Origin of the sequence: Streptococcus oralis, from assembly GCF_023611505.1 — a bacterium.
Lineage (GTDB): Bacteria > Bacillota > Bacilli > Lactobacillales > Streptococcaceae > Streptococcus > Streptococcus oralis_CT.
In genome coordinates this window covers 1,785,596-1,843,266 of record NZ_CP097843.1, presented here as the reverse complement: position 1 = coordinate 1,843,266, position 57,671 = coordinate 1,785,596, and the positions used below count along the sequence as shown (strand labels likewise).

Here is a 57,671-nt window from a genome sequence, read left to right as displayed (position 1 = left end):
AAAATAGAGTCAATCTTTCCCGAAAAGTTGATAAGGCGACTAAGTACGACCGAGACTATATTTGGAACTTGGTTCATGACCAGTTACTAAAAGAAAACTTCTCACAGGCTACCGCAGATTATGCGATGATACATTTTGATGACCGCTATCAATACGCTTTAGAGAATATGAGGTTTGCCCGCTCGTCTGAAATGGTTGCTGAATACGTATTTAACGGCGTGATGGCTGAATGGAGTCAGAGGATCAGAAAGCAACAAAATAAAGGGGTAAGCTGATGAAAAAGTTAGTAAAGAAAATTGCTCTAAATTTGCTGATTATTACTTGTATTTTTTGCGTATCATACTTTATGCCCAAAATTTTCCTTTCGGATTTTCCTGGTTTCCAGCAACTTATGAGCTTGTGTATGTTAGTAGCTGGCTATGGCCTCTTCTATGCTGATTAATATTTTCTTTGACCCGAGCAAGTCAATAAACTGCTGAAGCACTTTGACAACTGAATACCCCCTCTGCCCTGATACAGCGTGACTATGAGATACAAAATTGGGGGCGGAGTGTAAAGCTAGACTCTAGCCTCAGTCACAATTCGCATTTTCGCGGGTTTGTCGTTTTGACCATAAACGGTGCGCAAGAAATACAGATATAACCAAAAGGAAGTTATACAGCATGGGTGTAAATCAACCTAAATTTATTCGAAATGGAGAGAAAGAATGAATAAATTTGAAGACCTTGCAAACAATGACGTTTGCATCAGAGACTTAAAACAATTAGGACGTGAAGGTGGTGCTTCTGCTTATCTTGATAGTGGTGAAATACTGAAGTTAAAACCAAAGTATGGCACAGTATCAAGAAAAGCCTATGTTGCAGGAAAGCATATGTACGTTGATCTAAAGATTGAATACAAAGACGTTTTTTCCGCAATTCGCACAATAGAACGAAATGGAATTTTGGTTGCGAGAAGATGTCGATTTGGAATGACCAACGTGCTTAGACTTACAGGGACGGGCTATCACCGCACTAGAAAACGAAGCACAGGAGGAAATTTATGACGGATTGGGAAAATGACAAAGGTTGGAAAGAAAGTTTTGAAGACCAACAAAAGAAAATCCAGTCCAACCGTCAACCAACAAAAGATAATAATGAGCCTATACGCTTTAAAATCATTGAGACGATTGCCGTCCTATCAAAGAATGACAGAGGGTGGCAAAAGGAACTAAACATTATTTCATGGAATGATGCCGAGCCAAAATATGATATACGGTCATGGAAAGATGACCATTCACGAGTTGGCAAGGGTGTCACACTTTTTGAGGACGAAATGGTCGTCCTTGCAGATGCAATTAAACATTTACAAATTACAAAAAAGAAAGAGGATTAAATCTTATGGATACAGCAGTTAAAGTTTTTCAAATTGTTCAAGCAGTCGTTGGTATTACAGGACTTGTATGGGTTCTTGCAGGAATTATTGACTTCTTTGGGGGTCGTAACAACAATGACTCTATGCGCCAGGAAAAAGGGGCAAATGCCATGATAAATGGTGGCGCTATCGGTGTTATCGGGGCGGCAGTCTGCCAAGCCATTATTGCAGCGCTTCAAGCTATCAGCTAAATCTGAAAGGAGCTAGAGTGAATGGATAATATCACAAATTCTCTAGCTGAGTATAGTTCAACAGTCAATCAATACGCTGATAAGATTAACGGGGCTTTATTGCCAGTCGCTTCAATCTTGATTTTAACCTTCTTTCTATTTGACATTTTTTCATGGAATAGACGGTTAGGACAAGAGGGCGGTGGCTTAACGGTTCAGCTTTGGATGGAAGTAGCCCTTGGATATGCTATTGCATTTCTATTGGTTTATAACATTTCAGAAATCTTTGATTTTATCGTATTTGTCTTTAACAGGGGGATTGCTCTTGTCGATGGCGTGTTACCGAATAAAACATTTAAGTCTGATATGGATACTTCAGGTATAAGTGGATGGATAGCCAAACAGATTGTCAATATCGTAGGCAACTTTACTGAGCTAATAGCTGATGTATGTGCGAAATTACTTGTCTTTATGAGATTTTTCCAAATGTATCTCTTGAAGGCAGTCGCTCCGCTAATTGTGGCTTTCTTCATGTCTGAACAGACAAAGCCAGTAGCCATCAACTTCTTAAAACACTTTTCAGCTTACGCCTTACAAGGGTTATTGCTTGTCATTATTGTCAGACTTTACCCAGCTTTGGTAACGGATGACTTATTTAAAGCATCATCAGGAGATTGGGCGACTGCTTTTGCATCTATCGCAAAAAGTATTGTCTATATTGTCGCCTTGTTCGGTAGTCAGCGCTTGGCAAAAACACTTTTAAATGCCATGTAAAAAAGCAATAAATTTGGTAAAATAGTTCTATAAGGAGGTGAGTTCATGTCAGAAAAACGATACTATATCAAGCGAGAAGGAAACCATTTCAAATTGTCTCCTCAATCGCAAGAAGAACCAGTAGAAACCCCTACACCAGTTCAATCAAACGCCCCTAAACGAGTGAAACGCTCCATTTGGTCAATGATTGGCAACTTCTTTAGTCTGATTTTATCAGGTCTGATTATGATTATTGGATTTCTGATTGCAACTCCATTTTTCCTTTTAAGTGTCCTTTGGAATTGGATAATCATGTTTATTGGTCTATCTATTTTTTGGAGTATTGCAGGAGTTATTTACTATGGGACGATTTTAGATTACGAAGTTAATACCAACCTTATATTTAATAATACTTCGATACCAATTCTTTTGATTGTGGCTTTAATTGGTGCTATCATGTCAACGATTGGACGCATGAGAGACTAACAAAATTGAAACTGTTGAACAAACACTTTGCCAGAGCAAGGTGTTTTTATTGTAGCTAGAAAGAGGTTGTATGAACAAATTAGGAAGTGAGTTCCTCAAGCAGTTTGACAACTATGAAAGACCCGTCGCCTTTGGGATGACCAAACGTCTTTTAGTCATGATGCTTGGGATTGGGATAGTGGTGTCACTCACTATCACCATTTCCATAATGGGACTATCAGATATTTTTATGTACCTTGTGGCGCTCCTCATTGCCCCTCCCTTTATCATTTACGGGCTAGGCTTTGATGAAACAGTCAAAGACAAGGTCATGTTTAATCTAAAAGTTCAGAAGCGAGCTTTTATTACAGAATTTGAGGAAGGAGAGGAGTTCACAAAAGATGATTTTAAATCTTGGAAGAAAGTCAAAGAAGTTGACGAAGGCTGAAAAGGAACGTAAGGCACGCCTAAAACGCTCCTTGAAGGCTTCAACACAAAATACCATTAAATACAATAGCCTATTTGAAAATGGGCTGATGCACATTGCCAAAAACGAATGGTCAAGAACCTATCGCTTGGGTGATGTCGCCTATCTATCCGCTAATCAGGAAGAAAAGATTGACGTGATTGATACACACGCTGAAGCGCTCAATTCACTTGATGCAGGCTCTACTTATCAGCTCCTGGTTATCAATCGGAGAGTCGAAGACAACGCTGTTGAGCAAATTAAGTATGATGAGGTTGGTGACGGCTTTGATAATTTCCGTAAGGAATACAATGAAATGATTGAAAGTCGTTTTTCAAGTGACTCAAAGAATTTTAAGGTTGAAAAATATGTGACCTTGAAGACAGAAGCCTATAATCGAGGGCAAGCGGATGCCAACTTAAGCGAGCTAGGCAACTCACTTGAAAATCAATACTCTCAAATGGATATTACCTTTGAAGAAATGGATGGGAAAGAACGTCTTGACGTGTTTGCGGAGTTGCTCCTGGGCAAACACAAACTCCCTTATAACTTCAGGGATATTGCCCTTTCAGAATTACATACAAAAGATTTTATCGCCCCTAACAGGCTTCATTTCTTGGAAAATCGTTTCCGTATCAATGAAGGGGTCGCAAAGGTCATGTATGCTAGAAACTTCCCAACTTTCTTAACAGATCGACTGATTAAGAGTTTAACGGATATAGGCGTTGAGTTGGCTATCACGATTCATGCTGAGCCTTATGAGCCATCTAGCTTTATGCGTAAGATTAACAATGCGGATACAACTATCAAAGCTGAAATGGTCAAGGCTCAACGGTCAGGTGCTCAAGAAGGGGTTGACCAGGATCTGGCTGTCTCAGGTCGAGCACGTGAAATTTCTGAGTCAACGAGACGATGGAAAGAAGAGATTGACGACAATGACCAAAAAGCCTTTTCAGGTTTGATCGCTCTTTATTTCAAGGCTGAGGATGAGGAGGAGCTGGCAAGTATCACAGATAAAGTCTTGACCGCTTCACGTAAGGTTGGCGTTGATTTTCAAGAGTGTTACTATTACCAGGAAGAAGGACTTAATACCATCCTTCCTATTGGTCACACCTTCTTAAATGTGAAACGTCGCTTTATCCGTGATATGACCACAGCTAACTTGGCTACACAAGTTCCTTTTATGAACGTTGACCTAAAGTCAGATAGTGAGAGGGCGCTCTATTACGGTCAAAATCAACTATCTAACAATGTGATTACGGTTGACCGTAAAGCAGACCTGAACACTGGTTCGGGCGTAGTTCTTGGCTCTTCAGGTTCAGGAAAGTCTGTTACTGTAAAAACCATGGAAATCATACCAACCTATCTGAAGAACCCTGAAGACCGTATCATCATTGTTGATCCTGAAGATGAATATTCCGATATTGGACGTGAGTTTGGGGCGCAGTTGGTTGATATTTATATCGGTTCTAAGTCACACCTAAACTTGATGGACTTGCCTGATTCGAGTCAACTGAAGGATGAAGATGATGACCCTATCGGGGATAAGTCAAACCTTCTCATGGGGCTCTTTGAGTCTATTCTTGATGAAGTCGGTGACGTGCAATATACCATTATTGACCGTGTCACCCGTGAAACTTATAAACGGTTTGCGGATGAAGATAGAACGCCAACGCTTGCAGATTGGCACGATGTTTTGCTTGAACAAGAAGAACCTGAAGCCCAGGAATTGGCGCTCAAGTCTGAAATCTATGCCAAAGGGTCACAAAGTATCTTTGCACACGAGACCAACGTTGATATTACAAACCGCTTTGTGGTCTTCAACTTGAAACGCTTGTCAGGAAAACTCAAGCCTTTTGCGATGATGGTTATTCAGGACTATATTTGGAATCAAGTTGTCGCTTCCCAAGGGAAACTCACTACTCGCATTTATTTTGACGAGGTACAGCTCTTCTTCAAAGAAGAAGCCCAGGCTACCTTCTTTACAGAGTTGTATTCACGGGTTCGTAAATATGGGGCGATTGCCACAGCCATCACACAAAATATTGAAACCCTGATGAACAAAGAAGAAGGGCGCAAGTTGGTATCTAATAGTGAGTTCATGATTCTCTTGAAACACAAGAAATCAGACTTATTGGCTCTTTCTAAAGCCATTTCTTTAACTCCAACTTTAGTAAGATACATTGAAAAACCAAAAGCAAAAGGAACGGGCTTGATTGTCGCAGGTCAAGTGGTTGTACCTTTTGAAAATCCTATCCCAAGACACACAAGACTCTATGAGCTTGTCACTACAGATGCTTAGGAGGTGTAACGTTGTCGAGAAAAACAAGACGTGATCTCCGTGATGCCAAACGTGAGTACAAGGAAGCCAAGTCTGACCTCAAGACAACGAAAAACAGCTATAAACAAGCTGAAAAGAGAGAAGCTCGGCTCTTAAACCCCAAGACAGATGCCGAAAAGCGTTACCTGGGGCAGAAACAAAAGGCAAGACGGACGGTCGCTAGTAAAGAGATTGAAACGCTCAAAGAGCGTAAGAAGACCGCTAAAGTAAAGAAACGCCAAGCCATTCAGCGTAACGGTGGAACAAAGGTTCAAAAGCTGGGGCGAGTTACTCATCACCAGGCTTCTCATTTTGTGGATTCGGCTTTTCAGGATAATGATGTGCTTGAAGATATTGCTTCAGCACGTCAGACTATCCGTAGAACACACGCTGAAGTAAGACAAGCTAAGAAGCTAGGCAATTATACCGTCAAGATTGGTAAAGGGGCAACTAGGGTCGTATATGGTGCAGGAAATCGCACCTATAACCTTGTCCGTGGTCGTAGTTTTACCAGGACTCCTGTTGCCAATCGATGGGAAACGAAAGTTACTAATAAATACGAACGTTTACGGGCGAGATTAAGAACTTCAAAGGCAGGTAAGACCACTAGTGCTACTAAAAAAGTAGCCGTAAAAGTTGGGAAGCCTATCTTGGCAGTTCTTAAAAATCCCTTATCAGCTAAAGCCTACTTGATTATGTTTTTAGGAGTTCTGATTATTGCCTTGTTAGGAGTCGTGACAGGTGGAGGAACTTCAACTGTAGCACAAAACGAGTTTGATCTTACAGAAGCTTGGACTCATATTTCAAAAATTGATAGAGAAAAATCAACAGATAAGGTTGATTATTGGACAAATATTGATGAAATAATGATGTTCATGGGTTACAAATATGAAGATTACAAGCTAGATTCACCCTATAATACTGATAAGAAGTGGTGGGAATTAAATAAACCTTATAAAGATCTTTTATCAACAATTTGGGATGATTTAAACAAGGATAAAGACAACCTTAAAACAATGGCTGATATTTATACTTCTTCAGATAATAAATATCTTAAATTAAGCGAATCTGAGTTGAAAGAGTATAATGAAGTTTTAGAGCAAGCTAAACAAGTTGGTTATTATGTAACCTACAACGATTTATCGAACCCCTTTAATGCTGAAGCAAATGATGAAAAATTAGATCCAATACGGATTGATAAAAGGTTTGGCTATGTTTCAAAAACAGAGATATATAATGGTTCTGTTTTGCAAGCGAATCAAGGGTCAAAACTTTATGCTGTAATGGATGGTACAATTTCTATAAAAGAGCAAGATGTGATTATATCATCAGAAACGGCAGAGTTTACTTATAAGAATGTGACTCGTGTTCGTGTTAATGATGGTGATAAGATTAAAGTTGGGAATGAAATCGGTGAGGTAAGTGATGTAGGAGGGCAAGAAGTTTACTATAGAAAACTCAAAAACAAGAAAAAGAAAGAATGGGTTTGGGTAAATGTTGGTTTCTATCTTCCAAAAGTTGAATACAATCAGACTACTTCAGTAATTTCAGATATGAACCTAGATGGTGATATTGGAAAAAAAATAAATGAGATATATAACTACTTCAAAAAACAAGATAGCAGCGTAACTTTAAACGGTGTCTCAGCAATTTTAGGAAACTTCTGGACAGAATCATCAATAACAGCAAAAAGGGCCGAAGGAGACTATTTAAGCCCTCCTGTGGGCGCATCAGCTAACTCATGGGATGATCCTAACTGGTTAAACATGGGTAATGCTGAAGTATATCAAGGGAAATATCCAAATATTGTCCATAGAGGTATTGGACTTGGACAATGGACTGATACCCGTGATGGTTCGATCAGACATACAATGTTATTGAACTACGCAAAGGATAAAGGGAAAAATTGGTATGATCTTGAACTTCAACTTGACTTCATGCTAAATGGTGATTCTCCTTACTACATTGAACATTTAAAGAATATCCTTCATTCAAGCGAAGATGTAGATTATTTAACTAACAGATTTCTTGTATATTGGGAAGGAAACGAAGGAGATAAAGTAAAAGAACGGCAACATAATGCTCAACAAGTTTTATCGTATCTCAAAAATCCTAGAGGTCACACTAGAGGAGGAAGTTCCGTTTTAGAAAGTTCATGGGGTTTTCCTTCAGAGTATTCATCTAAAATATCTAGCTATCCTTCATCAGCGACTGTATCAGCTAGTCTTGATGGTAATACTTACCCTATTGGTCAATGCACCTGGTACGTGTATAATCGGTTAGTAGAAGCAGGAGCTCCTCATTATAATTGGTTAGGAGATGGACAGAACTGGGTTAGAGGATTGACTGCTAGAGGATGGAAATATAGTTCAACTCCTGTAGCAGGAGCGGTTATGTCAATTCAAGGAGGTTTTTGGAATACTCCAGAAGAGAATGGGCATGTATCTTATGTTGAACATGTAAATGAAGATGGTAGTTTCCTTGTTTCTGAATGTAACATTCAAGGAGTTCAAAATAGAATACATTGGACTCTTTGGACAAATCAAAGTTACCTTTCATTTGCAATTCCGCCAAAATAGAAGAAAGAATGGAGAATTATGATAGATTCATCTAAATTAAAAGTAATAAAATTTATTGGTTATATACTATTGATTATCCTTGCCGGATTTATTGGAGTAGGTATAGGACAAACAGTAGCAGATCACAATCAAAAAAAGGAAATTGCTGAAAGTAAACAGACAACAACAAAGGAGGGGCTTAATCAGGAAGAGGTAAAAGAATTTTTAGTGAACTATTATACCAAAAAAGATCTTGGAGAGAATAGGAATCGCTATAAAGAATATATGACTGATGGTCTATATAAACAAACAATAGCTAAAGAAGAAGAACCTGTGAGCCAAACATATAAAGGATTTGTTGTAGATTTTCAGTTTAAATCAGCAGAAATTTATATCAATCAAGACAAATTACAAGTTATAGCGCAAGTAAATTATGTAAATACTTTACTAGATGAAAAGAAAAACTATAACACTGCTCAAAAAAATGTTTTGAACAAAAAGACGCTGAGAATAAGTTATACTAATGAAAATGGCAAAATGAAAGTAAATAAGATGGAATCCATTATTTTAACAGATCAAACAGGCGACTATGGAATTTTGGATAGTACAAAACCATCTGAAGGTTCTACAACAGATTCATCAACAAAACCAACGACAACACCTAGCACCTCAAATTCAAATTAAAGGAGAAAAATATGGCACCAAAAAAGACACAAACACAATCATTGAAGGGCAAACTTGAAAAATTTAATGCTGAGTTAGAAAAAATTCAAGAACAGAAAAGAGCCTTGAATCAAAAGGAAAAAGAGTATGAAGCGAAAATTAATGCACTTCAAGCAGAATATATCATTGCGTTAATGGCTGAGTCAGGTAAGTCTTTTGATGAATTTGAAAATTTTGCATTTAATAATTCTAACCAGGTAAATTCTTCTGAAGAGGTCGGTGAGGGTCATGTTCAGAATTATTAATCTACAAACAAATCAGCAAGAAACCTGTCAAAATAGGGATGAATTACTATCTCTTATTAATGATAGGTCGGTTTGGGCAGAAGATAGAGGAGAAACTATAACTATTCAAATAGACCAATTGGGAGAAGAGGGGATCATTTTAGACAGCCTATCTTTATCTCTCCCTCTTGAATCAATTGTGGAAGAAGCGCTCTCAGGGTTTGGTTTTAAAAGAGAAAAAAAATCATTTGGATTTTTAAAATCAAATAAGCAGAAAAAAGAAAAGCGTACCTCTGTTAAAAAAGATAAAAAGTTAGAATCTCTTAAGAGCGTAGAACAATCTCAAAATAACCTGGTTGAAGAAAAAAAAGAGACAGAGAAATTGATTAATAAATCAGTCTCAGATAAGCCAGTAAAAACTAGAAAATTAAGGTTTGGTTCGCTTGTTCTTACAATAGTTATCTGTTTAATTACAATAGCATCTATTGTTTCACTATCTCTTGTTCAAGTTCAATCTAAGAAAATTAATGATCTTGAAAATCGGATACAACTTGAAGAGAAACAAGGGAAAATTGAAGTTTTTGGTAGATTTTTTATCGCAAATTTCTATACTGGAAAAAGCGAAAATATTGTAGATTTTTTAAGCAGTGAAATGAAAACTGAAGGTCTTGAACTCAAAAAAGGAGTTCAAGCACAATCAACAATTTACGAATCACTAACCGAATCACAAGATATTATTCAAGTTACATTTGTAATCACTACAACAGAAGACTCGAATAATATTAAAACGATTAGAATGACTCTTCCTGTACGTGAAGAGGAAAAATCAATGTATGGTTATGTAATCGTAGGTAAACCTATCATTACAGGTTTTGCAGAATAACAAACATTAAAATAAATATTAAAACAAATATTAAAATAAACATTAAAATAAATATTAAAGAGGAAGAAAACATGAAAAAATGGGCTAAAATCATCACACTATCATCTATTGTCGTACTTGCTTCAGCGAGCGCTCAAATGGTTTATGCAGATACAAACGCTTCACAAAATGAAACTGCTATTACTGCTGTATCACCAAATACTGGAACTACAACAGCTTCATCAAATGCTACAACTGTTCCTGTTGTAGCGCCAAACGCTGGAACTACAACAATTCCATCAAGTGATACAACTGTTCCTGCTGTAGCGCCAAACACTGGAACTACAACAATTCCATCAAGTGATACAACTGTTCCTGCTGTATCACCAAATACTGGAACTACAACAGCTCCATCAAGTGATACAACTGTACCTTCTGTACCAACTTCACCTTCAGAACAACCTTCTGTTGTAGCTCCAACTGATCCTGGAACAACTGTAGCAACTGGTTCAAGCTCAGCAGCTTCATCAAGTAGCAGCTCTTCAGCAACTACAACTACAGCAACTACACCGACTTCTGAAGATAAGAACAAAAAAGACAATGCTACGTCAGATAATAAGGTTAGTGTTTCAACTATTGATGGGGGAACAACTACCTTAATTCCTGATGTTAAAGTGCCAACAAACAATCCTGGTGTATCTGCTCAAACAGCTGTAGAAGCAGGTGCTTCTCAGGTAGGAACAACGTCGCAAGTAACAGGTCAAGTTGTTCAAGAAGTGTCTCCTAGTTCACCAGTACAGACAGAAACAGGAGCTTCAATTGTAAGCACTCAGAACGGAAACGTTGTCCTCTCAGATGGCTCTGTAGTAGCGCCTGAGGTAATTGGAGGAACGGTTAATGAAGATAAGACTATCTCGGTTACTGACAAAGATGGGAAACTCAAAACACTTCCAAATACTGGTCTTAAAGAAAGTATATTACTAACATCTGCAGGTTTTGGATTATTGGCTATCGTCATTAGTTTTTTCTTAAAGAAACGTTCAAATTAAGGAATACGATAAAAGCACTCTTTTGAGTGCTTTTTTTAGAAAGGAGGATAAAAATGGATCAGGAGAGAATAGGAATGAAAGTAGCCGATATATATAAATTAACAGGCGAAATGCTTCTAAAATCAATGTATTATGCACTTGAAGAATCGTATCACAAACTAAATCACTATCTTGAAAACAAGACATATACGGATAAAACCAACTGGAATCAGTTTATGGCAACAAAGGATACAAAACATTTTGAAACGTTTCTGAACTCTGAACTGAACACAGAACGTTTGGAAGAATACTTAAAAGGTTACAATGTGGGATTTTCCATTATGGATAATAAGGACGGTACAAGTACAGTTGCCATCGATGCAAAGAACGTGCAAGCCTTAGAAGCAAGTTTCAAAGGGGTCATCAATGATTTAACTGAACCTGAAAAGGCAGAAAAACTTACTAAAAATCTTATCAAAACACCAAAGACCATGACTTTAAAGGAGAAATTGACTTACTACAAGAAAAAGGTTACCGCAGAAATCAAAACTAAAGATAAGGTTAAAACACCAACGCCTAAGAAGGCTATTGCGAAAGATGAAAAGGGGTTATAGATGGTTACAGAACAGAAAAAACGTCGCTTTCTCCCTTATTTGATTGTGGGTCTTATCCTTTGCTATGCGGTGCATTGGTTGGTCAAGCTTTATGACATAGCACCTGCAACTGAAGGAGTTACCTTTATAGATAATGCCCGTTTGGATTGGATGATGGAGAATTGGACAAGTAAGTCTTTTATTGACTTTAACTTCACTCAAGCTAGTCTATATGGTGGCGGTTTAGCTCTCTTTGTTGTCCTGATGTTTTACTTTCGAGTTGGTGACAAAGGGCGCTACCGCTACGGGGAGGAATACGGGTCGGCACGGTACGCCACGAACAAGGAAATAGCTTCTTTTCGGGATAAAGAACCTGAAAATGATATGATTTTCAGTCAAAATGGACGAATGGGACTTTTCAATAAACGCCTCCCTTTCAACCGTCAATTAAACAAGAACACGCTGATAGTCGGTTTACCAGCGGACGGGAAAACTTTCACCTTTGTGAAACCTAACCTGATGCAAATGAATAGTTCATTTGTTATCACTGACCCGAAAGGTCTTCTTGTCCGTGAGACAGGAAAAATGCTTGAAGATCACGGCTATAAAATCAAAATCTTTGACCTGGTCACTCTGACCAACTCTAATCAGTTCAACGTCTTTCACTATATGCACGATGAGCTAGATATTGATAGAGTTGCTGAAGCGATTATCGCAGGGACAAAACGGTCAGATAACACAGGTGAGGATTTTTGGAATCAGGCTGAAATGCTTTTGATGAGGGCGTTGATTGGGTATCTCTACTTTGACGGAAAAGTCCTGAAGAAGTATGAGCCAAATATCGCTCAGGTTGCAGACCTTTTAAGAAATATCAAGCGTGAGGATGAAGATACTCCAAGCGTGGTTGAAAGACTGTTTGAAGAACTTGAAGAAGAATTGCCAGGAAACTATGCTAATAGACAGTGGGAATTGTTTAATAGCAACTTTGAAGGCAAAACAATGACGTCTGTATTATCTATTGCTTCTTCACGTTTTGCCGTCTTTGACCATGATGCGGTTAGAAACCTGACCGCCCGTGACTCAATGGAAATGGAAAAATGGCAGATTGAAAAAACAGCCGTCTTTATCGCTATTCCTGAAACAGATAAGTCTTTCAACTTTATTGCAACGACTATGTTTACCATGATGTTTAGGCAGCTACCAAAGACAGCGGATGAAATCCTTCAGGGAGACCATCCAACGTGCAAACCTGAAGACTTGTTACATATCAGACTTATCTTAGATGAGTTTGCCAACTTTGGACGTTTCCCACACTTCACGGAAACACTTTCTTCAGTTCGCTCCCGTGAGATTTCAATTGATATTATCATTCAAGCCATCAGTCAATTGAAGGCACTCTATAAAGACCAATGGGAGACCATATTCAATAACTGTGCTACCCTAGTTTACTTGGGGACGAATGATAAGGAAACAATGAACTATTTCTCAATGCGAAGCGGTAAGCAGACTATCAATGTTAAGAATCAGTCGCAAACAAGAGGAACGCAAGGGTCAAGCAGTCAGTCTATTCAAACCATTCAGCGTGACCTTCTCACACCTGATGAGGTGGCTCGTATTGGGGTTGATGAAGCCTTAATCTTTATCTCTAAACAAAATGTCTTCAGAGATAAGAAAACTAACGTTCTTCAGCATCCACGTGCTAAAGAACTGGCGAATAGTCCAAGTGATACGAACTGGTATCGTTATACCCGTTCCATGTCTGATATGGATGACTGGGATGCCAACGTCAACCATGATAGGGTGATAGAAACAACTAGCGCAAAGGTGCTAGAAGTAAAATTACCATTTGAGGAAGTGGCTTAACCAAAAGAAAACCTGTTAGGATTGCCTACCAGGTTTCTTTTGTATTTTGAGGAAAAGGAGGAAAACATGACACAAACAACTAATATGAGGGGGATAGGTTACTTTGATACCCTCTTTTCAGTCGTTGAGATGCCAACGATGGCGGAAGCACTCAAACAGTTTGCACTTGAGCATCAAGTGACTGGAAAGAGCAACCAGGGGGAGGTCTTAAATGACTTTGTCAGCATCTTGATTAAGACGTTAGACGTTGAAGATTTTCAAGCAGTCTCTACACAGCTTTTTAGCTACCCTAAACGGTATAGAGGAGTGCTTGAAGTTGAGGAGATTGAACCTTCTAAGGAAAAGCTGATTTACTTAAAAGCTAATATTGATAGCTTGCTTCAGGAAGAAATAGAGGTAAGGAGCAGGATAGATGGCGAGTATTGAAGAACTCAAAGCCCTGTCAATTCTAAAAGTGGCAGAAAGCCTGGGCATGAGTTTACAGCGAACAGGAAGCTATACTTACACTTGGGAAGAACATGACTCTTTCACTATCAATGTTAGGGAAAACTATTTCAATTGGTTTGCCCGTAGCAATGGCGGTGATGTGATTAAAATGGTTCAAGTCGTTCAGGAAGAATTGACAGGGGAGAAGCTTTCTTTTAAGCAAGCAAAACACTTCTTGGAAGAAGGTAGTTTTGACGTGGTCGATGTGACCAACGTTCCTGAAAAAGAACCCTTCAGCTATTACCTTGAGCCTTATGAAACTAAGTTCATAGAAGCCAGGGAATATCTGAAGGATGTCAGGGGCTTGTCTGATGAGACGATCGATTTTTTCGTAGAAAAAAACGTCTTATCACAAGCAACTAAAAAGACAGGGGACTACTATGAACCTGTCATTGTTTTCAAGAGTTTAGACAACCAAGGAGAGGTTATAGGCGCTTCTCTTCAAGGTATTAAGGAAAATCATGACCTTTACGAGAGAGGGCGCTTAAAACAGATTATGAGGGCTTCTGATGGTATGACGGGAATGCACGTTGATATTGGAACACCTAAACGATTAGTCTTTGCGGAAGCTCCTATTGATTTGATGAGCTATTATGAGCTTCACAAGGATAGTCTTGAAGATGTCCGCCTGGTTGCGATGGATGGCTTAAAAGAATCAACGGTGAGTCGTCACGTGGCAGAACTCTTGTCTGAAGTTGGTGAACTTGATGATGAGGTTGACCAGGAGAAAAAATCTTCCTTCCTCGCTAAAACAGCTAAATTAAGCACTTTTTTTAAGGATGGAAAGCACCAGGACTTAATTACCCTTGCAGTTGATAATGATGAAGCAGGTCACGCCTTTATTGAGCGGTTGACCAATAAAGAAATTGGATTGACTCCAGATCTCCCCCCGAGATTGGAAAGTCAGGACAAGATGGACTGGAATGATTACCTGAAGGAGAGCAAAGAAAAAGCCCTTGACCGAAGTCAAGAGCCACTTAATAACATTGGGGGCGAACTAATCAATCGCAATTCCGGTTATTTAGAAGGCGAACCTTCAAGGACAGCACCACAGCCTGAAGAGTCAAAGACTCAACCTGATTTTCCTGCCAATGTTCAATTATATTTTAACATTGATAGGTCAAAAGAGTCAAGTGTTGGGCTTAGAAATGGCTATCATTATGCGACTGATAAAGATTTGAGGTATCTCAATCGTTACGCTGAAGAATTTCAAAAATCGGCTGACTGGTATCTTAATGAGTTGGCTGATAGTAAGGTCACGTATTTTTACCAGGATAAAGAAGACGTTCAGATGCTTCAGGTGGATTTTGAAAAAAGGCATTGGATGCACTTGACAGGGATTGCTCCTGTTTATCATGAGTGGGCTGAAAATTTATCAGAGCAATTCATTGAAGACGTAGCTTCAGGAAAAGGCGATTTTGCAAATTTAACAGTTGGGATTGGCTTTAGAGATAAGGCAAAATTACTCCCTATGCTCCCTGAAATCTTTGAGTCAGATTCTTTTGTCTTTGATGATTTATCTTCCGTTGAGAAGATGGGGCGGTTAGATGTTTCAAGTGCTATTCGTTCAGACGATAAAGATATTCTTTTAGCTTTTCGGACGGATGATAACTCAACCTTCCCTGCAACATTGCTGAAGCCTAGCCGAACGCTCAACATTGAACTGGATACTTTAAATCAAGAAAAAACGATATTAGGGGTCTTTGTTGAGAAAGACGACAGCATCAAAACAATGTCAATCAATCCTGAATTTGTTAAAGATAATGGACAAGCAATGCTTGATATATTGCGACAAAATAAAGATTTTGAACCCTTTAAAGATGAACCAAATTTACAAAATGGAGGTCTAGCTATGGCAGACAATAATGAACCAAATTTGAGAAATCGCATTGAGCAAATTCTCAGAGAAGACGAAGAGAAAAAACAAGCTGAAGCACGAAAAGAAGAGCTTGAACGTGATTCAGATGGTGATGGTATTCCTGATGAAGTTGAAAAAGCTCAAGGGACAAGTCCTTTTAATGCTGACACAGACGGTGACGGAAAGTCAGACCAGGAAGAGGTTAGTTATGGGTCAAACCCGATTGACAGCAATCATCCAAATAATCAAAATCAACCTTCACCTGAACCACAAAAAAGCATTGCTGAACTGATTCAGGCAAAAGACAGTAAGGGGCTTTCTCAACTTTTGAAAGATGGCGTTAAAGACTATTTTCAGTCTGACACTTACAAACAATACTTGACCACAATGAGTAAATTTCACAATTACTCACCGAGAAATATTCAGTTGATTTTAATGCAAAACCCTGAAGCTTCTCACGTGGCATCCTTCAAAAAGTGGAAGGATGAATTTGAGAGAAGTGTCAATAAGGGAGAAAAGTCATTACGGATTTTTGCCCCTATAACTCTAAAAAGACGAGACCCTAAAACTAATGAACCACTCTTAGATGAGAATGGAAATGAACAAACATTTATGTCTTTCAAACTTGTCCCAGTCTTTGATGTCTCACAGACAAATGGAAAAGAATTACCCAAACCAATCTATGAACTTGAGGGGACTTATGAAGATTATGGCAATCTTTACAAGTCAGCTAAAGAGGTATCTGAAGCTAATGGTGTTCCCCTTTCTTTCAGCAAAGACACCAAAGGCTCTAACGGTTTTTATTCCGTAACCAACAATGAAATTGTAATTAAGCAAGGGATGTCCGAGCAACAAACACTAAAAACAATCTTTCATGAAATGGCACATTCTGACCTACACAATATGGAGAAATTACAAGAAACTCCTCTTAAAAGAAGTACCGCAGAATTACAAGCTGAGTCAGTTGCTTTTGTGGTAGCTAGTCATTATGGGTTAGATACAAGTGAGTACAGTTTTGGCTATTTGGCAACATGGACAGATGACCCTGACGGACTATCTGACCTAGAAGGTCAAATTAAAATTGTACAAAAAGAAGCAGATAGTTTGATTTCAAGAATTGATAAAACTCTTGAAAAGTATCAAACTAAAGAACTGACCAAGGATGCCTTTCAAGAAAAAATTGATCGCTTGAAAAACCAATCTAAAGAAAAAGAGGTTGAACCTAAAGAGAAAGAGCAGGCGAAAGATGCTCCAAAAAAAGAGCAGAAGAGCGACAACGAGATGAGCCTGTAAAAGACCTTGTCGCTCAATTATCCGCAGGCTTTATGAGTCGCAGAAAACAAACGGAGGACTAAAAAATGAATGACACTATTGAAACAACATTACTTCTCAACTTGTTCTATTTCGAGAATGGAACGTACACAAGAAATGAAAACTTTATTGAAGCCAAGCGCAGAAAAGCCATCGCCCTTTTAGATGAAGATGCAGACGAACTCAAAAGCATTGACTCTGACCTAGCTGAAGAATATCAAGAAACAATTTCCTATCTTGACTCTCTTTCTGATGAAGACTACCAGTCCTTAAAAGAGGAGTTGCTTCAACAAGTTGAAGTCAACTAAGGTCTGAAAGACGACTAAGGGGCTTGGGGCTTTTCCCCAAAACTTTGAAAGATTTCCCGACCCCGAATTGGCAGAATTGCCAGTATTTGGGGTTGGAAAAATCTTTTAAATTTCGCAATTGGGTACCCAATTGCTATGCTTGCCAGTTTGAAAAGTATAGAGGGCTACAGCAAAGATGTCAAGAAAAATGAATGAGGTAAGAATCAATGACAGAAGAAAAACGGTATCGTGAAATTCAGCGAAAAATGAGAGTTACCCCAAGAGAAAATGAATTGATTAAAGAACGGATGGAACTTCACGGATTTAAAAATTTCAATACCTATGCACGTTATATGCTTTTGACAGGTGAGGTCGTAACCGTTGATTATTCGGAGCTTATAAAATTAAGAACGGAGATAAATCGTATTGGTACAAATATCAATCAGCTTGCAAAGTACGTCAATACAAATGAAGAAATTACACTTGAAAACTTTCAAAATTTACAGGATTCACTTGCAGAAGTTAAGCGGTTGATGGATGACAATTTTGATAAAGAAGTGGCTATGATTGAAAAAATGATGAGAGACAGAAGGGAGTAAATTGACTTGGTTGTTACAAAAGTTAAGCAGATAAAATCGGTCAACAAGTTAGCTGATGGTATCAAGTATATTGAAGATGGTGCTAAGACTATTGGAACAGAATTGATTGATTCTGATTTGAACTTTCCTGTAAAGATTGTAGATGGTCAGATAGTCTCTCAGCTAGTTTCGGGAAATTTGGTGATTGATGTTGAGTCTGCTTATTCAGAATTTATGATGTTGAAGCAACTTGCCAATTTGGAAAAAGGAAGACCAATCAATAATGAAGAGTTGGTCAAAAATGATGTTTTGGCACACCATATCATTCAGTCCTTTTCCCCTGAAGACAATTTGACACCTGAGCAAGTACATGAGATAGGACGGAAGACAGCTCTTGAATTGACAGGTGGCAGTCATCAATTTGTCATTGCAACTCACATGGATAAGGGACATCTACACAATCACATTTATATCAATTCCACTAACTCGGTCACACTCAATAAATTCAGATGGCAAAAAGGAACAAAGAAAGCCCTTGAACAAATTTCTGACAAGTATGCAGACCTGGAAGGTGCAAAAATTCTTGTTCGTCAAAATCAATTCGGACACAAAGAATATTCAGCTTACCAAAAAGAAAATGTTTTTAAGTTAGAAATTAAATCACGGCTTGAGTTTCTCCTGAAGCATTCAACCAACCTTTCAGATTTTCAAGAAAAGGCAAAGGCGTTAAATCTTGCTGTTGACTTTTCGGGGAAATATGCCAAGTATAAATTGCTTGACAAAGACCAAAAAAGAAATACCCGTGACAGCACTTTATCAAAAAAGGGGAGGTATTCCTTAGAGCAAATTAAGGAGCGCCTGGCTAAAAATGAAATCGTCTATCCGTTAGAAAGTATCAAGAGTGAGTATGACACCTTACAAGCTGAAAAGGCAGAAGATTTTGAAATACGGGTAAAAATTGAACCGTGGCAGGTCGAGCATGAAACGGACACAGGTATCTATCTTCAAATGCAATACGGTATTGCCAACCAAGGTACGGTCAAAATTCCTAGTCGTCTTGTTGATAAACAAGAGGACGGCAGTTTTGATATTTTTATCAAGAAGTCAGATTTTTTCTATTTCATCAATCCTGACAATTCAGCAAGCAATAAATTCATGAAAGGGTCAACGCTTATCAATCAACTTGCCTACGAAAGCGGAGAATATATCTTAACCAAGAACCCTAACATTTCTAAGTTGGATTTGTTGGTCAAAGAATATAATTACCTGGTTAGTCACGGGGTATCCGATTCAGACCAATTCCATGAGTTACATGACCGCTTCCTGGGACAGATTGAAGAAACACAAGAGTCACTTGATAGATTGGATGAGAAAATCGAGCGACTAAATAAAATTGCTTCAGCGCTTGAAGATATTCACGCAGAGAATCCGATTGATGCCAAAGTAGCTTATCAAATTTTGGAAGAATTGAATATTTCACCTTCAGTCAATCCAAAAGAAATTGAAAAGCAGGTGGTCGAGGTCTCCATCGAGCGAAAAGCCCTGAAGGAAAAATTTGACAGTATCGTCAAAGACTTTACTCAGTATGAAAAATTAGAACGTAACGCTGAAGTAAGACGTCAAGATGTTAAAAGTCATTATGAAACAAGTATGGATGAAATTTAATTTTGAGACTAATTTTTATTGAAATTTGAAACTAAAAATAGTATAATGATTCTGCTAATATAGACCTTAGCGGATGATTACTCTTGTGCTAAAGTGTGTATTAGTATGTAGTGTTTTAGGGATAAACTTGGACATATCGCTTCTTTGTGATTTAATTCAAACCTATATTGCTATTTCTAGCTTGAAAAGAGGTGTATCTATGAAGTTGTCTATTTCAAACTTGGTGGTTAATGGTGCTGTTGGAGTGACCATTGAATTGTTTATCCTAATTACAGAAAGTACCAAATAGCGCCTAGAGGGTTCGAATCCCTCACACTCCATAAAAACCACTTTACTACAAGCGGTCAATAGGCTATAGCCTATTGACCGCTTGCCGTTTTCTTGATTTTAAAGGGATGAGGAGGCGGACAATAGGGTTAGGCAAAATAGAAAGGGGAAATATGACAAAAATTGGGTATGCAAGGGTCAGCACGACTGACCAAAACTTGGATAGGCAACTGGATCAACTGAAGCACGTTGACAGGCTCTTTCAGGAAGTGGTCAGCGGTGTCAGCAAAGACCGCCCACAGTTGAAAGCCATGCTTGACTATATCCGTGAAGGGGATATAGTCGTTGTGACAGAGCTAGAACGACTTGGAAGAAATAACCAGGAGCTAACTGAAGTCATGAATCAGATACAAACTAAAGGGGCTACCTTGGAAGTGTTAAACCTTCCAACCCTTCGAGGGATTGAAGATGATAACTTGAGACGGCTTCTAAACAACTTAATTTTAGAGCTATACAAGTACCAGGCACAAGCTGAAAGGGAACGAATCAAGGAACGTCAAGCCCAAGGGATAGCTATTGCAAAAACTCAGGGCAAATACCAGGGCAGAAAGGCACTCTTTACTGAAGACGATAGCAGACTAAAACACGCCTTCGAGCTTTACCTTTCAGGAATGTCTGATAAAGACGTGGCAGGCTTAACAGGCATAAACGAGCGAACGTTTAGGCGCTACCGTGAAAAATATCAGATAAAAAGATAGTGATTTATATCATGATTTTAATAGTGATATAAATATTTATTAAAATCATGATTTCTATATTGATTTTTATCATGATTTATATTATAATAGAAGTATAGAAAAAGGGAGGAGAAAAGAAATAAATGAAATTACTCAGCTTTGTTGCCATCAAGGGTGGAGTCGGAAAAACAACTTTAGCCCTTCTAACAGGTCAGTATTTAGCTAGTCAAGGTCATAGAGTTTTATTTATTGATCTAGACCATCAAAGCAACCTAACACACTTTTATGACGTTTACGAGGATTCAGGAACAGTTGCTAATGTCTTTACTGGTTCAGGAGACGTGACCATTTTATCGGTTGCGCCTAACATTGATTTAATTGCAGGTTCTATGAGACTAGATGAAGCTGAAAGAAGACTTGAAACCAATCCTAATCAGAATATGTTTCTGTATGACTGGCTAGGTGAAAATCTTGAAGCAAAGAACCTAGCACAATACGACTATGTGATTTTAGATTGCAGACCTGACTTCGGGATTGCTACAAGAAATGCTATCGCTGTTAGTCATGCTCTTTTCAGTCCCATTACGCCAAGCGATTTTGCTTTTGAAGCGAAACAAAATCTTGAAGTCCGTCTTGACGAGTACAGAAAAACAGAAATTGTCCGTCCAAGCCGTGAGTCTCTAATTACTGCTAAACTCTACTTTTTGCCTAACATGATAAAGCATAATACGGCAAAATCGAAAGAGTTGTTATCTGTCCTTGAAAATGATGACAATGTTGTTGGTCAAATTCCTCAAAAGGAATTGTTTAACCGTGCATCAAAAGACAATACTGTTATTGACATCATGGCTGACCAAACATCACGAAACGAACACGAGGCTTTCTTTTCAGCTTTGGAAGAAACACTGATCCAAATTCAGACCGTGTCGGATAACTCCTAATATCAATCAATATAAAAATCATGATTTTAATAAATATTTATATCACTATTAAAATCATGATATAAATAGCTATTTAAAAAGAGGTATGCAATGGCTTTTGAAATCAAAAAGGACAAAATTAGTAAAGCGTTAGGCGAGACAATACCGTCAGTCCCTAAGGCAAAATCACAAGGGCGAAGAGCAGGTCGCCCATCAGGGAAGACCAAACATCCTTATCAGTTCACCTTGAAGCCCCAAAATCGAGAAAAGCTAGATAGGATTGCGGAGCAAGCAGGATATAGCGGAGCATCAACTTTCCTTGATAATTGGATTGAGAGTTATGAAGAAGAATAATCGTCAATATTTTTATCACAATTAAAATCATGATAAAAATCACTATAATATTATTTACGCAGGTGACCTATGCAACCAACCTATGAAATTGATAACCCCAACCTTTCCTATCAGACTAAACTTGACTTATGGCAGACTGGCTTTGGTCTTCAGCAAGTGGACGGTCTTGAGCCATCACGCTATATGGTTGAATTGGCTAAAGAGCAGATTGAAGGTAAGATTGAGTATCAACAAATTTATGACCAAATTACCAAATACCATGAAGAGACCGATGATAGCACGAAAGAAGCTGATATTGTCTCTTTAAGGATTGTAGAGCTGTTATCAAGCAACGCCTTCAAGTTTGCCCCAACCACTCTAAAATCAATCCATAAAGAGCTATTCTTTGGCGTTCTAAGCCAAGGTATTCCTTTAGGAGAATATCGCCATTATAACATCACTAAAAAAGAGCCGATTTTAGAGGGAGATAGCGTTATCTATGATCATTATCAAACTATCTCGGCTAGCTTAACCTATGATTTTGACCAGGAGTCACAATTTGACTATCGAGGGAAGACACCTGAAGAAATGGTCAAGCACTTGAAAAAGTTTGTATCGGGAATTTGGCAAATCCATCCGTTTGGAGAGGGCAACACCCGAACTGTTACGGTCTTCATGATTAAGTACCTACGTTCACTAGGCTTTGAAGTTGATAATAGCCCGTTCAAAGAGAATGCACGTTACTTCAGGGATGCCCTGGTTTTGGACAATGCAAAATTGCTGAAGAAAAATCCTGAATACCTGGATAGATTTTTTGAAAATCTATTGTTAGGTGGTCAACATGAGCTATCTCTAAAGAAAATGTATCAAGAGGTTTTACCAACTGCATCCGCTCCAAAGAACCAAAAAGACCAAGGTTTATCACTTTAGATATTGATTTTTATCACTATTAAAATCATGATATAAGCCAATGTTAAAATCACTATAAAAATATAGCCTCTTCCGTTTGGAGAGGTCTTTTTTCTTTTCTTGTTTTTGGGGTATAATAGGCGGTAGCGAAGATTGAGGTGACAAAAATGGATATAACCGTGTTAGACGAAAGAGAATTTTCAAGGCAGTTGAACCAAAATAATCAACGGGCTTTTCTGAAGATGATTGAAAACTATGAAAAATTCATTGCCCCTAGTATGCGAGCGCAGGGGTACAAAAGAATCAATCAAAAAGAGCGGACAGTTATTTTTTCTTTTGGAGAAATGACCTTTTCACGTAGCAGATGGAAGAAAGATGACACCATCCGAATCCCTGTTGATGAAAAGCTAGGACTAGAACCAAGATCGAGGTTTTCTCAGGAGCTACTTTACCAGGTGACCAAGCTTGCTAATTTTATGCCCTATCGTAAAGTTGTATCGGTGATGGAAATGTTAAAGGAAATCTATATCACCAAGAATACAGTTCAGCACGCTTTAGACGTGGCAGGTGAACTCCTAGCTGAAAAAGAGGAGTACGACTCCTTATCAGCTTCAGACTGGTCTGAAGATAACCAGGACAAAGTGAGAGCAAAGAAAGTCTATATTGAAGGTGATGGGGTTTGGGTCAAACAGGCAATGCCTGACAGGAAAAAGAAGTCTATTGAGTTAAGTCATTTTGTTGTCCATACTGGAAGCAAGAAGGGGAAGAGGAATATCTTAAAAGACAAGATAGAAGTTATCTCTACACGCTATCATAAAGCCAAAGATAGACTAATGGATTTGTTGACTAGGCATTTTGAAATTACTCCCGAAACGGTCATTGTGACTAATTCTGATGGTGGTAAAGGCTATTCTCCTACGGACTTTAAGGACTTAGTTAGTGCTTTTAAGCCTAAAGAGCATTTGCACTTTTGGGATGCTTTTCACGTGAATCAAGCCCTGAAAAAGAATTTACGTACTTTTCCTTTAGTGCTGACCAAACAAGCCTTTGAAGCGGTCAAGAGCCGAGATAAGGGGTTACTAAAAACGGTACTTGATACGGCTGAATCTTTGATTAAATCAGACAAAAAATTAGAGTCTTTTCAACGCTTCAGAAGACAACTTCTGAAAAACTTTAAATATACTGATCATCCTGAGAGCTTTGGACTCAGTAGCAAGGGTATTGGTATCATGGAATCTCAGCATCGAAAAGTGACGTATCGAATGAAAAATAGAGGTATGTATTGGAGTGAGAAAGGCGCTGATACTATGAGCCAAACCATTCTTTTAAACCATACAGGAGAATTGAGAGACCTCTTTTTCGGAGATTGGAGGAAATCCTACCAAACAATAAAAGACCAGGAAAAAGATTATCCTGGTCACTTTCAACATACTCAAAAATCAGATTATACACTACCACAGGTCAATCTCTCAAACCGAAAACCGAAGTATTGGGGAGCTCTTACCGATGAAAGGGATTGAAAAACAGATGAAACCATGATTTGTCAAGCCTTTTAGAAAAAAAGTTTGGGAAAATGCTTGCATTCCCCTCCCAAAGTGGTATAATGGAATTATAAAAAACACGAACAAAAGGCGCTGAGTGCTACTAACACTCAAACGCCCACCGATTAAACAACCAACACTTGTTCAATCAGTTTAAAGCTATTGTATCATCAAAAGAACAATAAATCAAGACTGGGACAGGAAAAAGTTGAAAGTTTCGGTCTTTTATTTACGTTCTATTGGTGATTTTTCATTTTCTCCCAAAAACAGACACACTCAGAGGCTGCTTAAGTATTGACAAAAAAGAACTATCAAGTTACAATTTTGGTAGTTCTTTTTATATCGTAAACATAAAAATCGAGGTCAACATGAAAAAAATATCCTTAGTGTATATCAGTCTGAGTGGGAATACAGAAAGTTTTGTAACCCGACTCAAGGATTATCTCTTGTCCCAGTACGAAGGGATTGAGGTCCAAAAAATCCATATCAAGGACCTAGTCAAGGAAGGTCAAGAATTCTTTGAAATGGAACATCCCTATATCGCTTTTTTGCCGACCTATCTAGAAGGTGGGAACGGCGTCGATAACGGCGATGTTGAGATTCTAACGACTCCAGTGGGCGACTTTATCGCCTATGGGGACAATGCTAGTAAGTGTTTTGGGGTAGTCGGTTCTGGTAATCGTAATTTTAACAATCAATACTGTCTGACAGCCAAGCAGTATAGTCAGCGCTTTGGTTTCCCAGTTTTGGCTGACTTTGAAATGCGTGGTATGCTGGGAGATATTAAAAAGGTCGCAGCAATCATTGCAGATTTGTATGAGTTAGAAACAGAAAAATAAAGTAGTACTGAGGGGCAGTTGAGATTTTCAACTGCTTTTTGTGTATACAAAAAGCACCCCGTAAGGGTGCCATTTATAAACTATCCTGCTTTTCCGATAGCAAGTGCATAGATAAAGAAGATAGCGAAGCCAAAGAGGAAAATCAATCCTGCGATAGCGAGGAGTTTCAACCAAGAAGGAAGATTTTTATTTTCACCTGTGACCAATACATAGTTCAAAAGAGCGAAGAATGGTGTTGTCAGGAAAGAACCAATCATGGCGAAGCGAAGCATGGTTGATACTTGACCAGCAAAGAACTTGATGATGATGATACCGATAACAGCTGTGAGGGTCATCCAGATGTTCAAAGATTTGCTATCATCCTCTTTTTGACTTAACAAGAGTCGTAGGGAAACCTGATTAACGCGGGAATAGCCATCGATAACAGTAATGACTGTTCCAAAGATACAGAGAAAGGCGATGAAGGTGATCAAGTAACGGGACCATTCTCCAAGAACAGAGGCATACATACCCACGAATTGAGAGATGTATTTGGCTGAAGCGGCCTCAACTGCTTGTCCTGTAGGATACTGAATGAGTGCTCCGAGTGCTACAAAGAATACAGCCAGGATAGCAGTTCCAATGTAACCAACGTTAAAGTCGAAAAGGGCGTCCTCTGTATTAAAGTTGACAGTCTTTTTCTTTTCAGCAGACCAGAGTGAGTTGATGGCTGAAATTTCAATAGGGGCAGGCATCCATCCTAGGAGGGAAACAATAAAAGGGAGGGCCGCCATTTGCCAAGGTGTCTTTTCGACAAAATCAGAGCTGTATTCTGGATGCTTAATTGCTGCAATGATAACTGCAAGAACAGTTGCAATAGTCAAAGCAGACATGATCCATTTTGCCATACCATCCAACAGTTTGTAGCCACCAAATAGTAGCATGGCCCAAATGACTGCAACAAGGATCAGGGACCACTGAGTGATGCTAAGGCCAATCATTGGGAAGGCGCTAGCGATGATGGCTGAGCAAAGGATAGCGACTCCAGCTGTATTAACCATGGCAGAGAAGACGTTGAGGACAAAGAAAATCCAGAGATAGAGTTTTCCTTTTTCGGCATAACCTTCCACCAAGGTTTTGCCAGTGTCGGCAGTATATTCGGCACCAAAACGGAAAAATGGATATTTAAAAACATTGGCCAAGATAACCAAGAGGAGTAGTGACCAACCATAGGAACCACCAGCTTGAGTAGAAGATACAATGTGAGAACCTCCAACGGCAGCAGAAGCCATTAGGATTCCTGGCCCCATTGCCTTTAGTTTGCTTGCCCAGGTTGACTGGTTTGATAACGTAACTTGTGACATAATAAACACTCCTATTTTTGAATTTTCAGAATAATCTGAATAGATAGCTACTATTCTACAAAAAACTTAAAGGAAATGCAGGAATATTTTGAAAAAAGTTAGAAAATCCTGAAAAAATTCACAAAAATCATATGAAAATAACTGTGGCTGTTTCAAGGGGATGACGTTGACTAGGGCGAATAAAAATCCGAGAAGAAAGCTTCTCGGATTTTGATTATTTCAATTGATCTGTGACGTCTTTTGAGAGCAACATTCCCAGATGGTAAGTTTTATTGATATGTGCAATGACATCATTGATGTTGTCAGTCGTGTGAATTTTCTCTTTGATGTCAGCCTTAAATATTTCATCCTTCAAGAGTTGCTCTTGGTAGAGCTTTTGCAGTCTTTCTTTCTCGTACTTATTGAGCAGAAAAAGGAAAACCAAGCTAATTATAACGAGGATATAAGCATATTGGCTCATAGGAAATCTCCATGTATGATAAAGAAATAGTAGTGAATAGATCGAATTAGTGAAGCGCCTAACCAAATCTATGATAGGCTTTGACATTCGTTGCTTAGATTGACTTGCATTCAAGTGACTTGAAGATTACGACCAGCCCTTAAACTAATTAATAGATTTGATTGACCAATTTAGTGAGGTGTTTAGGCAAGTGTCTCTGGTTACGACGTAAAGAAACATAAATCGAGAATATTTATGTTTCTTTACTAGTGAAGCGCCAAGCCAAATCCCTGATAGGATTTGGTGTTAGTTACTTAGATTGCTTTGCAATCAAGTAACTTTGGCGATTTACATCTTCTCCGGTGCCTCTACTCCGAGCAAACGAAGAGCTTCTTTGAGGACGACTGCGGTTGCGTAGCTGAGAGCTAGACGACTGTCGCGCTCAGAACTTTCATCTAGGATACGTGTATGTGCATAATATTTGTTAAATGCTTGAGCCAAACTAATCGCAAATTTCGCAATGATAGAAGGTTCAAAGTTATCTGCTGCACGATTGATAATACGTGGGAAGTCTTGGAGTAGTTTAATGATTTCCCAGCTTTCAGCATCATTCAGGCTGTAGTTGCCAGCTGTATTTGGTTTAAAATCGGCTTTGCGCAAGATAGATTGGATACGAGCGTAGGCGTATTGAACGTAAGGCCCAGTTTCTCCTTCAAAGGATACCATAGCTTCAAGGTCGAAGTCATATCCATTTGTACGGTCGGTTTTAAGATCATAGAACTTGATAGCCCCAACTCCAACAGCGTGGGCAACCTGGTCTTTATTTTCTAACTCAGGATTTTTCGCTTCGATTTGGGCCTTGGCACGACTAACAGCCTCTGCAATAGTAGGCTCTAGCAAGATGACATTTCCTTTACGAGTAGAGAGTTTTTTCCCTTCTTTTGTTACCAATCCAAATGGAACATGGACAATGTCTTGACTCCAATCGTAGCCCATCTCTTGTAGTACTGCCTTGAGTTGTTTGAAGTGGGCAGATTGCTCTTGACCAACAACATAGATGGATTTTGCAAATTGGTATTCGTTTTTACGGTAAAGGGCTGCAGCTAAGTCACGTGTGATATAGAGAGTTGCACCATCAGATTTTTTGATAAGGGCTGGATGTTCAATTCCATATTTCTCAAGATTGACAACTTGGGCTCCCTCTGACTCAACAAGAAGTCCTTTTTCAGCGAGAATGTCTACAACAGCATCCATCTTATCATTGTAAAAGGCTTCCCCGTTGTAGCTGTCAAATTCGACTTGCAATTCATTGTAAAGGCGGTTGAATTCCACTAAACTTTCATCACGGAACCATTGCCAGAGAGCGAGGGCTTCCTCATCTCCATTCTCCAGTTTGCGGAACCATTCGCGTGCTTCTTCATCCAAGCTAGGGTCTTTTTCAGCTTCAGCATTGATGCGAACGTAGAGTTTAAGAAGTTCATCGATTGGATGCGCTTTAACGGCTTCCTCATTTCCCCATTTCTTGTAGGCAACAATCAACATTCCAAACTGTTTTCCCCAGTCTCCTAGGTGGTTGACCTTGACCGTTTGATAGCCGATTTTTTGGAAAATATGTGATAAGCTATCTCCGATAACCGTTGAGCGCAGGTGACCAATAGAAAATGGTTTAGCGATGTTGGGACTAGACATATCGATAACGACATTTTCTTGCTTGCCAATGGTTTGGTCAGCATAGTGCTCTTTTTCAGTGATAACATCCTGTAATACTTGAGCCGAAATAGCACTTTTATCAAGGAAAAAGTTGACGTAAGGTCCTGTAGCAACAACCTTTTCAAAGGCTTGACTATTGATTTTTTCAGCAATATCTGCTGCAATCATTTGCGGAGCTTTACGCTCGACCTTTGCTAGAGAAAAGGCAGGGAAGGCGATGTCTCCCATTTCTGAGTTTTTAGGTGTTTCCAGTAAATTTAAAATAGCCTCTTGGTCCAGGCTATCAATGACGCTAGCCAACTCGCTAGCAATCAATTCTTTTGTATTCATAAGGGCTCCTTTTGGGCTTTTTTACTATTTTAACACAATTTACTACATTTTTTGAGAAAGAAAAGAATTTTTTTGAATTATCTAGTTTTTTTGGTATAATGTAGTTATAAAATAAATGTAAAACTTGTTATAAATATTCACTTAAGAGGATAATATGAGAAAAAGAGAACGGCATCAATTGATTAAAAAGATGATCACCGAAGAAAAACTTGGGACACAAAAAGAGATTCAAGATCGTTTAGAAGCTCGTAATGTTTATGTGACACAAACGACTTTGTCACGTGATTTGCGTGAAATCGGCTTGACCAAGGTTAAGAAAAATGATATGGTGTATTATGTACTAGCAAATGAGACAGATAAGATTGATTTAGTTGAGTTTTTGTCTCATCATTTAGAAGGAGTTGCAAGAGCAGAGTTCACCTTGGTACTTCATACCAAACTTGGAGAAGCTGCAGTCTTAGCAAACATTGTAGATGCAAACAAGGATGAATGGATTTTAGGAACGGTTGCTGGTGCTAATACCTTATTGGTTATTTGTCGAGACCAGCACGTTGCCAAGCTGATGGAAGATCGTTTGCTAGATTTGATGAAAGATAAATAAGGTCTTGGGAGTTGCTCTCAAGACTTATTTTTAGCAAGGAGAGACGGAAAATGGCAACAGAAAAGCTATCACCCGGCATGCAACAGTATGTGGATATTAAAAAACAATACCCAGATGCTTTTTTGCTTTTTCGGATGGGTGATTTTTACGAGTTGTTCTATGAAGATGCAATCAATGCAGCACAGATTTTAGAAATTTCCTTAACGAGTAGGAATAAAAATGCAGAAAATCCGATACCCATGGCAGGTGTCCCCTATCATTCTGCCCAGCAGTATATCGACGTATTGATCGAGCAGGGCTATAAGGTGGCCATAGCCGAGCAGATGGAAGATCCCAAACAAGCAGTCGGTGTTGTCAAGCGAGAGGTGGTCCAGGTCATCACGCCTGGAACGGTCGTCGATAGCAGTAAGCCCGATAGTCAGAATAATTTCTTGGTTTCCTTAGATCGTGATGGCAATCAATTTGGTCTGGCTTATATGGATCTGGTGACGGGTGACTTTTATGTGACTGGTTTATTGGATTTTACGCTAGTTTGTGGGGAAATCCGTAACCTCAAAGCCCGAGAAGTGGTACTGGGTTATGACTTGTCAGACGAAGAAGAGCAAATCCTCAGTCGACAGATGAATTTGGTTCTTTCTTATGAAAAAGAATCCTTTGAGGATGTCCATCTACTGGATTCGCGCTTGGCAGCTGTGGAGCAAGCGGCAGCTAGTAAGCTGCTCCAGTATGTCCACCGTACCCAGATGCGGGAATTGAATCATCTTAAACCAGTTATTCGCTATGAAATCAAAGATTTCTTACAGATGGACTATGCGACCAAGGCTAGTCTGGATTTGGTTGAGAATGCCCGTTCAGGCAAGAAGCAAGGCAGTCTTTTCTGGCTTTTGGATGAAACCAAAACGGCTATGGGTATGCGGCTCTTACGTTCTTGGATTCATCGTCCCTTGATTGATAAGGAGCGAATCGTCCAGCGTCAAGAGGTGGTGCAGGTCTTTCTTGACCACTTCTTTGAGCGTAGTGATTTAACGGACAGTCTCAAGGGAGTTTATGATATTGAACGCTTGGCTAGTCGGGTTTCTTTTGGCAAAACCAATCCCAAGGATCTCTTGCAGTTAGCGACTACCTTATCTAGTGTGCCACGGATTCGAGCGATTTTAGAGGGAATGGAGCAACCTGCTCTGGCCTATCTCATCGCACAGTTGGATGCCATTCCAGAGTTGGAGAGCTTGATTAGCGCAGCGATTGCTCCTGAGGCCCCTCATGTGATTACAGAAGGTGGCATTATCCGAACTGGATTTGATGAGACCTTGGATAAATACCGCCGAGTACTCAGAGAAGGGACTGGCTGGATTGCTGAGATTGAGGCTAAGGAGAGAGAAAACTCTGGTATCAGCACGCTTAAGATTGACTACAATAAAAAGGATGGCTACTATTTCCATGTGACCAATTCGCAACTGGGAAATGTGCCAGCCCACTTTTTCCGCAAGGCGACCCTGAAAAACTCGGAACGCTTTGGAACCGAGGAATTAGCTCGTATTGAGGGAGATATGTTGGAGGCGCGTGAGAAGTCAGCCAACCTAGAGTACGAAATCTTTATGCGTATCCGTGAGGAAGTCAGCAAGTACATCCAGCGTTTACAGGCTTTAGCCCAAGGAATTGCGACGGTCGATGTCTTGCAGAGTTTAGCAGTTGTGGCTGAAACCCAGCATTTGATCCGACCTGAGTTTGGAGAGGACTCACAAATCAATATCCAGAAAGGACGTCATGCTGTCGTTGAAAAGGTTATGGGGGCTCAGACTTATATTCCAAATACCATTCAGATGTCAGAAGATACGAGTATTCAGCTAATCACAGGGCCAAACATGAGTGGGAAGTCTACCTACATGCGTCAGCTAGCCATAACAGCGGTTATGGCCCAGCTAGGCTCGTATGTGCCGGCTGAGAGCGCCCATTTGCCTATTTTCGATGCTATCTTTACTCGCATTGGAGCAGCAGATGACTTGGTTTCAGGTCAATCAACCTTCATGGTAGAGATGATGGAGGCCAACAATGCCATTTCGCATGCGACCAAGGATTCCTTGATTCTCTTTGATGAGTTAGGACGGGGAACTGCGACTTATGACGGGATGGCTCTTGCCCAATCCATCATCGAATACATTCATGAACATATCGGAGCCAAAACCCTCTTTGCGACCCACTACCATGAGTTGACCAGTCTGGAGTCTAGCTTGGAACACTTGGTCAATGTTCATGTGGCAACCTTGGAGCAGGATGGGCAGGTCACCTTCCTTCACAAGATCGAACCAGGGCCAGCTGACAAATCCTACGGTATCCATGTTGCTAAGATTGCTGGCTTGCCAGTAGAACTTTTAGCAAGAGCAGATAAGATTTTGACTCAACTGGAGAGTCAAGGGACGGAAAGTCCTGCTCCGATGAGAGAAACAAGTGCTGTCACAGAGCAGATGTCACTCTTTGATGCGCCTGAAGATCATCCTATTCTAGAAGAATTAGCTAAACTGGATGTGTACAATATGACACCTATGCAGGCTATGAATGTCTTAGTTGAGTTCAAACAAAAATTATAAAAAGAATCCCACTCGCGCCTTTGTGAATGGGATTTCTCTATTACTTTTTATGAGCCAAGAGTTGATTGATGTGGTCTACTTTTTTAGCTTCTCTTTTATAGAGAATAGCCCAGATGATGAGGTAGACAATCGTAAACTCTGGAATGAGCTGGAGATAGAAGGTCCAGTGGAAGGGGAACCAACCAGCCAGAGTTGCCAGTGGGACAAAGCCAGCCAGCATGAGGAAGAAATGGGAAAGTGTGGCACGGAGCAGGCTCCAGTCACGGTTGAATAAGCGGCTGCCAAAGCTAAAGAGAACGCCGATAGCTGACCAGATAATCGTGCAGTAGAGCAAGACCAGGGCACCATGAACCTGATGTTGAACCATCACTTGGCCGATAAGAGACTCGGGACTCAGTGGGGCATAGGTATTTGGTGCATACATGAGTGAAAAGAGGATAGAGAGGATGAGGCCGATAAGAACACCAGCAGCAGCATCGTGAAAGATTTGTTTTTTCATAGTTCTAATTTCTCCTTGATGGTTTTTAGGTAACGCCGTGAAGAGTAGGTGAATCTTTCATTTTTTAGAAAGATTTCTACCAGACCGTTGGGGGTGAGCTTGAGATGAGAGATGGAGTTGATATTGACGATTTCAGATTGGGAAATTTGGATAAAAGTGGTCGGTAGAATTTCAAGAACTTGATAGAGTCGCAAATCAATGCTGTAGGTCTGACTCGACGTTTCTGCTAGAACCTTTCGATTCTCGATATAGAAGCGCTGAATCTTGCCAATTTCAACTAGATAGACCTGACCATCAATCTTTCCTTTGATTGTTTCTTTTTGGTCAAGATTTTCTGCGAACTCGATGACTTTCTGGACTTTTTCGGTCGGCTGAGGTGCTTGGATAATTAGCTTTTCCTCCTCGTAAGTCTCCTTAATCTGTAGTTCTACTTTCATAAATTTCCCTCCTTTTCAGTTATACAAGATTGTGATCACTTCCTGTACACCTTTATTAAACACTATTTTACGACCCATGGCAAGAGCTTTTGTCTATGTGGAGAGATTTGGAGTCTATGTGGTATTTGCTTTTTCTGATAGTATCTGAAATATGGTATAATAGCACTAATCAATTTCTAGGAAAATAGATACAGAAAGGGGCTGAAAGATGTCTCATATTATTGAATTGCCAGAGGTGCTGGCAAACCAGATCGCGGCAGGAGAAGTCATTGAACGTCCTGCCAGTGTGGTCAAAGAGTTGGTAGAAAATGCTATCGACGCGGGTTCTAGCCAGATTATCATTGAGATTGAGGAAGCTGGTCTTAAGAAAATCCAAATAACAGATAATGGTCATGGAATTGCCCACGATGAGGTGGAATTGGCCTTGCGTCGCCATGCGACCAGTAAGATAAAAAATCAAGCAGATCTCTTTCGGATTCGGACGCTTGGTTTTCGTGGTGAAGCCCTGCCTTCTATCGCGTCTGTCAGTGTTTTGACTTTGTTGACGGCGGTGGATGGTGCGAGTCATGGGACCAAGCTCGTTGCGCGTGGGGGAGAAGTTGAGGAAGTCATCCCAGCGACTAGTCCTGTGGGGACTAAGGTTTGTGTAGAGGACCTCTTTTTCAACACACCTGCCCGCCTCAAGTATATGAAGAGCCAGCAAGCGGAGCTGTCTCATATCATTGATATTGTCAACCGTCTGGGATTGGCTCATCCTGAGATTTCTTTTAGTTTAATCAGTGATGGCAAGGAAATGACGCGGACAGCAGGGACTGGTCAACTACGCCAAGCCATCGCAGGGATTTACGGTTTGGCGAGTGCCAAGAAGATGATTGAAATTGAGAACTCTGACTTAGATTTCGAAATTACAGGTTTTGTGTCTCTGCCTGAGTTAACTCGAGCTAATCGCAACTATATCAGCCTCTTCATCAATGGCCGTTATATCAAGAACTTTCTACTAAATCGCGCTATTCTTGACGGTTACGGAAGCAAGCTCATGGTAGGGCGTTTTCCACTGGCTGTCATTCACATCCATATCGACCCCTATCTAGCTGATGTCAATGTGCATCCAACCAAGCAAGAAGTGCGGATTTCTAAGGAAAGAGAACTGATGGCACTTGTCTCAGAAGCCATCGCAAAGAGTCTTAAGGAACAAACCTTGATACCTGATGCCTTGGAAAATCTTGCCAAGTCGACCGTGCGCAATCGTCAAAAGGTAGAACAGACCATTCTCCCACTCAAAGAAAATACGCTCTACTATGAAAAAACAGAACTCTCAAGACCTTGTCAAGCTGAGGTGGCTGATCATCAGGTTGAATTAACTGAGGAAGGGCAGGATTTAACCCTGTTTGCTAAGGAAACCTTGGACCAGTTGACTAAGCCAGTAAAACTGCATTTTGCAGAGAGAAAGCCTGCTAACTATGACCAATTAGACCATCCAGAGTTGGACCTTGCTAGTCTCGATAAGGCTTATGATAAGCTGGAGCGAGAAGAATCGTCAAGCTTTCCAGAATTGGAATTTTTCGGGCAAATGCACGGGACCTATCTCTTTGCCCAAGGTCGAGATGGGCTCTACATCATAGACCAGCACGCCGCTCAGGAACGGGTCAAATATGAGGAATATCGAGAAAGTATTGGGAATGTTGACCAGAGCCAGCAACAACTCCTAGTTCCCTATATCTTTGAATTTCCTGCGGATGATGCCCTGCGTCTCAGGGAAAGAATGCCTCTTTTGGAGGAAGTGGGCGTCTTTCTAGCAGAGTACGGAGAAAATCAATTCATCCTGCGTGAACATCCTATTTGGATGGCAGAGGAAGAAATCGAATCTGGTATCTATGAAATGTGTGACATGCTGCTCTTGACCAAGGAAGTTTCGATTAAGAAATACCGAGCAGAGCTAGCCATCATGATGTCCTGCAAGCGGTCAATCAAGGCCAACCATCGTATCGATGACCATTCAGCCAGACAGCTCCTCTATCAGCTCTCTCAATGTGATAACCCCTATAACTGTCCCCATGGACGTCCTGTTTTGGTGCATTTCACCAAGTCAGACATGGAAAAGATGTTCCGACGTATTCAGGAGAATCATACCAGCCTCCGAGAGTTGGGGAAATATTAATACTCTTCGAAAATCTCTTCAAACCACGTCAACGTCGCCTTGCCGTATATATATAGATAACTGACTTCGTCAGTTTTATCTACAACCTCAAAGCAGTGCTTTGAGCTGACTTCGTCAGTTCTATCTGCAACCTCAAAACAGTGTTTTGAGCAACCTGCGGCTAGTTTCCTAGTTTGCTCTTTGATTTTCATTGAGTATAAAAATACAAAAAAATCTGGGGGAAATTTTCAAAATCAGAAAAACGCATAAAATCAGGTATTCAAAAACCTTGATTCTATGCGTTTTATCATAGAAATATTTACTTTTTTCTTCCGAATACTCGTCAAAAATCTCTTTAAACCACGTCAGTTTTATCAGTAATCTCAAAATAGTGTTTTGAGCTAATTTTGTCAGTTTTGTCTGTAACATCGAAGCTGTGTTTTACCAATCTGCGACTGGCTTCCTAGTTTGCTCTATGATTTTTATAGGGTATTAAATTGCGATTTTGCCAAGTTTCTTTATTCACTTAAAAGTAGAGTCTGTTCTAAGCGTCTAACGTACGAATTAGGTTGACCATTTCAATAGCTCCTTGTGCACACTCAGAACCCTTATTTCCTGCTTTAGTACCAGCTCGCTCTATGGCTTGTTCAATTGTATCTGTCGTTAGCACACCAAACATAACTGGGATTTCGCTATTTAAACTGATTTGGGCGATTCCCTTAGATACCTCGCTACATACATAATCATAATGACTTGTACTACCTCTAATGACAGCTCCCAAGCAGATAATTGCATCATATTTGTTACTTTTTGCCATTTTTGATGCAATCAGTGGTATTTCAAAAGCTCCTGGAACCCAGGCTACCTCGATATCTTTCTCGTTTACATTCTCTCTTTTGAGATTATCTAGTGCTCCAGATAATAATTTTGAAGTTATAAATTCATTAAATCTCGCTACAACAATGCCTATTTTAATATTGTTCGCTACTAAATTACCTTCATAAGTCTTCATTTATTTTTCCTCCATATTTAAAATGTGCCCCATTCGATTTTTCTTTGTCTTTAAATAAAAACTGTCGTAAGGATTAGCTTCTATTTCGATTGGTATTCTACTGGAAATGGTAATTCCATATTTTTCTAACTGTTCAACCTTGTCAGGATTATTTGTCAGTAAATGCAGTGACTGTAGTCCCAGGTCTTTAATCATTTGTGCTCCAATGTGATATTCTCTTAAATCACCTTCAAATCCTAACGCAAGATTGGCATCAAGCGTATCCATTCCTTGATCTTGTAAATGATAGGCTTTTAATTTATTGATAAGTCCAATTCCTCGTCCCTCCTGTCGCAAGTAAAGTAAGACACCCGAACCATTCTCAGCAATCATTTTCATAGCTTTATCAAATTGCTGTCCACAATCGCACCGTAAAGAGCCTAAAACATCTCCTGTTAAACATTCAGAGTGGACCCGACATAATACATTGGTTCCATCCTCTATATTTCCCATAATAAGAGCAAGGTGATGTTCCCCATTTAGTTTATCTATATAGCTAATTGCTTTAAAATTACCGTATCTAGTAGGCATATTGACAGTTGAAACTCGTTCTACCAGCTGATCATATACTTTTCTATATTCTTGTAATTCTTTGATGGTAATTAATGGAATGTTGTGTTTCTTAGAGAACTGAATTAAATCATCTGTTCTCATCATTTTGCCATCATGATTCATTATTTCACAACATAGGCCACACTCTTTTAGTCCTGCTAATTTTAATAGATCAACAGTTGCTTCTGTGTGTCCATTTCTTTCTAGAACACCACCGTTTTTCGCAATTAAAGGAAACATGTGTCCTGGCCTGCGAAAATCAGAGGGTCTTATATCTTCGGAGACACACATACGTGCGGTCAATCCTCTTTCCTCGGCAGAAATACCTGTGGTCGTTTCCTTATAATCAATTGAAACTGTAAAAGCAGTCTTATGATTATCTGTATTGTTTTCAACCATAGGTGAAAGCATTAATTGATTAGCTAAACTTTCGCTCATAGGCATACAAATTAATCCTTTGGCATAAGTAGCCATGAAATTAACATTTTCTGTTGTAGCTGCTTGTGCGGAACAAATTAAGTCTCCTTCGTTTTCTCTATCCTTGTCGTCTATAACAAGAACAAGTCGTCCCTTCTGCAATGCTTCTAATGATTCTTGTATTTTTCGATATTCCATTGACTGATCATCCTTTCTGCTAAAATCCATTTTGGTATAATAGTTCCTTAGATATCTCTGACTTCGGAGAGTTATCCATTAGTTTTTGCACATATTTACCTAATATATCATTTTCAAGATTTACTGTACATCCGACTTGTTTACTCTTAAGAATAGTTTGTTCCAAAGTATGAGGGATAACAGATACTGAAAAGTTTAGTTTGGAGACTTTAGCGACAGTCAGACTAATGCCGTCAATTGTAATAGATCCTTTTTCAACTATTAAATCTAAAATTTCTTTTTGTGTGTTGATTTGATACCATACAGCATTATCATCTTTTTTTATTGACGAGATTTTTCCTGTACCATCAATGTGTCCTGTAACGACGTGACCTCCAAGTCGACTGTTGACAGATAAGGCTCTTTCTAGATTTACCTCACTTCCATGTTTTAATAGTGTAAGAGCTGTTCGGCTCCATGTTTCATTCATTACATCAACTGTAAAGGATTGATGATTGAAATGAGTAACTGTAAGACAGATACCATTTACTGCTATACTATCGCCTAAATGGATATCCGTTAATACTTTTGAGGCTTTAATTGATAGTTTGCAATTACGAGAGTCTTTCTGTATTCTTTCAACTTTTCCGATTTCTTCAATTATTCCTGTGAACATGGATAAATCACTTCACTTTCTATGAGATAGTCATCTCCTATTTGAGAAAAAGCATAAGGTTTCAAGCTAATAGCGTCATTTGGCAAAGAAATACCTTCACCTCCGACAGGAAACTTGGCATTGCCTCCAAAAATTTTTGGTGCAATATATATTTTCAGCTCATCAACAATTTGTTGTTCTAAAGCACTCCAATTCATTAGACTGCCCCCTTCCAGAAGTAGGCTATCAATCTGCATGTTTCCTAGATGTTGCATTAAACTTGATAAGTCTATATGATTGCCTTTTTTCTTTATGGAAAGTATTTCACAGCCATGATTTTGATATAGCTTCATTTTATTTTTGTCTTCAGAGGAAGTGGCAATGTAAGTTTTAATATCATTTGCTGTTTTTACGATTTTAGAGGTAAGAGGAGTTCGTAAATGTGTATCGCATATGATACGGATAGGATTTTTCCCTTCCTCCAATCTACATGTCAGCAAAGGATCGTCTTGAATAACAGTATTGACTCCCACCATAATCGCACTAACATGGTGTCGTAACTGATGTACATGCTTTCTTGCCTCTTCTCCAGTAATCCATTTGGATTGATTTGTTTTAGTGGCTATTTTTCCATCCATTGTCATTGCATATTTCATAAAAACATAGGGTACATGCTGGGTAATATACTTTCTAAAACTTTTTATTAAGTTAAGACACTCATTTTCTAAAACTCCAACAGTAACTTGAAGATTATTTTCCTCAAGTATCTTTACTCCTTTTCCAGATACAATAGGGTTACAGTCTAGGCTTCCAATGACTACTCTTGTAATACCACTATCGATTATAGCGTCTATACAAGGAGGTGTTTTCCCGAAGTGACAACAGGGTTCAAGTGTTACATAAAGCGTCGCTCCGACAGGGGATTCTCTACAGTTTTTTAGAGCATTTCTCTCAGCATGTGGGCCACCAAAAAACTCATGATAACCTTGTCCGATAATGTGATTATCTTTTACAATAACTGCGCCAACCATAGGATTGGGATTGACGTAACCAGCTCCTTTTTGTGCCAATTTTATTGCTAATTTCATATATTTTGAGTCGCTCATCTCACTACCTCCAAAAAAAAATACCTTGAATAGGGGACTATTCAAGGCATACAAAAGAAAACTTATGCGATTAACAAAAATGCTCTGAAATGACAAGTAATCATTTCAGAGCACGCAAAAAGCACAAATATACTTTTATCTTCTTTCATCCAGACTATACTGTCGGCTTTGGAATTTCACCAAATCATGCCTTTCGGCTCGTGGGCTATACCACCGGTAGGGAATTGCACCCTGCCCTGAAGATAGTTATTCAATTACAAATGATTATAGTACTTAATTTTCAATATGTCAATAGATAAGCATAAATTATTTTTGATATACTGTATTTGTGATAGTCGATTCTCACTCCTCGGATAAAGAAAATATGATATACTAGATAAACGAAATAAGAGAAAAGGAAAACTATGTACGAATATTTAAAAGGAATCATTACCAAAATTACTGCTAAATACATTGTTCTTGAAACCAACGGTATCGGTTATATCCTGCATGTAGCTAATCCCTATGCTTACTCAGGTCAGGTCAATCAAGAAACTCAAATTTATGTGCACCAAGTTGTTCGAGAGGATGCTCATCTGCTCTATGGTTTCCGCTCAGAAGATGAGAAGAAACTCTTTCTTAGTCTGATCTCGGTCTCAGGGATTGGTCCGGTGTCAGCTCTTGCTATTATCGCTGTCGATGACAATGCTGGCTTGGTTCAAGCGATTGAGAGCAAGAACATCACCTACTTGACTAAGTTCCCTAAAATTGGCAAGAAAACAGCCCAGCAGATGGTGCTGGACTTGGAAGGCAAGGTAGTTGTGGCTAGTGATGACCTTCCTGCTAAGGTGGCAGTGCAAGCAAGTGCTGAAAACCAAGAACTGGAAGAAGCTATGGAAGCTATGTTGGCGCTGGGCTACAAGGCAACCGAGCTCAAGAAAATCAAGAAATTCTTTGAAGGAACGACAGATACAGCTGAGAACTATATCAAGTCGGCCCTTAAAATGTTGGTCAAATAGGAGCAGATCATGACAAAACGTTGTTCGTGGGTCAAGATGACCAATCCGCTCTACATCGCCTATCATGATGAGGAGTGGGGCCAGCCCCTCCATGATGACCAAGCATTGTTTGAGTTGTTGTGTATGGAGACTTATCAGGCTGGTCTGTCTTGGGAAACGGTACTAAACAAACGCCAAGCTTTCCGAGAAGTATTTCACAACTACCAAGCCCAACGTGTCGCAGAGATGGCGGATGGGGAGTTGGAAGCCCTGTTAGATAATCCAGCCATCATCCGAAATCGTGCCAAGCTCTTTGCTACGCGTGCCAACGCCCAAGCATTTCTACAAGTTCAGAAGGTGCATGGTTCTTTTGATAGCTATCTCTGGTCTTTTGTTGAGGGGAAAACCATCATCAATGATGTCCCTGACTATCACCTAGCCCCAGCTAAAACGTCTTTATCTGAGAAAATATCCAAGGATCTCAAAAAACGTGGTTTCAAATTCACAGGTCCAGTTGCGGTTTTGGCTTTTCTACAAGCAGCAGGTCTGGTTGACGACCATGAGAATGATTGTGAGTGGAAAAGCGGAAGTTAGTGAGTCCAAGCGTCTAACTATCTGAGAATATAGAAAAAAGCTGAGAAATTCCTCTCAGCTTTTTGATTATATGCTAGTAATTTTTATAGTGCAGTAAGAAATGTCAGTCCACCTAAGACAACGCCGGCTGAGTTTGGAATAATTAGTATCCAATCCTTCTTAGGTTCTTTTGTCCATCCGTAAATAACCCAAATTAAACAAGATACTGCTGCGGATAAAGGCTGGAATGGTTGAGCTTTGTTGCCTTGTAAATTGGCAAAAATTTGTGGGATGTAGGCGATAAATACAATAATCCCGATAAAGGCCCCGATTGAACCGACAATTTGATTTATTTTTTGTTTAGTCATATATACCTCCTTTAAAAAGATATCATAGAAATAAGCAAAATGCAATAAATTCAGACACAAATTGTAACGAAAATCAATACCAAAGCACAAAAATGGAGAAATTGTTTATTTTTTGTTATAGTCAAAGCGAATGACTTGATCCTGTGCATCCACATAAGCATGGACGCCGAAGGGCACAATAGCTCTTGGTGTAGTATGGCCAACATTCAGATTATAAACAATCGGGATATTGCTGTCAATGGTGTCCATTAAAGCCTCTTTATAGTCGTCATAGAAGGTTTCATCCATTGGCTTTCCGACCAAGAGTCCACTGATGACCTCGAATATCCCTGTTTCTTTCAAAGTCTGCATCATCTTTTTGAAGTTATCCGGCTCAGGCTTCTCTTCGCTTGTTTCTAACAAGAGAATCTTTCCTTCCCAGTCGGATAAGTCAGGGAAGAGTTTGTACTTTTGGCAGAGGACCGTGCTGTCTGCGTATCGAGAATTGTCAAAGATATCATAGAGAGATTCAAGGCAACCACCGAGAATTTCTCCCTCAAACTGAGCATTTCCTTGCAACAAGTCAAAACCTGTATTTACCTGACTGACACGAGCTGTTCCCAGGGCCTTAGGACTAAAGTCAGTCCGTTCCTCATACCAAACGTCGCTAGGACGGATTTCTGAGATTTTTCCAGTCTTGATCACTTCTTTAAAGTAGTGGAGACTATAGGGCAACATCTCCTTGTCTAATTCACAAATGTCTGCTAGAAAGGATTGCCCATAAAAAGTCTTGATCCCTAGTTTATGCAACATAAGGTGGTTCATAGTGGTATCCGAGAAACCAAGAAAAATCTTTTGTTTGATAACTTTTTGTAGTTGGTCATTTTCAAAAAGATAAGGTAGCAAGCGATAGGTATCATCTCCACCGATGGCGCAGAGGATCATGTCGATGCTATCGTCCGAAAAGGCCTGCATCAAATCCTCTGCACGCGCCTCAGGATGGTCCTTGATAAAGTCTAATCCTTTTTGCGAATGAGGCAAAAAGATAGGGTTGAGTCCCAGATCCTTGAGACGCTGGACACCTAGCTCCACTTCGTGTTTGACAAAGTCTTCTCCGATAATGCCACTAGACAAGCTCACGATACCAATAGTAGAAACTATATCTCATCCTCCTAGAAATAGATTGATACTCTTCGAAAATCAAATTCAAACCACGTCAGCTTTGCCTTGCCGTACTCAAGTACAGCCTGCGGCTAGCTTCCTAGTTTGCTCTTTGATTTTCATTGAGTATGAGCCTATTTTATCACAAAAGATGAGAGAAAACTACAAGAATGAGACTCAGAAGTTCTGTTGGATCTTAAGAAAGCAAGTGAAAAAGCAACCGCCTATGCAGTTGCTTTTCGTTTTTCTAATCTCGCTAGATATGAGTTACTTGGTCAACTCTTGATTATAGGAGAGAGCTAAATCAATCCAGTAAGGAAGTTCTTTTTGACCTTCTATATCTAGGTCTATATAGCCATGATAAGGTCTCCCTCTCATCAATGTAGTATGAGCTCCTGTTCGGGGTAGAACTTGCTTTTCTATTTCTTTGCCAATTCTCACCATAACCAGCTCGTCCTTTCTGGAACTGACTGTAAGGACCATTTTCCCACGAATCATAAAGGCAAGACCACCAAACAGCTTCTTTTCTTCTAGCTCTTCTTCGAAAATTTGGGGAGGAAGTTTGAGTGCTAGGATTTTTCGAATCTGCTGAGCTAAGGATTGACTATATGCCATAGCTTTTCACTTTTCTTAATAACGTGATGGGCCCGCGCTTGCACTTCGGATATTGAAACGTTTCTTGAGATAGAAGTGAAGGGCGAGAAGGGCTGCTCCCAGGATAGCCAAAGGCAGTGGAGCAAGGATTGGATTGAGGTTGGCTGGTAGGAAGCTTGTTGCGAAGAAGACAGCCAACCAGAGAAGCATAGCAGCGAGGATGACGAGGATTGATTTCCAGAAAGGAGGGCGCTGGCTACGATCTGTGTCTGGTCCATAATACTGGTAGACAAAGTAGTACATCAAGTAGAAGGCCACCCCTCCGACAAGTCCAACCAACAAGAGGGTAATCAAACCATAGCCAATAGCCTGGTCTGTAGAGAAAAAGTTGGTCAGAGCGCTAACCAGTGCAAAGAGACTGGTGATAAAAAGGGCTGAGTCCATAATCATGAGTTTTGGATCATCATTTTCTTTTGGATGCTCTTTTTCGTACTGTTCCTTAACTGTAAAGCTATGAGCCCAGTGGGTTGGAGCCCCGTAGAGGGAGCGAGCAGTCGTTCCTTTGGCTTGTTCTTCAAGGATTTTAGGAATGACTTCCTCAAAGACAGCCTTGATTTCAGCGTCTGTTTTACCATCTTTGATGAATTGTTGGGTAGCGATGTGGATAAACTCTTGGTTTTTCTTAGTTAATTTTTGTAAATCAATCTGAGACATAGGGATTCCTCTTAGAACCATTTTTTATGGATGAGATAGAGAGTGAGCGAGACACTCATAGCAAAGGCGATAAAGACGATTAACCAGAAGGCATGTGGCTCACCGTTCAAAGGGATTTCATTATCTTTAAAGTTCATCCCGTAGGCTGAGAAAATCATGGTTGGGACAGACATGACGATGGTCACGAGAGCCAGAGTTTTCATGATGTTGTTCTGGTTGTTGGAAATGATAGAGGCAAAGGTCTCTGTCATAGAGTGAAGGACGTTTCCATAGATATCTGCCATCTCGATGGCCTGTTGGGTTTCGATCAGGGTATCCTCGAGCAGGTCTTCGTCTTCTAGGTATTTCTTGATATTGCTAGTTGCGCTAGTCAATTTCTTAATCACGCGCTCATTTGTTTTAAGTGAGGCCTTGAAATAGACGATGGTCTTTTCCAATTCCATGAGCTCGATTAGCTCTTCGTTTCGAGTAGACTTGTGAAGTTGACTTTCGATTTGTTCACTCTTACGGTCAATCGAACGAAGGGCAGTCAGGTAAAGCTCAGCATTGCGATAAAGGAGTTGAAAGATAAAGCGTGACCGCATGAAAGTGTAGAAGTTACGCAGTTTGCGGTTGATGAAGACATCGAGAACTGGGAGGGACTCCAAGCAGGTAGTGATAATGGTTTCCTCGGTGATGATAATCCCTAGCGGAATCGTAACGTAGTAGGTACGATTGTTTCTCTCCTCTGTGATGGGGACGTCCACGATGATCAAAGTATACTCGTCTTCGATGGTAATACGGGACATTTCTTCCGCATCGAGTGGTGCTCGAAGGTCGGCAATATCAATGTCAAAGGCATTAGCAATTTCCAATGATTCATTTTGTGTAGGATTGACGAGGTTGATCCAAGTACCCGGTTCAAGCGTGTCGATCTCTTTAAATTCAGTTGTTGTTGAGAGAAAAACTTGTTTCATATCCCCTATCCTTTCCTACTATTCAGTGATTCATTTTTTGCACCGTACTATTATACTATAAAAACAGCTTTTTGGGTAATAGAATTTCACATTTTTTGGTATAATGGAAAGCAATAATGGACTAGAAAGAACAAAGATGCAAGATAAAATTGTGATTCATGGGGCACGTGCCCATAACTTAAAAAATATCGATGTGGAGATTCCGCGAGATAAGTTGGTTGTCGTGACCGGTTTGTCGGGTTCGGGGAAATCCAGTCTGGCCTTTGATACCCTCTATGCGGAGGGACAACGTCGCTATGTGGAGAGTTTGTCAGCCTATGCTCGTCAATTCTTGGGGAATATGGAGAAGCCTGATGTGGATGCCATTGATGGTCTCAGCCCAGCTATTTCTATCGACCAGAAAACGACTAGTAAAAATCCTCGCTCGACGGTGGGAACTACGACTGAAATCAATGACTATCTGCGTCTCCTCTATGCGCGTGTGGGGACGCCTTACTGTATCAACGGGCATGGGGCTATCAAGGCTTCTTCTGTAGAGCAAATCGTGGATAAGGTCTTAGAATTGCCAGAACGCCAGCGCCTGCAAATCTTAGCTCCGGTCATTCGTAAGAAAAAAGGGCAACATAAGAGCGTCATTGAAAAGGTTCAGAAAGATGGCTATGTCCGCGTCCGAGTAGATGGGGAGGTCTATGATGTGACCGAAGTTCCAGAGCTGTCCAAGAGCAAGCAACACAATATCGATGTTGTGGTCGACCGTATTGTCATCAAGGAGGGCATCCGCAGCCGTCTCTTCGACTCCGTTGAGGCGGCCCTTCGTATCGCAGAAGGTTATGTGATTATCGATACCATGGACGACTTTGAGTTGCTCTTTTCTGAGCACTATGCCTGTCCGGTCTGTGGCTTTACTGTACCAGAGTTAGAGCCTCGTCTCTTCTCCTTCAATGCGCCTTTTGGTTCTTGTAGTGAGTGTGATGGTTTGGGAATCAAGCTGGAAGTGGATACTGATTTGGTAGTGCCAGATACCAGCAAGACACTTCGTGAAGGGGCGCTAGCACCTTGGAATCCTATTTCCTCTAACTACTATCCAAACATGTTGGAACAAGCCATGACAGCCTTTGGTGTGGATATGGACAGGCCTTTTGAGGACCTGTCAGAAGCGGATAAGGACTTGATTCTCTATGGTTCAGATGGCAAGGAATTCCATTTCCACTATGAGAATGAATTTGGTGGTGTGCGGGATATTGACATTCCTTTTGAGGGAGTTGTCAATAATATCAAGCGTCGTTACCATGAAACCAATAGTGACTATACTCGCACCCAGATGCGTCTCTATATGAATGAACTGACCTGCGGGACTTGTCACGGCTACCGTCTCAATGACCAGGCCTTGTCTGTCCGTGTGGGTGGGGAGCAAGGACCACATATCGGAGAGATTTCAGACCTCTCAATCGCCGATCACTTGGAGTTGGTCAGCCAGTTGACTCTTTCTGAAAACGAAGCCATCATTGCTCGTCCCATTCTCAAGGAAATTAAGGACCGTTTGACCTTCCTCAATAACGTTGGGCTCAACTATCTGACCCTGTCACGTTCGGCAGGAACCCTTTCAGGCGGGGAGAGCCAGCGTATTCGCTTAGCAACCCAGATTGGGTCCAACCTATCAGGTGTCCTTTATATCCTGGATGAGCCGTCGATTGGTCTCCACCAGAGGGATAATGACCGCCTGATTGCTAGTCTGAAAAAGATGCGTGACTTGGGCAATACTCTCATCGTGGTGGAACACGATGAAGATACCATGCGCGAGGCGGATTACCTGATTGACGTTGGTCCAGGTGCCGGTGTTTTTGGTGGCGAGATTGTTGCTGCAGGAACACCCAAGCAGGTGGCCCGTAACAGTAAGTCTATTACAGGCCAGTACTTGTCAGGTAAACGTGCCATTCCAGTACCAGAAGAGCGCCGTGCCGGAAATGGTCGCTTTATCGAGGTGACGGGAGCGCGTGAGAACAACTTGCAAAATATCACCGCTCGCTTCCCACTAGGAAAATTCATTGCAGTGACGGGGGTGTCAGGTTCAGGGAAATCGACCTTAATCAACAGTATCCTCAAAAAAGCCATTGCTCAAAAACTTAACCGTAATTCAGACAAACCTGGTAAATTTAAGACGATTACAGGGATTGAGCATGTAGACCGCTTGATCGACATTGACCAGAGCCCTATCGGACGAACGCCGAGGTCCAACCCGGCTACCTATACGGGGGTCTTTGACGATATACGTGACCTTTTTGCCCAGACAAATGAGGCTAAGATTCGTGGTTACAAAAAGGGGCGTTTCAGTTTCAACGTCAAGGGTGGTCGTTGCGAAGCCTGTTCGGGTGACGGGATTATCAAGATCGAGATGCACTTTTTGCCTGATGTTTACGTGGCTTGTGAAGTCTGCCACGGGACTCGCTACAACAGTGAAACCCTAGAAGTCCACTACAAGGAAAAGAATATCTCGCAGGTCTTGGACATGACCGTCAACGATGCGGTGGAATTCTTCCAACATATTCCAAAAATTCAACGCAAACTTCAGACCATCAAGGATGTGGGGCTGGGCTATGTAACGCTAGGGCAACCAGCTACCACTCTTTCTGGGGGAGAAGCTCAGCGTATGAAGTTGGCTAGCGAACTCCATAAACGATCGACAGGAAAATCTTTCTACATTCTGGATGAGCCGACGACAGGGCTTCATACCGAGGATATTGCTCGCTTGCTTAAAGTCTTGGCTCGCTTTGTCGACGATGGCAATACCGTCCTTGTTATCGAGCACAATCTAGATGTTATCAAGACAGCAGACCATATTATTGACCTAGGACCTGAGGGCGGTGTCGGTGGTGGAACCATCATCGCAACAGGAACCCCAGAAGAAGTAGCGGCCAACGAAGCCAGCTACACCGGACACTATTTGAAAGGAAAGTTACATCATGAATAAACGTGTACAAGCATTTCTAGCTAAAATGCAAGAAAAAGAACTAGATGGCATCATCATCAACAACCTTAAAAATGTTTACTACTTGACTGGTTTTTGGGGCTCAAACGGAACAGTCTTCATCAGCCGTGACCGTCAGGTCTTGGTGACAGACTCTCGCTATATCATTGCAGCTAAGCAAGAAGTAACAGGTTTTGAGATTGTGGCTGACCGTGATGAATTGGCTGTCATTGCAGGCATTGTTAAGGATATGGGCTTGTCTCGAATCGGTTTTGAAGACGAGATTTCGGTCTCTTATTACCACCGTATGCAGGCTGCTTTTACAGGAATCGACTTGCTTCCGCAGACTCAGTTTGTTGAAGCGCTTCGTATGATTAAGGATGAAGCGGAGATTGCGACTATTCGCAAGGCATGTTCCATCTCAGACCAAGCTTTCCGCGATGCACTTGACTTTATCAAACCTGGAAAGACTGAGATTGAAATTGCCAACTTCCTTGACTTCCGCATGCGGGAGCTAGGAGCGGCAGGCTTGTCTTTTGATACCATTCTAGCCAGTGGTATCAACTCTTCTAAGCCCCATGCCCATCCAATGCACAAACCGGTTGAAGCGGGAGAAGCCATCACCATGGACTTCGGCTGTCTCTACGACCACTATGTCAGTGATATGACACGGACCATCTACCTCGGTCATGTCAGTGACGAGCAAGCAGAAATCTACAACACAGTTTTGAAAGCCAACCAAGCTCTGATTGACCAAGCTAAGGCAGGTCTAGGTTTCCGTGACTTTGACAAAATCCCTCGTGATATTATCATCGAGGCAGGCTATGGTGACTACTTTACTCACGGTATTGGACACGGTATCGGACTGGACATCCACGAAGAACCCTACTTTAACCAAACTTCGAAAGAAGCCATTAAATCTGGTATGGTCTTGACTGATGAACCGGGCATTTATATTGAAGGTAAATACGGGGTTCGTATTGAAGATGATATCCTGATTACAGATAACGGTTGTGAGTTATTGACACTTGCTCCAAAAGAATTGATTGTTATCTAAAAAATGAGATAAATCGTTGACTTTTATATTTTAAAGGTTTATACTGATAGACGAAAACGGTAGGTGAGGCTACCATAGGGATACGGATGACTACCGCAAAGCAGTGGAGACACTACTCGTTGGTCAACAGTCCTGGTCGCGAAGGCCAAAACTAAGCTCATTTCATTGCCCTATGGAGTTAAAGCTTGAACGAAAAACAGATAATTAGTTTTTTAATCCTGCCATTTTATGGCAGGATTTTCTACTGTTTTAGAACAGGGAAAGGAGACAGACGATGCAAATTGACGACCACCCAGAACCGCACATACACAGCCAATCGCTGATTTGTGTCGTTCTGCCCTTATAAAGTGATTGGTCTCTGTGTATGAAACACATCATTCATACAGATAGGAGAAACCAATGAAAACTACAAAAGAAAGATTAGTAGCAGCTATTCATACACCTTTAAACGAAACTCTATCTTTTTATAAGACAAGTCTAACAGGCTTAACTGAGGAACAGATAGAAAAGAATCGTGATTTATATGGTGAAAACACCATCACCAAGGGTCAAGAAGACAGTATCCTCAAAAAGATTTACGAATCTATTATCAATCCATTTACAATCATCCTCCTGGTCATCGCTATGATCTCCATGGTGACCAACGTCTGGTTGGCGAAGCCTGGGCAAGAAGACCCGACGACCTCTATCATCATCGTCGTTCTCGTTCTAATCTCTGGTGGCATACGCTTTGTCCAAGAATTGCGGAGTGACAAAGCTGCGACCAATCTTTCAAAAATGATTGTGAATACAGCTACGGTTATTCGCGAAGGTCAGAGTTTAGAGATCGCAATTGAAGATTTGGTCGTTGGAGATATAGTCAAATTGAGTGCTGGGGATATGATTCCAGCAGACCTCCTTTTGATTGAATCACGTGATTTCTTTGTTCAACAGTCTGGCTTGACGGGTGAAAGTGATTCGGTTGAAAAATTGGCTTTGTCAAAAATGAGTCAGTCAAATTTTGATAGTCTGCTAGAAGCAGAAGCGCTCGCCTTTATGGGAACCAACGTGATATCAGGAAGTGCCAAGGCTTTGATTCTAGCAGTTGGTGATGACACCATGATGGGGAAAATAGAGCAGACTCTCAATACTTATGACGAGCCTACCTCTTTCGAACGGGATATGAACAGTATCTCCTGGCTTTTAATCCGTTTGATGTTGGTCATGGTTCCCATCGTATTTCTTTCCAATGGTTTGACGGATGGAGATTGGTTAGAGGCTGGCGTATTTGCTTTGAGCGTGGGTGTCGGGCTTACACCTGAGATGCTTCCCATGATCATCACGGCCAGTCTAGCAAAAGGCTCCATTATCATGGCCAAGGAAAAAGTCGTTATCAAAAAACTCAATGCCATACAAGATCTAGGTGCTATTGATATCCTGTGTACGGATAAAACCGGAACACTTACCCAAGACGAAATTGTCCTTGAATATCCTTTGGATATACATGGGGCTTTGGATTTATCTGTGTTGAGACGAGCCTACCTCAATTCCTACTTTCAAACCGGTTTGAAAAACTTGATGGACCGAGCCATTATCAGTAGAACTGAAAAAGAAGCTAAAGAACACGCTATTCTACAAAATTTGGATACTAGCTTTCAAAAAATAGATGAATTGCCCTTTGATTTTGAACGCAGACGGATGAGTGTCATCGTCCAGGATGAAAACGAAGCTGTTAGTTTGGTAACCAAGGGTGCCCTAGAGGAAATGCTTGCGATTTCAACCCATGTGGAATATCAAGGTCAGATTAGCCCTCTGACGGATGATATCCGAGTGGAAATCTTAAAAGAAGTGGACCAACTCAATCAACAGGGCTTACGAGTCTTGGGAGTCGCTTATAAAACAGGCTTAAAGGAAGGTTTTGCTTACTCTGTTGAAGATGAAAAGGAGATGATTCTAACAGGATATCTTGCCTTCCTAGATCCACCAAAACCATCTGCAGCCCCTGCTATCCAAGCTTTATTAGAGTATGGTGTTCAAACCAAGATCTTGACTGGGGATAATGAGAAGGTAACCCAAGCAGTATGCGAAAAAGTTGGTTTAGACGTTGATCAAATCTTGTTGGGTTCTGATATTGACGCCATGTCGGACGAAGAGTTGGCTCAAGCAGTTCAGATGGTGACTGTCTTTGCCAAACTCTCTCCGGATCAAAAAGCACGAATCATTTTACAAATCAAATCGAATGGACATTGTGTCGGCTATATGGGAGATGGGATCAATGATGCCCCTTCTATGAAAGTGGCCGATGTGGGGATTTCTGTTGATACAGCAGTAGATATTGCCAAAGAAACGGCTGATGTCATTTTGCTAGATAAGGATTTGATGGTGCTTGAAAAAGGGCTGGTTGAAGGGCGTAAGGTCTACGCTAATATGACCAAATATATCAAGATGACGGTCAGCTCTAATTTCGGGAACATTTTCTCTCTGTTAGTGTCTGGTATCTTTTTACCTTTCCTTCCTATGGCTCCGATTCACTTGATTGTGTTAAACCTTGTCTACGACCTTTCTTGCATCGCCTTGCCATTTGATAATGTAGATGAAGACTTTTTGAAACATCCTCATAAGTGGGAAGCTAAGTCTATTACTCGCTTTATGATTTGGATGGGTCCGATTTCTTCTGCCTTTGATATTTTGACCTTTATCTTACTCTATTTTGTCATTGTCCCAATGGCGACAGGTCAAGCCTATGCTCACGGAGCAGAGTCTGCAACGGGCTTTATTATTTTGTTCCAGACAGGTTGGTTCATTGAATCCATGTGGTCCCAAACCATGGTTATCCATATGCTCCGTTCAGCAAAACTTCCTTTCTTACAAAGTCGTCCATCATGGTTTGTTCTTGGGACAACCTTGCTAGCAGCTAGTTTTGTGACCTTCCTTCCCTACTCTTCAATTGCTAGCCTGCTTCATTTAACCCCTTTGGAACCAATTTATTTCCTCTTTTTGCTTTTGATTATCGTTCTCTATATGATAAGTGTTACAGTTGTAAAACGATTGTATATCAAAAAATTTAAAAGTTGGTTATAAATTGATTTTGTCAAGAAAAAAGTACGAAAATCGCGAAAAAAGTTAATTTTTTTTAAAAATAGGTCGCAAGTCGGATGTTTTTTATGGTATAATAGACTAAACTGATAGTAACATGTAGCGAAAGGGGTAGGTACATGATCAAAATTTATACAGTCTCAAGTTGTACTAGCTGTAAAAAAGCGAAAACCTGGCTCAATGCCCACCAGTTAAGTTATAAAGAACAAAATCTCGGTAAAGAAGGAATTACAAGAGAAGAGTTATTAGATATTCTCACGAAAACAGATAATGGAATTGCCAGTATCGTTTCGTCAAAAAACCGCTACGCTAAGGCACTTGGAGTTGACATCGAGGATTTGAGTGTCAATGAAGTGCTCAACTTAATCATGGAAACACCACGGATCTTAAAGAGTCCGATTCTCGTTGACGAGAAGCGCCTACAAGTCGGCTATAAAGAAGATGATATCCGTGCCTTCTTGCCACGCTCTGTCCGTAATGTAGAAAATGCAGAAGCACGTCTACGTGCAGCTCTATAAAACATCAAGGCTGGGAGTGACTCCTGGCCTTGTTTGCCCTTTTGTTTTAAAATCATGTGAGGAATTATGAAAAAGTTACTAATTGCTAGTTTTGCTCTCCTCTTTTTGCTTGCGGGATGTGGGCAAAAAAAGGAAACTCCTGTTGCTTCCACAACAGCATCTGAACCTCTCCAATCCAACCTTCCCGTTTTGGACAATGCCGAAAAGAATACGGTTGTCACCAAGACCTTGCTGATGCCGAAGTCAGAAAATGGGACGCAACAGATTCAGACCATTACTTATAAAGGCAGTCAGTTTTTGACCTTGACCATCCAGCAAAAACGACCTGTCGGGGATGAACTCAAGACCTTTATCTCTGAAAATGGCCTAGAGGAAACGCAAAAAGCGCTTCTTGAAGCAGAAGAAAAGGATAAGACTATCCAAGAGGCGCGCAAACTGGCAGGATTTACACTGGAAACCAAGCTACTCAGTGAGACAGAAATCCAGACTACAACGACTTATGATTTTCAAGTATTGGATGTCAAAAAGGCATCTCAGATGGAATATTTAAAAAATATCGGTCTTGAAAATCTCTTAAAAAACGAACCTAGCCAATATATTGCAGATAGAGTGGCAAATGGGGCGACAGAACAATAGAAAATCCAAATTAATAGACTGACTTATTTGTAGAACGTTAGGGAATGTGCTATAATAGTACTATTCTAAGGAAAGAGGGTGTTAGAATGGGATTTACTGAAGAAACTGTACGGTTTAAATTGGATGATTCCAATAAGAAAGAGATTAGCGAGACGTTGACAGATGTCTATGCTTCTTTGAATGAAAAGGGTTATAATCCGATAAATCAAATCGTCGGTTATGTATTGAGTGGAGACCCTGCCTATGTTCCTCGTTACAACAATGCACGAAATCAAATCCGTAAGTATGAGCGTGATGAAATTGTTGAAGAATTGGTACGCTACTACCTTAAAGGACAAGGAGTCGATCTATAATCTATGAGAATTATGGGATTGGACGTTGGTTCAAAAACAGTGGGTGTTGCCATTAGCGATCCCCTAGGCTTCACTGCTCAAGGCCTTGAAATCATCCAGATTAATGAGGATCAGGGCCAGTTTGGTTTTGACCGTATCAAGGAATTGGTTGACAGCTATAAGGTGGAACGCTTTGTAGTAGGTCTGCCTAAAAACATGAACAATACCAGCGGTCCGCGAGTAGAAGCCAGTCAAGCCTATGGTGCCAAGCTAGAAGAACTCTTTGGTTTGCCAGTAGACTATCAGGATGAGCGTTTGACAACGGTCGCTGCGGAGCGTATGTTGATTGAACAAGCAGATATCAGTCGTAACAAACGCAAGAAAGTTATTGATAAGTTGGCTGCTCAGCTAATTTTGCAAAATTATTTAGATAGAAAATTTTAAGACAGAGGAGAAACTATGTCACACGATCACAACCATGACCACGAAGAACGTGAATTGATTACACTAGTAGACGAGCAAGGAAATGAAACCTTGTTTGAAATTCTTTTGACCATTGACGGGAAAGAAGAATTTGGTAAAAACTATGTTCTTCTAGTGCCAGTTAACGCGGAAGAAGACGAAGACGGGCAAGTTGAAATCCAAGCCTACTCATTCACTGAAAATGAAGATGGAACAGAAGGCGAATTACAACCAATTCCAGAAGACTCAGAAGACGAATGGAACATGATTGAAGAAGTCTTCAACAGCTTTATGGAGGAGTAAAAACGTCCGGGGGGACGTTTTTAGCCCAGTGCTAGAAATTAGAAACGCAGGAACGTCCTGAGGATATTTTTACCCCAGTTCCTTGAAATAAGAGAGAACTAGTAAGTCCAGTGGTTATTTTTAGCCCACGTTGAAATTCATAGTAGCTAGTGATTAGCTAATCAGGTAAGAGGTCGGGATTTTAGTCCCGACCTCGCTTTTATTTGTAATCATACTTTGATGAGGTAGTTGATTGGACTTTTGTTAAGGAGATATGTATGTTTGAAGTAGAAGAATGGCTTCATAGTCGGATTGGTTTAAACTTTAGATCTGGTCTTGGACGAATGCAGCGAGCTGTGGATTTGCTGGGAAATCCTGAGAAGACTTATCCCATTATCCATGTAACAGGGACTAACGGTAAGGGGTCGACTATTGCCTTTATGAGGGAGTTGTTTGTCGTCCATGGTAAACAAGTTGGTACTTTTACCTCTCCTCATATCATTAGTATCCATGATCGAATCTGTATCAATGGACAACCGATTGCAGATGAAGACTTTATCCGTATAGCTAACCGAGTCAAAGAGATGGAGAAAACTCTTTTAGAAACACATGACCACTTGTCTTTCTTTGAGTTGTTGACCCTGATTGCCTTGCTTTACTTTAAAGAGCAGGAAGTGGATCTAGTTCTTCTAGAAGTGGGGATTGGTGGTCTTCTTGACACCACTAATGTCGTAACAGGGGAGATTGCAGTTATTACCTCTATTGGTCTAGATCATCAGGAGACCTTGGGCGATAGTTTGGAGGAAATAGCAGATCAGAAAGCTGGTATTTTCAAGTCTGGCAAGAAGGCGGTCATTGCTAAGCTTTCTCCAGAAGCAGAGCTTGTCTGCCAAAGTAAAGCGAGAGAGTTAGACGTAGACCTTTATCAAACCGGGCAAGACTTCACCTTAAATGCGGGGAATTTTTCAAGTAAGCTAGCAAGTTTTTCACGGCTTGAAATCGGGTTGGAAGGTGCCTATCAGCAAGAAAATGTTTCCTTGGCTTTACAAACTTTTCTTCTGTTTATGGCGTCAAGAGAGGAAGGTGTCGAAGAAGAGCTTGTCAGACAGGCCTTGAAAGAGACCCACTGGGCCGGTCGATTGGAACGGATTCGTCCGCATATCTACCTAGACGGGGCTCACAATCTTCCAGCTTTAAGTCGTTTAGTTGAGTTTATTCAGGAAAAAATCCAGCAAGGCTTCCAAGTTCAAATCCTTTTTGGCGCCCTTAAACGTAAGGATTATCAAGGGATGCTAGGTTATTTAACAGATGCTTTGCCAGAGGCGGAAGTCAAGGTGACTGGCTTTGATTACCAAGGCTCTTTAGAAGAAAGCGATGTTTCTGGTTATAAACTGGTTGACTCTTATCGTGATTTTATCAGCGAATTTGAAGAAAATGCTAATGATCAGGACCTGCTTTTCGTGACGGGCTCCCTTTACTTTATCTCGGAAGTGCGAGCGGGTTTGGTGGGAAAGCGTGAGATTAGTTGACCTTCTAGACCTAAGTTGCTATACTGGGGGGGAGGAAAAATCGAAAACGATTCCAGCAAAACATTGGCACAAAAGAAAGGAAATCGCTATGAAAACGAAAACATTCACACTTTCTATTGCTTCTTTAGCAATTCTTAGTCTTTTAGCAGCTTGTGGACCTAAGGCACAAGCCCCTACCCAGCAATCTGCTCAGCAATCATCTACTCAACAAGAATCATCTTCTAGCACTGCTACAAGTGCTAGTCAACCACAGGCATCCTCAAGTCAGGACACTACTGTAGCTCAACCTACGAATATCGATGGTACCTATACTGGAAAAGATGAGAATGACCAAATCACTCTTGTTGTAACAGGTAAAACTGGTACATGGACTGAGGTCGAGCCAGATGGAGATAAGGAAATTAAGCAAGTCACCTTTGAGCCAGAAAATCAACGTGTCATTATCGGAGATGATGTTAAAATTTACGCGGTTAATGGTAATCAAATGATAATTGATGATATGGACCGAGAGGCATCTGACCGAGTGATATTAACTAAGCAATAATGATTAAGTAGAAGTTCCAATGAGATGAAATCCATCTTTTTGGAGCTTTTTTGTTTAAAAACGTGACCAGTGGTTCTTTACCGTTTTTTTATTTAAAGCGCTTACAAATATTTGTAAAATGAAGGGTAAGGTCGTATACTTAAGGGAAATAATCAAATAGCGCAAAGGCGCAGGAGGAAAAACATATGGCTACATTTTACGTTCCGGCAGTTAACCTTATTGGTAAAGGTGTTGTAAATGAGGTAGGTCCGTATATCAAGGAACTAGGGTATAAGAAGACTCTTTTGGTGACAGATAAGTTCATCGAAGGAAGTGATATTTTACCTAAGGTCCTAAAACCCTTAGATGCTGAAGGAATCGAATATGTGATCTTTAGCGATGTGGAGCCAAATCCGACTTGCAAGAACGTCACAGACGGAGTGGCTACCCTGATAGATCATGGATGTGACTTCATCATCAGTCTTGGTGGTGGGTCTCCACAGGATGCGGCTAGTTGTATCTCTATCATCGCTACAAATGGTGGAAAACCACAGGACTACGAAGGTCTCCACAAGTCTGCTAAAAAAGGCTTGCCAGTGGTTGCAATCAATACAACAGCTGGAACTTCTGCAGAAATTACCATTAACTATGTTATTACTGATGAAGAGCGCAAGGTCAAGATGGTAATGGTTGATAAGAACAGCCTCGCTCTCATCTCTGTCAATGATCCAGAACTCATGCTTTCAAAACCGAAAGGATTGACAGCGGCGACAGGCATGGATGCTCTTACTCACGCTGTCGAGGCCTTGGTAACACCAGGTGCTTATAATGTGACCAAGAAACTCTCTATCGGAGCGATTGAACTCATTAAGGAGTACCTCCCTCGTGCTGTGGCAAATGGCCAAGATATTGAAGCGCGTGAGGCGATGGTCAATGCCATCTTCCTCGGTGGTATGAGCTTTAACAATGCTGGTTTGGGTTATGTTCATTCTATGGCTCACCAACTTGGTGCAGTATATAACTTGCCACATGGTGTCTGCTGTGCCATGCTTCTCCCAGTTGTAGAACGTGAAAATGCCAAGCGTGTACCAGAAGCTTTTCGCAATGTAGCCAAGGCCTTGGGACTCCATGTGGAAGGGAAAACAGACCAAGAATGTGCTGACTATGCTATCGCTGAGATTGAGAAACTTTCTGAAACTGTTGGTATTCCGAAGAAACTCACTGAACTCGGTATCCAAGAAAAAGACTTTGACTTTGACTACCTTTCTAAGAATGCTTTGATCGATGCATGTGCGCCAGGCAATCCATTTATGCCAACTTTAGAAGAAACCATTGCTCTCTACAAAGAACTCTTCTAAAAATCAAGTAGAGTGGAAGCGACTTATTCTTCAAAATATAAATAATATTGGAAAGAACTATCATTTTGGTAGTTCTTTTTTTAAAAATTTGCTATCCTAGACATATGAGAAAAATCAAAATTGATGTGGTTGTAGTGCCCTTAAGTGGGCATCTCTTCCCAACACTGAATTTACTTGCACCCTTGTTGAAGGATCCCTTGTATGAGATTCGATTATTTACAGGACCACAACGAAAAACTGTAGCAGAGGAGATGGGATTCCGGGTGATTCCCATTTTAGAAAATTGTGTAGATGAGTTTGAGCGTGTAGCTAACAATGACGGGCAGTTAAACCTTTTTTCTGCTTATCGACAGTTGTCAGCTAGTCTTGATTTGATCAATGTGGTTTCAGATCAATTAGTGCAA

The 57,671-nt window shown here is 40.4% G+C and carries 57 protein-coding genes and 2 riboswitches (2 of these 59 running past the window's edge); of the genes, 43 read left to right on the top strand and 14 right to left on the bottom strand.

What is annotated here, in order from left to right; genetic code table 11:
- The 26 genes from M9H69_RS09310 to nrdI form a co-directional block, all read left to right on the top strand.
- Positions 1-275 carry the final stretch of a replication initiator protein A gene (locus M9H69_RS09310; protein ID WP_250315268.1) on the top strand. It extends 553 nt beyond the left edge of the window, so the window shows 275 of its 828 coding nt (coding positions 554-828); the start codon falls outside the window, past its left edge; it ends in the stop codon at positions 273-275.
- Between the two features lie 431 nt (positions 276-706).
- Positions 707-1,045, top strand: a complete 339-nt coding sequence (locus M9H69_RS09305) for a hypothetical protein (RefSeq protein ID WP_049477739.1) — start codon at positions 707-709, stop codon at positions 1,043-1,045.
- Positions 1,046-1,143: 98 nt separating this feature from the next.
- Positions 1,144-1,374 (top strand): YdbC family protein, encoded by a 231-nt coding sequence (locus M9H69_RS09300; protein WP_324031325.1) that lies wholly within the window; start codon positions 1,144-1,146, stop codon positions 1,372-1,374.
- 5 nt (positions 1,375-1,379) lie between these two features.
- Positions 1,380-1,604 (top strand): hypothetical protein, encoded by a 225-nt coding sequence (locus M9H69_RS09295; RefSeq protein ID WP_000379145.1) that lies wholly within the window; start codon positions 1,380-1,382, stop codon positions 1,602-1,604.
- Between the two features lie 21 nt (positions 1,605-1,625).
- Positions 1,626-2,357, top strand: a complete 732-nt coding sequence (locus M9H69_RS09290) for a type IV secretion system protein (protein WP_250315267.1) — start codon at positions 1,626-1,628, stop codon at positions 2,355-2,357.
- Between the two features lie 45 nt (positions 2,358-2,402).
- Entirely contained in the window at positions 2,403-2,822 is a 420-nt protein-coding gene (locus M9H69_RS09285; RefSeq protein ID WP_020902563.1) for a hypothetical protein, read from the top strand.
- A 70-nt stretch (positions 2,823-2,892) separates the two neighbouring features.
- Positions 2,893-3,249, top strand: a complete 357-nt coding sequence (locus M9H69_RS09280) for a PrgI family protein (RefSeq protein ID WP_250315266.1) — start codon at positions 2,893-2,895, stop codon at positions 3,247-3,249.
- Positions 3,203-5,569 (top strand): VirB4-like conjugal transfer ATPase, CD1110 family, encoded by a 2,367-nt coding sequence (locus M9H69_RS09275; protein WP_250315265.1) that lies wholly within the window; start codon positions 3,203-3,205, stop codon positions 5,567-5,569. Before M9H69_RS09280 ends, M9H69_RS09275 begins: the two co-directional genes overlap by 47 nt.
- 11 nt (positions 5,570-5,580) lie before the next feature.
- The gene (locus M9H69_RS09270; protein WP_250315264.1) at positions 5,581-8,166 is read left to right on the top strand and encodes a phage tail tip lysozyme; all 2,586 of its coding nucleotides are present in this window, start codon (positions 5,581-5,583) and stop codon (positions 8,164-8,166) included.
- An 18-nt stretch (positions 8,167-8,184) separates the two neighbouring features.
- Positions 8,185-8,829 carry a hypothetical protein gene (locus tag M9H69_RS09265; protein ID WP_250315263.1) on the top strand — a complete coding sequence of 215 codons (645 nt, stop codon included), beginning with the start codon at positions 8,185-8,187 and terminating at the stop codon, positions 8,827-8,829.
- Between the two features lie 11 nt (positions 8,830-8,840).
- On the top strand, positions 8,841-9,113 hold the full coding sequence (locus M9H69_RS09260) for a hypothetical protein (RefSeq protein ID WP_000035316.1): 273 nt from the start codon (positions 8,841-8,843) through the stop codon (positions 9,111-9,113).
- A complete protein-coding gene (locus M9H69_RS09255) occupies positions 9,097-9,975 on the top strand; it encodes a hypothetical protein (RefSeq protein ID WP_250315262.1) in 879 nt (292 codons plus the stop codon). Before M9H69_RS09260 ends, M9H69_RS09255 begins: the two co-directional genes overlap by 17 nt.
- 71 nt (positions 9,976-10,046) lie before the next feature.
- Positions 10,047-11,003: an LPXTG cell wall anchor domain-containing protein gene (locus M9H69_RS09250; RefSeq protein WP_250315261.1), complete on the top strand. Its 957-nt coding sequence runs from the start codon at positions 10,047-10,049 to the stop codon at positions 11,001-11,003.
- Positions 11,004-11,056: 53 nt separating this feature from the next.
- Positions 11,057-11,596, top strand: a complete 540-nt coding sequence (locus M9H69_RS09245; RefSeq protein ID WP_250315260.1) for a hypothetical protein — start codon at positions 11,057-11,059, stop codon at positions 11,594-11,596.
- Positions 11,597-13,438, top strand: coding sequence for a VirD4-like conjugal transfer protein, CD1115 family (locus tag M9H69_RS09240; RefSeq protein ID WP_250315259.1), 1,842 nt, complete (start codon positions 11,597-11,599; stop codon positions 13,436-13,438). It begins immediately after the preceding gene.
- A gap of 66 nt (positions 13,439-13,504) precedes the next feature.
- Entirely contained in the window at positions 13,505-13,864 is a 360-nt protein-coding gene (locus M9H69_RS09235; protein WP_020902572.1) for a hypothetical protein, read from the top strand.
- Entirely contained in the window at positions 13,851-17,075 is a 3,225-nt protein-coding gene (locus M9H69_RS09230) for a PBECR4 domain-containing protein (RefSeq protein WP_250315258.1), read from the top strand. Before M9H69_RS09235 ends, M9H69_RS09230 begins: the two co-directional genes overlap by 14 nt.
- Positions 17,076-17,140: 65 nt before the next feature.
- Positions 17,141-17,401 carry a transcriptional regulator gene (locus tag M9H69_RS09225; RefSeq protein WP_250315257.1) on the top strand — a complete coding sequence of 87 codons (261 nt, stop codon included), beginning with the start codon at positions 17,141-17,143 and terminating at the stop codon, positions 17,399-17,401.
- 206 nt (positions 17,402-17,607) lie between these two features.
- A complete protein-coding gene (locus M9H69_RS09220; RefSeq protein WP_084937312.1) occupies positions 17,608-17,979 on the top strand; it encodes a plasmid mobilization protein in 372 nt (123 codons plus the stop codon).
- Between the two features lie 6 nt (positions 17,980-17,985).
- Positions 17,986-19,623: a helical hairpin domain-containing protein gene (locus tag M9H69_RS09215; RefSeq protein ID WP_250315256.1), complete on the top strand. Its 1,638-nt coding sequence runs from the start codon at positions 17,986-17,988 to the stop codon at positions 19,621-19,623.
- Between the two features lie 440 nt (positions 19,624-20,063).
- Positions 20,064-20,648 (top strand): recombinase family protein, encoded by a 585-nt coding sequence (locus M9H69_RS09210; protein ID WP_250315255.1) that lies wholly within the window; start codon positions 20,064-20,066, stop codon positions 20,646-20,648.
- Positions 20,649-20,770: 122 nt separating this feature from the next.
- Positions 20,771-21,568 carry a ParA family protein gene (locus M9H69_RS09205; RefSeq protein WP_250315254.1) on the top strand — a complete coding sequence of 266 codons (798 nt, stop codon included), beginning with the start codon at positions 20,771-20,773 and terminating at the stop codon, positions 21,566-21,568.
- Between the two features lie 90 nt (positions 21,569-21,658).
- Positions 21,659-21,901: a hypothetical protein gene (locus M9H69_RS09200; RefSeq protein ID WP_000863487.1), complete on the top strand. Its 243-nt coding sequence runs from the start codon at positions 21,659-21,661 to the stop codon at positions 21,899-21,901.
- 69 nt (positions 21,902-21,970) lie between these two features.
- Complete coding sequence (locus M9H69_RS09195; protein ID WP_001183258.1) at positions 21,971-22,810, top strand: Fic family protein; 840 nt, start codon at positions 21,971-21,973, stop codon at positions 22,808-22,810.
- A 146-nt stretch (positions 22,811-22,956) separates the two neighbouring features.
- Complete coding sequence (locus M9H69_RS09190; RefSeq protein ID WP_250315253.1) at positions 22,957-24,309, top strand: ISLre2 family transposase; 1,353 nt, start codon at positions 22,957-22,959, stop codon at positions 24,307-24,309.
- Between the two features lie 389 nt (positions 24,310-24,698).
- Positions 24,699-25,169, top strand: a complete 471-nt coding sequence (gene nrdI / locus M9H69_RS09185; protein WP_000724242.1) for a class Ib ribonucleoside-diphosphate reductase assembly flavoprotein NrdI — start codon at positions 24,699-24,701, stop codon at positions 25,167-25,169.
- A gap of 80 nt (positions 25,170-25,249) precedes the next feature.
- Here nrdI and M9H69_RS09180 read toward each other — a convergent pair whose 3' ends face one another.
- The 3 genes from M9H69_RS09180 to argS all read right to left on the bottom strand — a co-directional run bounded on the left by M9H69_RS09180 (position 25,250) and on the right by argS (position 28,991).
- Positions 25,250-26,512, bottom strand: coding sequence for an NRAMP family divalent metal transporter (locus M9H69_RS09180; RefSeq protein ID WP_250315456.1), 1,263 nt, complete (start codon positions 26,510-26,512; stop codon positions 25,250-25,252).
- 214 nt (positions 26,513-26,726) lie between these two features.
- Entirely contained in the window at positions 26,727-26,972 is a 246-nt protein-coding gene (locus M9H69_RS09175) for a hypothetical protein (RefSeq protein ID WP_000084849.1), read from the bottom strand.
- A 327-nt stretch (positions 26,973-27,299) separates the two neighbouring features.
- Positions 27,300-28,991 carry an arginine--tRNA ligase gene (gene argS, locus M9H69_RS09170; protein ID WP_250315455.1) on the bottom strand — a complete coding sequence of 564 codons (1,692 nt, stop codon included), beginning with the start codon at positions 28,989-28,991 and terminating at the stop codon, positions 27,300-27,302.
- 154 nt (positions 28,992-29,145) lie between these two features.
- Between argS and argR the strand changes: the two genes are divergently transcribed.
- Together argR and mutS are read left to right on the top strand one after the other, a co-directional pair.
- Complete coding sequence (gene argR, locus M9H69_RS09165) at positions 29,146-29,592, top strand: arginine repressor (protein WP_001231483.1); 447 nt, start codon at positions 29,146-29,148, stop codon at positions 29,590-29,592.
- Between the two features lie 50 nt (positions 29,593-29,642).
- Positions 29,643-32,177 (top strand): DNA mismatch repair protein MutS, encoded by a 2,535-nt coding sequence (mutS, locus tag M9H69_RS09160; protein ID WP_250315454.1) that lies wholly within the window; start codon positions 29,643-29,645, stop codon positions 32,175-32,177.
- 40 nt (positions 32,178-32,217) lie between these two features.
- On the opposite strand, the gene M9H69_RS09155 is transcribed toward mutS, so the two are convergent.
- Both M9H69_RS09155 and M9H69_RS09150 read right to left on the bottom strand, forming a co-directional pair.
- A complete protein-coding gene (locus M9H69_RS09155) occupies positions 32,218-32,676 on the bottom strand; it encodes a DUF3021 domain-containing protein (RefSeq protein ID WP_250315453.1) in 459 nt (152 codons plus the stop codon).
- The gene (locus M9H69_RS09150; protein WP_250315452.1) at positions 32,673-33,113 is read right to left on the bottom strand and encodes a LytTR family DNA-binding domain-containing protein; all 441 of its coding nucleotides are present in this window, start codon (positions 33,111-33,113) and stop codon (positions 32,673-32,675) included. Before M9H69_RS09150 ends, M9H69_RS09155 begins: the two co-directional genes overlap by 4 nt.
- A 208-nt stretch (positions 33,114-33,321) precedes the next feature.
- On the opposite strand from M9H69_RS09150, the gene mutL reads away from it, so the two are divergent.
- Entirely contained in the window at positions 33,322-35,271 is a 1,950-nt protein-coding gene (gene mutL, locus M9H69_RS09145) for a DNA mismatch repair endonuclease MutL (RefSeq protein WP_250315451.1), read from the top strand.
- A gap of 523 nt (positions 35,272-35,794) precedes the next feature.
- On the opposite strand, the gene ribH is transcribed toward mutL, so the two are convergent.
- Genes ribH through ribD form a run of 4 tightly spaced genes read right to left on the bottom strand, consistent with a single transcriptional unit; the run spans position 35,795 to position 39,208 of the window.
- The gene (gene ribH / locus M9H69_RS09140; RefSeq protein ID WP_000860624.1) at positions 35,795-36,262 is read right to left on the bottom strand and encodes a 6,7-dimethyl-8-ribityllumazine synthase; all 468 of its coding nucleotides are present in this window, start codon (positions 36,260-36,262) and stop codon (positions 35,795-35,797) included.
- A complete protein-coding gene (locus M9H69_RS09135; protein ID WP_025169579.1) occupies positions 36,263-37,468 on the bottom strand; it encodes a bifunctional 3,4-dihydroxy-2-butanone-4-phosphate synthase/GTP cyclohydrolase II in 1,206 nt (401 codons plus the stop codon). It abuts the gene before it with no gap.
- Positions 37,469-37,487: 19 nt separating this feature from the next.
- The gene (ribE, locus tag M9H69_RS09130) at positions 37,488-38,123 is read right to left on the bottom strand and encodes a riboflavin synthase (protein WP_061588592.1); all 636 of its coding nucleotides are present in this window, start codon (positions 38,121-38,123) and stop codon (positions 37,488-37,490) included.
- Positions 38,108-39,208, bottom strand: a complete 1,101-nt coding sequence (ribD, locus tag M9H69_RS09125; RefSeq protein WP_045617813.1) for a bifunctional diaminohydroxyphosphoribosylaminopyrimidine deaminase/5-amino-6-(5-phosphoribosylamino)uracil reductase RibD — start codon at positions 39,206-39,208, stop codon at positions 38,108-38,110. The genes ribE and ribD overlap by 16 nt, the downstream gene beginning before the upstream one ends.
- Before the next feature lie 133 nt (positions 39,209-39,341).
- Positions 39,342-39,456, bottom strand: a riboswitch (FMN riboswitch).
- Between the two features lie 156 nt (positions 39,457-39,612).
- Between ribD and ruvA the strand changes: the two genes are divergently transcribed.
- Entirely contained in the window at positions 39,613-40,206 is a 594-nt protein-coding gene (gene ruvA / locus M9H69_RS09120; RefSeq protein ID WP_250315450.1) for a Holliday junction branch migration protein RuvA, read from the top strand.
- A 9-nt stretch (positions 40,207-40,215) separates the two neighbouring features.
- Positions 40,216-40,779 carry a DNA-3-methyladenine glycosylase I gene (locus M9H69_RS09115; RefSeq protein WP_250315449.1) on the top strand — a complete coding sequence of 188 codons (564 nt, stop codon included), beginning with the start codon at positions 40,216-40,218 and terminating at the stop codon, positions 40,777-40,779.
- Positions 40,780-40,862: 83 nt separating this feature from the next.
- On the opposite strand, the gene M9H69_RS09110 is transcribed toward M9H69_RS09115, so the two are convergent.
- From M9H69_RS09110 to M9H69_RS09090, 5 genes are all read right to left on the bottom strand, one after another.
- Positions 40,863-41,126, bottom strand: coding sequence for a SemiSWEET family transporter (locus M9H69_RS09110; protein ID WP_000166112.1), 264 nt, complete (start codon positions 41,124-41,126; stop codon positions 40,863-40,865).
- Positions 41,127-41,231: 105 nt separating this feature from the next.
- The gene (locus M9H69_RS09105; protein WP_250316179.1) at positions 41,232-42,266 is read right to left on the bottom strand and encodes a S66 family peptidase; all 1,035 of its coding nucleotides are present in this window, start codon (positions 42,264-42,266) and stop codon (positions 41,232-41,234) included.
- Between the two features lie 267 nt (positions 42,267-42,533).
- Positions 42,534-42,881 carry a TfoX/Sxy family protein gene (locus M9H69_RS09100; RefSeq protein ID WP_000331822.1) on the bottom strand — a complete coding sequence of 116 codons (348 nt, stop codon included), beginning with the start codon at positions 42,879-42,881 and terminating at the stop codon, positions 42,534-42,536.
- Between the two features lie 15 nt (positions 42,882-42,896).
- Complete coding sequence (locus M9H69_RS09095; RefSeq protein WP_250315448.1) at positions 42,897-43,574, bottom strand: DUF1129 domain-containing protein; 678 nt, start codon at positions 43,572-43,574, stop codon at positions 42,897-42,899.
- An 11-nt stretch (positions 43,575-43,585) separates the two neighbouring features.
- On the bottom strand, positions 43,586-44,530 hold the full coding sequence (locus tag M9H69_RS09090) for a magnesium transporter CorA family protein (RefSeq protein WP_000815618.1): 945 nt from the start codon (positions 44,528-44,530) through the stop codon (positions 43,586-43,588).
- A gap of 136 nt (positions 44,531-44,666) precedes the next feature.
- Between M9H69_RS09090 and uvrA the strand changes: the two genes are divergently transcribed.
- The 12 genes from uvrA to M9H69_RS09030 all read left to right on the top strand — a co-directional run.
- On the top strand, positions 44,667-47,498 hold the full coding sequence (gene uvrA, locus M9H69_RS09085) for an excinuclease ABC subunit UvrA (protein WP_250315447.1): 2,832 nt from the start codon (positions 44,667-44,669) through the stop codon (positions 47,496-47,498).
- Positions 47,491-48,552, top strand: a complete 1,062-nt coding sequence (locus M9H69_RS09080; protein WP_250315446.1) for a M24 family metallopeptidase — start codon at positions 47,491-47,493, stop codon at positions 48,550-48,552. Before uvrA ends, M9H69_RS09080 begins: the two co-directional genes overlap by 8 nt.
- A 53-nt stretch (positions 48,553-48,605) precedes the next feature.
- Positions 48,606-48,756, top strand: a riboswitch (M-box (ykoK) riboswitch).
- Between the two features lie 195 nt (positions 48,757-48,951).
- Positions 48,952-51,612 (top strand): magnesium-translocating P-type ATPase, encoded by a 2,661-nt coding sequence (gene mgtA / locus M9H69_RS09075; RefSeq protein WP_250315445.1) that lies wholly within the window; start codon positions 48,952-48,954, stop codon positions 51,610-51,612.
- Between the two features lie 134 nt (positions 51,613-51,746).
- Entirely contained in the window at positions 51,747-52,145 is a 399-nt protein-coding gene (gene spx, locus M9H69_RS09070; RefSeq protein ID WP_000591165.1) for a transcriptional regulator Spx, read from the top strand.
- Between the two features lie 66 nt (positions 52,146-52,211).
- A complete protein-coding gene (locus M9H69_RS09065) occupies positions 52,212-52,781 on the top strand; it encodes an SP0191 family lipoprotein (RefSeq protein ID WP_250315444.1) in 570 nt (189 codons plus the stop codon).
- Positions 52,782-52,867: 86 nt separating this feature from the next.
- Positions 52,868-53,134, top strand: a complete 267-nt coding sequence (locus tag M9H69_RS09060) for an IreB family regulatory phosphoprotein (RefSeq protein ID WP_000507060.1) — start codon at positions 52,868-52,870, stop codon at positions 53,132-53,134.
- Between the two features lie 3 nt (positions 53,135-53,137).
- Positions 53,138-53,557, top strand: coding sequence for a Holliday junction resolvase RuvX (ruvX, locus tag M9H69_RS09055; RefSeq protein WP_002876031.1), 420 nt, complete (start codon positions 53,138-53,140; stop codon positions 53,555-53,557).
- A 15-nt stretch (positions 53,558-53,572) separates the two neighbouring features.
- On the top strand, positions 53,573-53,878 hold the full coding sequence (locus tag M9H69_RS09050; protein WP_000017622.1) for a DUF1292 domain-containing protein: 306 nt from the start codon (positions 53,573-53,575) through the stop codon (positions 53,876-53,878).
- Positions 53,879-54,135: 257 nt separating this feature from the next.
- On the top strand, positions 54,136-55,386 hold the full coding sequence (locus tag M9H69_RS09045; protein WP_250315443.1) for a bifunctional folylpolyglutamate synthase/dihydrofolate synthase: 1,251 nt from the start codon (positions 54,136-54,138) through the stop codon (positions 55,384-55,386).
- Between the two features lie 88 nt (positions 55,387-55,474).
- Positions 55,475-55,930 carry an SP_0198 family lipoprotein gene (locus M9H69_RS09040; RefSeq protein ID WP_250315442.1) on the top strand — a complete coding sequence of 152 codons (456 nt, stop codon included), beginning with the start codon at positions 55,475-55,477 and terminating at the stop codon, positions 55,928-55,930.
- Between the two features lie 185 nt (positions 55,931-56,115).
- A complete protein-coding gene (locus M9H69_RS09035) occupies positions 56,116-57,267 on the top strand; it encodes an iron-containing alcohol dehydrogenase (protein ID WP_250315441.1) in 1,152 nt (383 codons plus the stop codon).
- Between the two features lie 104 nt (positions 57,268-57,371).
- Positions 57,372-57,671 carry the start of a glycosyltransferase gene (locus M9H69_RS09030; RefSeq protein ID WP_250315440.1) on the top strand. The gene runs 969 nt beyond the window's last position, so the window shows 300 of its 1,269 coding nt (coding positions 1-300); its start codon is at positions 57,372-57,374; its stop codon lies beyond the right edge, outside the window.

Coding starts and splice junctions, on each gene's coding strand:
- M9H69_RS09305 (WP_049477739.1), top strand. CDS start 707: ATGAATAAATTTGAAGACCTTGCAAACAATGACGTTTGCATCAGAGAC.
- M9H69_RS09295 (WP_000379145.1), top strand. CDS start 1,380: ATGGATACAGCAGTTAAAGTTTTTCAAATTGTTCAAGCAGTCGTTGGT.
- M9H69_RS09290 (WP_250315267.1), top strand. CDS start 1,626: ATGGATAATATCACAAATTCTCTAGCTGAGTATAGTTCAACAGTCAAT.
- M9H69_RS09285 (WP_020902563.1), top strand. CDS start 2,403: ATGTCAGAAAAACGATACTATATCAAGCGAGAAGGAAACCATTTCAAA.
- M9H69_RS09280 (WP_250315266.1), top strand. CDS start 2,893: ATGAACAAATTAGGAAGTGAGTTCCTCAAGCAGTTTGACAACTATGAA.
- M9H69_RS09275 (WP_250315265.1), top strand. CDS start 3,203: ATGATTTTAAATCTTGGAAGAAAGTCAAAGAAGTTGACGAAGGCTGAA.
- M9H69_RS09265 (WP_250315263.1), top strand. CDS start 8,185: ATGATAGATTCATCTAAATTAAAAGTAATAAAATTTATTGGTTATATA.
- M9H69_RS09260 (WP_000035316.1), top strand. CDS start 8,841: ATGGCACCAAAAAAGACACAAACACAATCATTGAAGGGCAAACTTGAA.
- M9H69_RS09255 (WP_250315262.1), top strand. CDS start 9,097: ATGTTCAGAATTATTAATCTACAAACAAATCAGCAAGAAACCTGTCAA.
- M9H69_RS09250 (WP_250315261.1), top strand. CDS start 10,047: ATGAAAAAATGGGCTAAAATCATCACACTATCATCTATTGTCGTACTT.
- M9H69_RS09245 (WP_250315260.1), top strand. CDS start 11,057: ATGGATCAGGAGAGAATAGGAATGAAAGTAGCCGATATATATAAATTA.
- M9H69_RS09240 (WP_250315259.1), top strand. CDS start 11,597: ATGGTTACAGAACAGAAAAAACGTCGCTTTCTCCCTTATTTGATTGTG.
- M9H69_RS09235 (WP_020902572.1), top strand. CDS start 13,505: ATGACACAAACAACTAATATGAGGGGGATAGGTTACTTTGATACCCTC.
- M9H69_RS09230 (WP_250315258.1), top strand. CDS start 13,851: ATGGCGAGTATTGAAGAACTCAAAGCCCTGTCAATTCTAAAAGTGGCA.
- M9H69_RS09225 (WP_250315257.1), top strand. CDS start 17,141: ATGAATGACACTATTGAAACAACATTACTTCTCAACTTGTTCTATTTC.
- M9H69_RS09220 (WP_084937312.1), top strand. CDS start 17,608: ATGACAGAAGAAAAACGGTATCGTGAAATTCAGCGAAAAATGAGAGTT.
- M9H69_RS09210 (WP_250315255.1), top strand. CDS start 20,064: ATGACAAAAATTGGGTATGCAAGGGTCAGCACGACTGACCAAAACTTG.
- M9H69_RS09205 (WP_250315254.1), top strand. CDS start 20,771: ATGAAATTACTCAGCTTTGTTGCCATCAAGGGTGGAGTCGGAAAAACA.
- M9H69_RS09200 (WP_000863487.1), top strand. CDS start 21,659: ATGGCTTTTGAAATCAAAAAGGACAAAATTAGTAAAGCGTTAGGCGAG.
- M9H69_RS09195 (WP_001183258.1), top strand. CDS start 21,971: ATGCAACCAACCTATGAAATTGATAACCCCAACCTTTCCTATCAGACT.
- M9H69_RS09190 (WP_250315253.1), top strand. CDS start 22,957: ATGGATATAACCGTGTTAGACGAAAGAGAATTTTCAAGGCAGTTGAAC.
- nrdI (WP_000724242.1), top strand. CDS start 24,699: ATGAAAAAAATATCCTTAGTGTATATCAGTCTGAGTGGGAATACAGAA.
- M9H69_RS09180 (WP_250315456.1), bottom strand. CDS start 26,512: ATGTCACAAGTTACGTTATCAAACCAGTCAACCTGGGCAAGCAAACTA.
- M9H69_RS09175 (WP_000084849.1), bottom strand. CDS start 26,972: ATGAGCCAATATGCTTATATCCTCGTTATAATTAGCTTGGTTTTCCTT.
- argS (WP_250315455.1), bottom strand. CDS start 28,991: ATGAATACAAAAGAATTGATTGCTAGCGAGTTGGCTAGCGTCATTGAT.
- argR (WP_001231483.1), top strand. CDS start 29,146: ATGAGAAAAAGAGAACGGCATCAATTGATTAAAAAGATGATCACCGAA.
- mutS (WP_250315454.1), top strand. CDS start 29,643: ATGGCAACAGAAAAGCTATCACCCGGCATGCAACAGTATGTGGATATT.
- M9H69_RS09155 (WP_250315453.1), bottom strand. CDS start 32,676: ATGAAAAAACAAATCTTTCACGATGCTGCTGCTGGTGTTCTTATCGGC.
- M9H69_RS09150 (WP_250315452.1), bottom strand. CDS start 33,113: ATGAAAGTAGAACTACAGATTAAGGAGACTTACGAGGAGGAAAAGCTA.
- mutL (WP_250315451.1), top strand. CDS start 33,322: ATGTCTCATATTATTGAATTGCCAGAGGTGCTGGCAAACCAGATCGCG.
- ribH (WP_000860624.1), bottom strand. CDS start 36,262: ATGAAGACTTATGAAGGTAATTTAGTAGCGAACAATATTAAAATAGGC.
- M9H69_RS09135 (WP_025169579.1), bottom strand. CDS start 37,468: ATGGAATATCGAAAAATACAAGAATCATTAGAAGCATTGCAGAAGGGA.
- ribE (WP_061588592.1), bottom strand. CDS start 38,123: ATGTTCACAGGAATAATTGAAGAAATCGGAAAAGTTGAAAGAATACAG.
- ribD (WP_045617813.1), bottom strand. CDS start 39,208: ATGAGCGACTCAAAATATATGAAATTAGCAATAAAATTGGCACAAAAA.
- ruvA (WP_250315450.1), top strand. CDS start 39,613: ATGTACGAATATTTAAAAGGAATCATTACCAAAATTACTGCTAAATAC.
- M9H69_RS09115 (WP_250315449.1), top strand. CDS start 40,216: ATGACAAAACGTTGTTCGTGGGTCAAGATGACCAATCCGCTCTACATC.
- M9H69_RS09110 (WP_000166112.1), bottom strand. CDS start 41,126: ATGACTAAACAAAAAATAAATCAAATTGTCGGTTCAATCGGGGCCTTT.
- M9H69_RS09100 (WP_000331822.1), bottom strand. CDS start 42,881: ATGGCATATAGTCAATCCTTAGCTCAGCAGATTCGAAAAATCCTAGCA.
- M9H69_RS09095 (WP_250315448.1), bottom strand. CDS start 43,574: ATGTCTCAGATTGATTTACAAAAATTAACTAAGAAAAACCAAGAGTTT.
- M9H69_RS09090 (WP_000815618.1), bottom strand. CDS start 44,530: ATGAAACAAGTTTTTCTCTCAACAACAACTGAATTTAAAGAGATCGAC.
- uvrA (WP_250315447.1), top strand. CDS start 44,667: ATGCAAGATAAAATTGTGATTCATGGGGCACGTGCCCATAACTTAAAA.
- M9H69_RS09080 (WP_250315446.1), top strand. CDS start 47,491: ATGAATAAACGTGTACAAGCATTTCTAGCTAAAATGCAAGAAAAAGAA.
- mgtA (WP_250315445.1), top strand. CDS start 48,952: ATGAAAACTACAAAAGAAAGATTAGTAGCAGCTATTCATACACCTTTA.
- spx (WP_000591165.1), top strand. CDS start 51,747: ATGATCAAAATTTATACAGTCTCAAGTTGTACTAGCTGTAAAAAAGCG.
- M9H69_RS09065 (WP_250315444.1), top strand. CDS start 52,212: ATGAAAAAGTTACTAATTGCTAGTTTTGCTCTCCTCTTTTTGCTTGCG.
- M9H69_RS09060 (WP_000507060.1), top strand. CDS start 52,868: ATGGGATTTACTGAAGAAACTGTACGGTTTAAATTGGATGATTCCAAT.
- ruvX (WP_002876031.1), top strand. CDS start 53,138: ATGAGAATTATGGGATTGGACGTTGGTTCAAAAACAGTGGGTGTTGCC.
- M9H69_RS09050 (WP_000017622.1), top strand. CDS start 53,573: ATGTCACACGATCACAACCATGACCACGAAGAACGTGAATTGATTACA.
- M9H69_RS09045 (WP_250315443.1), top strand. CDS start 54,136: ATGTTTGAAGTAGAAGAATGGCTTCATAGTCGGATTGGTTTAAACTTT.
- M9H69_RS09040 (WP_250315442.1), top strand. CDS start 55,475: ATGAAAACGAAAACATTCACACTTTCTATTGCTTCTTTAGCAATTCTT.
- M9H69_RS09035 (WP_250315441.1), top strand. CDS start 56,116: ATGGCTACATTTTACGTTCCGGCAGTTAACCTTATTGGTAAAGGTGTT.